Source organism: Erysipelothrix rhusiopathiae, from assembly GCF_900637845.1.
Taxonomy (GTDB): domain Bacteria; phylum Bacillota_I; class Bacilli_A; order Erysipelotrichales; family Erysipelotrichaceae; genus Erysipelothrix; species Erysipelothrix rhusiopathiae.
This window is the reverse complement of the sequence record NZ_LR134439.1, coordinates 288,358-346,028: the sequence shown is the minus strand read 5'-3', so window position 1 is coordinate 346,028 and position 57,671 is coordinate 288,358. Positions and strand designations below refer to the sequence as shown.

47 protein-coding genes, 9 tRNA genes and 2 pseudogenes (2 of these 58 only partly in view) are annotated in these 57,671 nt (G+C 35.1%); 5 read left to right on the top strand and 53 right to left on the bottom strand.

Going from position 1 to position 57,671, the window contains the following annotated elements; translation table 11 throughout:
* The 10 genes from EL194_RS01720 to EL194_RS01675 all read right to left on the bottom strand — a co-directional run.
* Positions 1-1,736 carry the 5' portion of a polysaccharide biosynthesis protein gene (locus tag EL194_RS01720; protein WP_034886684.1) on the bottom strand. 112 nt of this gene lie to the left of the window's left edge, so the window shows 1,736 of its 1,848 coding nt (coding positions 1-1,736); it begins with the start codon at positions 1,734-1,736; its stop codon lies beyond the left edge, outside the window.
* 228 nt (positions 1,737-1,964) lie between these two features.
* Entirely contained in the window at positions 1,965-2,969 is a 1,005-nt protein-coding gene (locus EL194_RS01715) for a stealth family protein (protein WP_003774629.1), read from the bottom strand.
* A gap of 38 nt (positions 2,970-3,007) precedes the next feature.
* The gene (locus tag EL194_RS01710; protein ID WP_081580992.1) at positions 3,008-4,813 is read right to left on the bottom strand and encodes an EpsG family protein; all 1,806 of its coding nucleotides are present in this window, start codon (positions 4,811-4,813) and stop codon (positions 3,008-3,010) included.
* A 161-nt stretch (positions 4,814-4,974) separates the two neighbouring features.
* Positions 4,975-5,739, bottom strand: a complete 765-nt coding sequence (locus EL194_RS01705; protein ID WP_162136924.1) for a helix-turn-helix domain-containing protein — start codon at positions 5,737-5,739, stop codon at positions 4,975-4,977.
* 140 nt (positions 5,740-5,879) lie between these two features.
* Positions 5,880-6,197 (bottom strand): hypothetical protein, encoded by a 318-nt coding sequence (locus tag EL194_RS01700; RefSeq protein WP_003774624.1) that lies wholly within the window; start codon positions 6,195-6,197, stop codon positions 5,880-5,882.
* 92 nt (positions 6,198-6,289) lie between these two features.
* Positions 6,290-9,331, bottom strand: coding sequence for a hypothetical protein (locus EL194_RS01695; RefSeq protein WP_003774622.1), 3,042 nt, complete (start codon positions 9,329-9,331; stop codon positions 6,290-6,292).
* Positions 9,332-9,442: 111 nt separating this feature from the next.
* Positions 9,443-10,834, bottom strand: coding sequence for a helix-turn-helix domain-containing protein (locus EL194_RS01690; RefSeq protein WP_003774620.1), 1,392 nt, complete (start codon positions 10,832-10,834; stop codon positions 9,443-9,445).
* A 159-nt stretch (positions 10,835-10,993) separates the two neighbouring features.
* Positions 10,994-11,716 (bottom strand): DUF1361 domain-containing protein, encoded by a 723-nt coding sequence (locus tag EL194_RS01685; protein ID WP_003774616.1) that lies wholly within the window; start codon positions 11,714-11,716, stop codon positions 10,994-10,996.
* A gap of 18 nt (positions 11,717-11,734) precedes the next feature.
* A complete protein-coding gene (locus tag EL194_RS01680) occupies positions 11,735-12,397 on the bottom strand; it encodes an ABC transporter ATP-binding protein (protein WP_003774615.1) in 663 nt (220 codons plus the stop codon).
* 11 nt (positions 12,398-12,408) lie between these two features.
* On the bottom strand, positions 12,409-13,428 hold the full coding sequence (locus EL194_RS01675; RefSeq protein WP_003774613.1) for an ABC transporter permease: 1,020 nt from the start codon (positions 13,426-13,428) through the stop codon (positions 12,409-12,411).
* Between the two features lie 118 nt (positions 13,429-13,546).
* Here EL194_RS01675 and EL194_RS01670 point away from each other — a divergent pair, with 118 nt between their 5' ends.
* A complete protein-coding gene (locus tag EL194_RS01670) occupies positions 13,547-14,104 on the top strand; it encodes a TetR/AcrR family transcriptional regulator (RefSeq protein WP_003774612.1) in 558 nt (185 codons plus the stop codon).
* 515 nt (positions 14,105-14,619) lie between these two features.
* Here EL194_RS01670 and EL194_RS01665 read toward each other — a convergent pair.
* From EL194_RS01665 to EL194_RS01650, 4 genes are all read right to left on the bottom strand, one after another.
* Complete coding sequence (locus EL194_RS01665; RefSeq protein ID WP_003774611.1) at positions 14,620-15,624, bottom strand: hypothetical protein; 1,005 nt, start codon at positions 15,622-15,624, stop codon at positions 14,620-14,622.
* Positions 15,625-15,833: 209 nt separating this feature from the next.
* Entirely contained in the window at positions 15,834-16,121 is a 288-nt protein-coding gene (locus tag EL194_RS01660) for a hypothetical protein (RefSeq protein ID WP_003774610.1), read from the bottom strand.
* Between the two features lie 137 nt (positions 16,122-16,258).
* Positions 16,259-16,648, bottom strand: a complete 390-nt coding sequence (locus EL194_RS01655; protein WP_003774609.1) for a hypothetical protein — start codon at positions 16,646-16,648, stop codon at positions 16,259-16,261.
* A gap of 253 nt (positions 16,649-16,901) precedes the next feature.
* Positions 16,902-17,201, bottom strand: coding sequence for a hypothetical protein (locus EL194_RS01650; protein WP_003774608.1), 300 nt, complete (start codon positions 17,199-17,201; stop codon positions 16,902-16,904).
* Positions 17,202-17,762: 561 nt separating this feature from the next.
* Here EL194_RS01650 and EL194_RS01640 point away from each other — a divergent pair.
* Positions 17,763-18,038, top strand: a complete 276-nt coding sequence (locus EL194_RS01640) for a hypothetical protein (protein ID WP_003774606.1) — start codon at positions 17,763-17,765, stop codon at positions 18,036-18,038.
* Here the strand turns inward: EL194_RS01640 and EL194_RS01635 are convergent.
* Positions 18,011-18,589 (bottom strand): annotated as a pseudogene (locus tag EL194_RS01635) (IS30 family transposase); the annotation flags it as partial. The gene EL194_RS01640 and the pseudogene EL194_RS01635 sit on opposite strands and share 28 nt — an antisense overlap.
* A gap of 997 nt (positions 18,590-19,586) precedes the next feature.
* Positions 19,587-22,661, bottom strand: a complete 3,075-nt coding sequence (locus EL194_RS01630; protein ID WP_126345098.1) for an Ig-like domain-containing protein — start codon at positions 22,659-22,661, stop codon at positions 19,587-19,589.
* 278 nt (positions 22,662-22,939) lie between these two features.
* On the opposite strand from EL194_RS01630, the pseudogene EL194_RS08625 reads away from it, so the two are divergent.
* Positions 22,940-23,757 (top strand): annotated as a pseudogene (locus EL194_RS08625) (transposase family protein); the annotation flags it as partial.
* A 247-nt stretch (positions 23,758-24,004) separates the two neighbouring features.
* Here EL194_RS08625 and EL194_RS01620 read toward each other — a convergent pair.
* The 3 genes from EL194_RS01620 to EL194_RS01610 all read right to left on the bottom strand — a co-directional run bounded on the left by EL194_RS01620 (position 24,005) and on the right by EL194_RS01610 (position 26,897).
* A complete protein-coding gene (locus tag EL194_RS01620) occupies positions 24,005-24,622 on the bottom strand; it encodes a DUF421 domain-containing protein (protein ID WP_003774597.1) in 618 nt (205 codons plus the stop codon).
* Between the two features lie 10 nt (positions 24,623-24,632).
* Positions 24,633-24,893: a hypothetical protein gene (locus EL194_RS01615; RefSeq protein ID WP_003774594.1), complete on the bottom strand. Its 261-nt coding sequence runs from the start codon at positions 24,891-24,893 to the stop codon at positions 24,633-24,635.
* Between the two features lie 354 nt (positions 24,894-25,247).
* Positions 25,248-26,897: an InlB B-repeat-containing protein gene (locus EL194_RS01610; RefSeq protein WP_013853358.1), complete on the bottom strand. Its 1,650-nt coding sequence runs from the start codon at positions 26,895-26,897 to the stop codon at positions 25,248-25,250.
* A gap of 610 nt (positions 26,898-27,507) precedes the next feature.
* On the opposite strand from EL194_RS01610, the gene EL194_RS01605 reads away from it, so the two are divergent.
* Complete coding sequence (locus EL194_RS01605) at positions 27,508-28,272, top strand: IS3 family transposase (RefSeq protein WP_003774589.1); 765 nt, start codon at positions 27,508-27,510, stop codon at positions 28,270-28,272.
* Here EL194_RS01605 and EL194_RS01600 read toward each other — a convergent pair whose 3' ends face one another.
* From EL194_RS01600 to EL194_RS01560, 9 genes are all read right to left on the bottom strand, one after another.
* Positions 28,273-29,286: a nucleoside hydrolase gene (locus EL194_RS01600; protein ID WP_123245005.1), complete on the bottom strand. Its 1,014-nt coding sequence runs from the start codon at positions 29,284-29,286 to the stop codon at positions 28,273-28,275. It abuts the gene before it with no gap.
* A complete protein-coding gene (locus EL194_RS01595) occupies positions 29,279-29,911 on the bottom strand; it encodes a YczE/YyaS/YitT family protein (protein ID WP_003774585.1) in 633 nt (210 codons plus the stop codon). The genes EL194_RS01600 and EL194_RS01595 overlap by 8 nt, the downstream gene beginning before the upstream one ends.
* On the bottom strand, positions 29,908-30,855 hold the full coding sequence (locus EL194_RS01590) for a nucleoside hydrolase (RefSeq protein ID WP_003774584.1): 948 nt from the start codon (positions 30,853-30,855) through the stop codon (positions 29,908-29,910). Before EL194_RS01590 ends, EL194_RS01595 begins: the two co-directional genes overlap by 4 nt.
* Positions 30,833-31,801 carry an ABC transporter permease gene (locus tag EL194_RS01585; RefSeq protein ID WP_003774582.1) on the bottom strand — a complete coding sequence of 323 codons (969 nt, stop codon included), beginning with the start codon at positions 31,799-31,801 and terminating at the stop codon, positions 30,833-30,835. Before EL194_RS01585 ends, EL194_RS01590 begins: the two co-directional genes overlap by 23 nt.
* Entirely contained in the window at positions 31,801-32,898 is a 1,098-nt protein-coding gene (locus tag EL194_RS01580) for an ABC transporter permease (RefSeq protein ID WP_013853362.1), read from the bottom strand. Before EL194_RS01580 ends, EL194_RS01585 begins: the two co-directional genes overlap by 1 nt.
* On the bottom strand, positions 32,885-34,438 hold the full coding sequence (locus tag EL194_RS01575; protein WP_013853363.1) for an ABC transporter ATP-binding protein: 1,554 nt from the start codon (positions 34,436-34,438) through the stop codon (positions 32,885-32,887). Before EL194_RS01575 ends, EL194_RS01580 begins: the two co-directional genes overlap by 14 nt.
* 38 nt (positions 34,439-34,476) lie before the next feature.
* Complete coding sequence (locus EL194_RS01570) at positions 34,477-35,568, bottom strand: BMP family lipoprotein (RefSeq protein ID WP_003774577.1); 1,092 nt, start codon at positions 35,566-35,568, stop codon at positions 34,477-34,479.
* The gene (locus EL194_RS01565; RefSeq protein WP_003774576.1) at positions 35,565-36,467 is read right to left on the bottom strand and encodes a ribokinase; all 903 of its coding nucleotides are present in this window, start codon (positions 36,465-36,467) and stop codon (positions 35,565-35,567) included. The genes EL194_RS01570 and EL194_RS01565 overlap by 4 nt, the downstream gene beginning before the upstream one ends.
* A 167-nt stretch (positions 36,468-36,634) precedes the next feature.
* Positions 36,635-37,687, bottom strand: a complete 1,053-nt coding sequence (locus EL194_RS01560) for a LacI family DNA-binding transcriptional regulator (RefSeq protein WP_003774572.1) — start codon at positions 37,685-37,687, stop codon at positions 36,635-36,637.
* A 523-nt stretch (positions 37,688-38,210) separates the two neighbouring features.
* Between EL194_RS01560 and EL194_RS08605 the strand changes: the two genes are divergently transcribed.
* Positions 38,211-38,816: an IS30 family transposase gene (locus tag EL194_RS08605; protein ID WP_197719379.1), complete on the top strand. Its 606-nt coding sequence runs from the start codon at positions 38,211-38,213 to the stop codon at positions 38,814-38,816.
* Between the two features lie 179 nt (positions 38,817-38,995).
* On the opposite strand, the gene EL194_RS01550 is transcribed toward EL194_RS08605, so the two are convergent.
* From EL194_RS01550 to EL194_RS01425, 25 genes are all read right to left on the bottom strand, one after another.
* Complete coding sequence (locus tag EL194_RS01550; protein WP_051009464.1) at positions 38,996-39,574, bottom strand: plasmid pRiA4b ORF-3 family protein; 579 nt, start codon at positions 39,572-39,574, stop codon at positions 38,996-38,998.
* Positions 39,575-39,948: 374 nt separating this feature from the next.
* A complete protein-coding gene (locus EL194_RS01545; RefSeq protein WP_003774564.1) occupies positions 39,949-40,836 on the bottom strand; it encodes a choline kinase family protein in 888 nt (295 codons plus the stop codon).
* An 892-nt stretch (positions 40,837-41,728) separates the two neighbouring features.
* Positions 41,729-42,007 carry a hypothetical protein gene (locus EL194_RS01535; protein ID WP_034886676.1) on the bottom strand — a complete coding sequence of 93 codons (279 nt, stop codon included), beginning with the start codon at positions 42,005-42,007 and terminating at the stop codon, positions 41,729-41,731.
* A 441-nt stretch (positions 42,008-42,448) separates the two neighbouring features.
* Positions 42,449-43,567: a putative periplasmic lipoprotein gene (locus EL194_RS01530; RefSeq protein ID WP_003774556.1), complete on the bottom strand. Its 1,119-nt coding sequence runs from the start codon at positions 43,565-43,567 to the stop codon at positions 42,449-42,451.
* A 321-nt stretch (positions 43,568-43,888) separates the two neighbouring features.
* Positions 43,889-46,372 carry an ABC transporter permease gene (locus tag EL194_RS01525; protein WP_003774554.1) on the bottom strand — a complete coding sequence of 828 codons (2,484 nt, stop codon included), beginning with the start codon at positions 46,370-46,372 and terminating at the stop codon, positions 43,889-43,891.
* Entirely contained in the window at positions 46,369-47,049 is a 681-nt protein-coding gene (locus EL194_RS01520; RefSeq protein WP_003774552.1) for an ABC transporter ATP-binding protein, read from the bottom strand. The genes EL194_RS01525 and EL194_RS01520 overlap by 4 nt, the downstream gene beginning before the upstream one ends.
* 56 nt (positions 47,050-47,105) lie before the next feature.
* A complete protein-coding gene (locus EL194_RS01515; protein WP_003774550.1) occupies positions 47,106-48,065 on the bottom strand; it encodes a sensor histidine kinase in 960 nt (319 codons plus the stop codon).
* Positions 48,046-48,708 carry a response regulator transcription factor gene (locus EL194_RS01510; RefSeq protein ID WP_003774548.1) on the bottom strand — a complete coding sequence of 221 codons (663 nt, stop codon included), beginning with the start codon at positions 48,706-48,708 and terminating at the stop codon, positions 48,046-48,048. The genes EL194_RS01515 and EL194_RS01510 overlap by 20 nt, the downstream gene beginning before the upstream one ends.
* Before the next feature lie 215 nt (positions 48,709-48,923).
* Positions 48,924-48,999: transfer RNA gene (locus EL194_RS01505), tRNA-Phe, on the bottom strand.
* A 2-nt stretch (positions 49,000-49,001) separates the two neighbouring features.
* Positions 49,002-49,078, bottom strand: a tRNA-Met gene (locus EL194_RS01500).
* Between the two features lie 70 nt (positions 49,079-49,148).
* Positions 49,149-49,237 (bottom strand) — tRNA-Ser (locus EL194_RS01495).
* Between the two features lie 55 nt (positions 49,238-49,292).
* Positions 49,293-49,369: transfer RNA gene (locus EL194_RS01490), tRNA-Ile, on the bottom strand.
* A 33-nt stretch (positions 49,370-49,402) separates the two neighbouring features.
* Positions 49,403-49,479: transfer RNA gene (locus EL194_RS01485), tRNA-Met, on the bottom strand.
* Between the two features lie 28 nt (positions 49,480-49,507).
* Positions 49,508-49,584 (bottom strand) — tRNA-Pro (locus EL194_RS01480).
* A gap of 5 nt (positions 49,585-49,589) precedes the next feature.
* Positions 49,590-49,666, bottom strand: a tRNA-Arg gene (locus EL194_RS01475).
* A gap of 40 nt (positions 49,667-49,706) precedes the next feature.
* A tRNA-Leu gene (locus EL194_RS01470) sits at positions 49,707-49,793 on the bottom strand.
* Positions 49,794-49,798: 5 nt separating this feature from the next.
* Positions 49,799-49,872: transfer RNA gene (locus EL194_RS01465), tRNA-Cys, on the bottom strand.
* Between the two features lie 201 nt (positions 49,873-50,073).
* On the bottom strand, positions 50,074-51,123 hold the full coding sequence (locus EL194_RS01460) for an ABC transporter substrate-binding protein (RefSeq protein ID WP_003774544.1): 1,050 nt from the start codon (positions 51,121-51,123) through the stop codon (positions 50,074-50,076).
* A complete protein-coding gene (locus EL194_RS01455; protein WP_003774541.1) occupies positions 51,120-51,920 on the bottom strand; it encodes an ABC transporter permease in 801 nt (266 codons plus the stop codon). Before EL194_RS01455 ends, EL194_RS01460 begins: the two co-directional genes overlap by 4 nt.
* Positions 51,920-52,765, bottom strand: coding sequence for an ABC transporter permease (locus EL194_RS01450; protein ID WP_003774539.1), 846 nt, complete (start codon positions 52,763-52,765; stop codon positions 51,920-51,922). The genes EL194_RS01455 and EL194_RS01450 overlap by 1 nt, the downstream gene beginning before the upstream one ends.
* Entirely contained in the window at positions 52,765-53,808 is a 1,044-nt protein-coding gene (gene potA, locus EL194_RS01445) for a spermidine/putrescine ABC transporter ATP-binding protein (protein WP_003774537.1), read from the bottom strand. Before potA ends, EL194_RS01450 begins: the two co-directional genes overlap by 1 nt.
* Positions 53,809-53,819: 11 nt before the next feature.
* Positions 53,820-54,353, bottom strand: coding sequence for a helix-turn-helix domain-containing protein (locus tag EL194_RS01440; RefSeq protein WP_003774534.1), 534 nt, complete (start codon positions 54,351-54,353; stop codon positions 53,820-53,822).
* 160 nt (positions 54,354-54,513) lie between these two features.
* On the bottom strand, positions 54,514-54,822 hold the full coding sequence (gene trxA, locus EL194_RS01435) for a thioredoxin (RefSeq protein ID WP_003774532.1): 309 nt from the start codon (positions 54,820-54,822) through the stop codon (positions 54,514-54,516).
* Positions 54,823-54,887: 65 nt separating this feature from the next.
* Complete coding sequence (locus tag EL194_RS01430; RefSeq protein ID WP_003774530.1) at positions 54,888-55,766, bottom strand: diacylglycerol/lipid kinase family protein; 879 nt, start codon at positions 55,764-55,766, stop codon at positions 54,888-54,890.
* A 145-nt stretch (positions 55,767-55,911) separates the two neighbouring features.
* A protein-coding gene (locus tag EL194_RS01425) for an LCP family protein (RefSeq protein ID WP_003774528.1) crosses the window boundary here: on the bottom strand, positions 55,912-57,671 show its 3' portion. 355 nt of this gene lie beyond the right edge of the window; the window shows 1,760 of its 2,115 coding nt (coding positions 356-2,115); its start codon lies beyond the right edge, outside the window; its stop codon occupies positions 55,912-55,914.

Genomic DNA, 57,671 nt, shown 5'->3' with positions numbered 1-57,671 from the left:
TCAATCTCATAATTTATTGGATTTGCAATGTGTATTAAATCATTTGGTGTCTTTTGCAATCCTTCTTCTGCCATTAATAATTCTTCATAAAGCTTTTCACCAGGTCTTAGTCCTGTAAATTTAATTTCTATATCTTTGTATGGTACATAGCCACTTAATTCGATTACTTTCTCTGCTAAACTTAGAATTTTAACAGGTTCTCCCATATCTAATACAAAAATTTCTCCACCATCTGCATAGGTAGCCGCTTGTAATACTAAACTCACGGCTTCGGGTATTGTCATAAAATATCGAATTATTTCTGGATGCGTTACCGTAACTGGTCCGCCTTGTTCGATTTGTTTTCTAAATAGTGGTACCACTGATCCATTTGATCCCAATACGTTTCCAAATCTTACAGCAACAAATTTCGTGCTTGAACATTTATCAAATGCTTGAAGCATCATTTCATTAAATCGTTTGGTAGCCCCCATTATATTTGTTGGGTTCACCGCTTTATCCGTTGAAATATTTATGACCTTTTCTACTTTGTACTTTATTGATGTTTGAATGATATTGAATGTTCCAAAAATATTATTTTTAATTGCCTCTTCTGGAGCATCTTCCATTAGAGGAACGTGCTTATGAGCCGCAGCATGGAAGACTATTGTTGGTTTTGCAGACTCAAAAACTTTTTCAAGAGAAGACTGATCACGAACAGATGTAATAATTGCCGAGACTTTTATTTTCGGAATGACACCTTCACGTTCCATAATTCTAAGTTCTTGCTGAATATCGTACAATCCATTTTCATTAATATCTACTAAAGTTAAGGACATTGGTGAATACTTAACTACTTGCCGCACTAACTCTGAACCAATAGAACCACCAGCTCCCGTTATGAGCACACGCTGACTATCTAAGTTTCTGAAAATTTCTACATCATCGATTATAATCTCCGGTCTATTGAGTAAATCACTAATTTCAATTTTACGAAGACTATTTTTTAGGTTTTTATTTTGAATTAATTTTTGAGCAGACTCTACAGTTTTAACATCCACCCCAATTTTCACGAGTTTATTAATAATTTCCTTTTGGGTATTTAATGGTTGAGATGGCATCGCAACAAAAACACACTCTACAGCGTATTTCTTTACAACTTTTTCGATGTCGTCAATACTACCTAGAACTGGTACTGAATAAATAATACTATTTTTCAAGTTTGGATTATCATCAATAAATCCAATAACTTTATATCCATATTCATTATTTCGACTGATTTCATTTAGAATCATTTGTCCAGCACTACCTGCACCGTAAATTAGAATTGATTGGAGTTTTTTACCTTTTACGGCTACGCGTTCTTTTTTGTCGTAATAGTAACGAACAACAAAACGTACTGCGAGTTGCAAGAGTACATTCAATCCCGTAATCACAATCATAGCACGCGTTCCAATGAGCTCGTCATTACGAATAATTATGATCACCATACAGGATAAGAACGCCACGATATTAGCTAAACCAATTCGTATTGTTTCATGGACAGATATTTTTCTCCAAATCATTTTATCAAGTGAAAATATCTTATAGAAAATGAGATACATTACAAGGATTAATCCCACTTCAAAAAGACCAATCCGCTGATACAATAACTCCATTGCATAATGCGAATTATTAAGGATTGCTAAACCACCGATAATTGAAAGAATTAAAACTAAAATATCAAAAAACACCATGACAACTTTATTCTTTTTCATTAATTTCCCCAAACCTTCCCCTATTACTTTATATATGTATATACAACGGAAATATTATATCACATAATATCATTAAATATCGTTTTATCAATGTGACATTACTTTTCCTAATTATCACCAATATAACACAATAGGTCTTTATAGAGTTAATAATTCTATGGATTAAGAAAAGAAAAAGATGAGTTCTGGAATCAACCACGAACTCATCTCTGTTTAGATTATTATCTATTATTTTTTCTCATAATCACTTATGTCGGATAGTTTCATTTCAAAAGCATTTGTTAGTTTATTAATGATTTCATCAAGATTTTCTCCATCATAATGATCATTAAGACACACCATCTTATATTTCTTTGACTTTAAGGCCTGTGCACCTTTTTCAGCCTCTTCTATGCTATCAATAAGGAAACGATCCCCAATTTTATGGCTTCTTGGCATGAAATTACCCTCGCACATTTGCCATTCTTTGATAACCCATTGATTGACATCATATTTGTAGTCACGTATTTGATGTAAACATGTTTGATGTAATACATCGTATTCCTTTTCCCAAATCGTCTCAAAAGTAGATTTTAAAAACGAAGTAGGAAGATGTTGCTGATAAAGTCCAGGGAACCGTGACCACGGCGTAAAGATTAGATTTAATGCATTTAAAACACCGTTACGGTAGTTATACCATTTTCCTGGATTCTTCTTGATAACTTGTCGTTTACTGAAATTTTGATTAATTACTCCAATATCATTCAGCATAATATTCGAAATTGTGTCATAGCGTGCAGGAACTATTGGGTTGATAACTGCAGTATCACAAGGAAGACCCTCTTTAAAGAAGTCTTCTGGCGTAACAGGTTTGTTTAGAAACATATCATCATTGAAATATACAAAGTGTTCACTTAAACCTTCAATACGATGCATATTCAATTCAATTGCATGCGATGAAAATGTTGGTAAGTATTCCTTTGGAATATAATCTGTATGATTAATAATTTTTAACTTAGGATGATCAACATTTAAAAATTCTGGTAAATGCCCATACGTAATTAAATAGACATTATTAACCCATGGTGCATACATCTCAACTGCACGAAACCAGTATTTAAAGATATCCCAATCTCGATAATCACTGTCTGTAATTTCTACGTCTTTACCTTCGAGTTGGAGTCGATCACGAATCCAATCTTTATCACTTCCGTCCACCCACGGGACAACAAAATCAATTTTTAACGATTCCATGGCTATACCTCCCTAGCAACTGGCAGTGAAAGCCAGATTTATTCGTACAATTCCATCCAAATTACATTTCCATTATAGTCTAAGTATTCACGAGAATATTTTGTCGTTCCTACAGCTATACCATCTGCATCAAATGGACTGATAGAGGAATAGAACTTATCTGTAAGAATCGCTCCCTCTTCGTCAATTATTGAGAAATAATTAGAATGTTCTGTTTGAATCATAAAATATGATCGATCTGTAAACGTTAAGTCTTTGTATATGGACCCTCTCCAAACAGTATTTTTGTTATATGCATTAAGTTCATCGTACTCAATGACTTTATGTTTTGGAACCATAGTCATTGGGAACGGTTTTGAATCACGTGCACCGTTAAACTCATTTCGTACATCAATTGTTGATTTTACAGTTTCATAATCCACAACTAATGGATTTCCGATTTTACGATACAATTTACTTGAATATGATCTTTCGCCGATAGTTTCTTCAACAAACGGTCCATATATCTTAAATCGACTCTTAGCCGTCGGTAATTCAACAATTTGTCCTTTTTCATTCACGATACCATAAGTTAAGAAGTCTTCACCTTTTTTAACTTTTTCGCTATCTGGGAACTTCACAGATAAATGAACTAGATTTGGATCATATAGTGCTTCTTGGGCGTAAACAGTGCGCATCTTGTTTTGTTGATAATCTTTAACTTGGGCTTTAACTAATTCACCATTTTGAACTTCAAATGCGTACATGTTATTAAAACTTGCATAGTTCTTTTGGAAAATTGTCTCGAGGTTTAGTCGCGTCGGTGAATATTCATAACCCGTACGTTTTACCTGTTTTGCTAATTCATTATAGAACTGAGTTCCATTAAAACCTAATAAGACTACAAACGCTAATTTATAGATTTTTTTATCTTCATATAGACTTAAAATCATCGGTAGAGTGATTACAGTAGCATAATAGCCAAATACTGTAATACGTGTTCCCAATACTTTTGAGAATGGAAGATAGAAGTAGAGCAACATATTCAACAACACAAAATCGATAAGATTTTTTTGTTTTGAATATTTTTCAGTTAATTTATTGTAGTGTAAAATTGTAACCGTAAAAATTGAAAATCTCAATAAAAAGGGTACACTCAATATTTTTATATGATCTGCATCTGAGTATAGAAGCAGTTTCGATAGTATTGGGATGTTCTGAAAAATTGATAAAACTGCAGGTGTGAATATTAAACGGGTCAGTGGAAATAGCACAAAAATTAATATAAACCACTTAAACGACCATTTTATCTTTGTAGCTATATAGATAACTGGAACAACAAGTGCAGTTCCATGAATAAAGAATAAAACAGCTGTTGTTAATCCCTTGATTTTCCAGTCAAAATCTCGATCTCGATTAAAGTAAACATACATCGATCCCACAATAACAATAACTTGTCTTAACGCACCCAAATTCCAGTATAAGAAAAAAGTTGAGAAGTAAAGTAACGTTGCCATCTCAAAGTTATCAGAACTGTCCTTAATCCAAAATAATGCTACAAGTAGAATTGCCGTGCATAGTAATCCTGAAAAAATATGATAATTCATACCGACTGCACGACCACCAAGCATCAATACCTTAAACAAAGTTTCAATTTTAGGTAGGCTTGCAAAAGATTCATTAATCCGGTGAGGATCAATGGACTCATATATCGTTTGATATGAAAAATAATCTGCCCCTACACCAAACCTTAAAAAGATAATTAAGATAAACGGTAGTGCAGCCACGATGAATTTTTTCTTTGAGTCTAAATGCTTCCCAAAGTATAAAAATGCACATAAGTAAATAAAACTAAAATAATACACAATAAGTTCCTCACATTCATTAAACTACTACATTAATATTTGGTAATAATCTCGTTAAATACCAATACTATAATACCATATTATTATAGGCAATACTTTTAATGTATCTAAGATTTGAATTTTACGTATTTATCAAATACTTAGGGTGAGGCTAAAACCGATTATCGGTTTCGATATGCAGATTCAATTAAGTCATATTCATCTGAGATTGCTGTTAGGATTCCATAAGCATCCTTAATCTTTACTTCATGTTTTTCAAAAAAACTAATAATTGCGGGAAAATATTTATATTCATCACTTTGTGGATAAAATAGACGGTCGAGACTTAAGGTATAGTTTCCTTTATCTTTGGTTGTAAGAATCAGATTAAACACTTCTCTACCAACAACTGTCTGTCTTCTTCGATAATTTAAACCCTCATAGGTGCCGAGATCATACCCTTCATTATTAAAATAGATTTTGACTGACTCAATGGTATCATAAGGTATTTGCTTGGTCTTACGTTTACCCATGAAGCTTAACAATGTAGCTGTTAGTTTGAATTTCGTTCCTGTGTACACCTCGATGCCTTGATGCCAAACTACAAAGTAGTCATAGTAATCTTCGAAATGACGAAATCCTATTAAACTTACCATCCCACAACAATACCCAAAAACAAGTAGCACAACTATGAGATTTGGTTTGATGGCGTAAGTCACAAAACATACAAGTGCTGTCAAAAACACAAACACTACAAAAAAGATTTTCGTAGTGTTTTGACCGAAGCGAAAGGGTATTGGAAAACTTTCTTTTCCTTTCACCAAATCATTTAAGGGAATCCCTAGTATTTCACTCAGGCGAATGAGGTTATCGATAGAAGGTAGACTTTCGCCGCGTTCCCATTTAGAAATTGATTGACGTGAAATGTTTAGCTTTTCCGCTAACATTTCCTGACTCATCTTTTGTTCTGTTCGATAAAATTTAATTTATTGGTTTATAATCATGATCGCCGCTCCTTTTATCCAAATCCTATCATAACCTCCTTTTTTAGCCTAGAACCGTTTGGTTGCGGCAAAGAAAAAACTACTTATGAGTAGCTTTCTCTTAAATTATAGTGTTTGACATAAAAATATAACGAAATGCCGTTAAGGATAAATGCCACCAGACAACACCCCATAATAATCGTGAACATTGTTGGTGCTACATCCGCAATTGTACCAAAATCATCGTGATTCACTAAACGGACTATAAGATAATATTCACTCAATAAAAACAAGATTGGAAATATAAACGATAAAGAATAGAAAAGATACCAATGTTTCATGCGTCCCGTTAAACTCCTAAAGAGATTCAACAACACAATCACAACAGAACAAACACCTGTAATGGGCCATAGATATTCCATTTAAATCACCTCCATTATATTAACTTCATTCTATCATGTAACTAAAAGCAAAAACAAACAGTTCAAAAGAATTGTTTGTTTTTATTTCATATTTATTTTCGACGCTTCTTATAACCTTTAAATACAAAGAGACTACCGAAACCAATTACTAGGTAAGGCATTTTTGATGATGCAATTCCTGTGTTAGGTAATGCCGGAGTCGGATTTTCTGACTCTTTTGGCGTTTCTTTTGGTGTTTCTTTTGGATCTTCTTCATAAGGTTCATTTGGCTTGTCTTCGGGTATTGTGGTACCGGTTCGAACCGCAACTTTTAACGGTTCAATAGTAGGATGACCGTTGATTGCGACCGCAAATGAATTCCATGCAGTAAGATTTGGTTTGCTTTCCAACTTGTGAGTAACCACATCTGGATTGGTAATTTTAGATTGGAAGGTGAATTCAAAATCTTGAAGTTCCGAAAGCTCTTTTTGATCCTTCAATTCGATTTTAAAACTTTTAATCGTCTTCCAGTCCGTCACATCTTCTGCGGTGATCCAATTTGGTTCAGAAGTATCCTTATCCACGATTGCATCAAAGCCTTCAGTTGTAAGGACACGATTTAAATCTTCACGGCTTGGATTGGAAGAAGTACTATAAAATACATTAAACAATGTTTCATCAACACCTACCGGACCATTGAGACTTACATCAAATTCACTGTTGCGTTGTGTAAAGTCTGTAATCCCACGATCACCAATATTTGGTAGAATATCCATCAATACAAATTCATTGATCACTTTCCCCGTATGATTTGTAAGTTGTAATTTATAATCAATCTTATCGTTTAACTCGATATATGCTTGTGTATCATAAAGGGTATCATTTTCATTCTTTACCCATTTTTTAATCTTGAGTTGATAATCTGAAATCATTTGATAATGGTTTTGACTTTGAAGCATTTTCTTGGATTCAAATGTAGCTTGGGTTGTGTAATAATCGTAGTCAATCACAAGCGTGTCTTGAATTGTAGGGTTTGAAACTGCAAGTGTTTCAAACGTATCATTTGCTTCAAGTATCGTAAATATTTTTAAACTAATGTCTTGCAACACTCCCGAAATTTCCACATCAAAAGAATGACTTGCTAATTCATAAGGGGCCAATTGAGAGATATTCCACTCTATATGATAAACATCGTGATTTCCGCGACTCTCACCAAGACGTTTAATCGACTTAATATTCCCTTGTGGCGTTAAGTCTTTAAATTGTAAACTCTTTGGTACATATATGATTGAATGAACATTGTCCCTAACAGCACCTACAGACGAAGGTTCATTTACTATTTGAACTTTTAATTTATTCGTACCCTTATAAATTTGTCCTTTGTATTGATCAAGGAGTTCAATACTATTTGTAACAGTTGGATGGTATGCTTCCGGATTTTCGGTTACATTAGCCCATCGGGGGGCTGCTAGAAAGTGGAAACCTTCAAACCATGCTTTCACACGTCCATCCGGGAATGTAATGGTGTAATCGTTTTTTGCATTATCTTTGAAATCATAAAGTTCTCGCACTAATTCAAAACTGCTGCCGTAATTAAAAGCAGTTTCAATGTCCATCTCATTCTTTAATTCAGTGATATTCTCCTTCGCATCCTCGCGCCATGTATCTTTGATACTAAATGTATACGTAGGCATGCGAGAAAGCCCATTATGTTCTTGAGGGAGTGGTTCATCAATCATCATTCCTGGAACAGTGGACTCAAAATCGTATTGAATTTGCGCAATCTGAGTTGTTTCGGGTAAATTCTTTTGTTTTAAGATTTCTTCGCGGGTAATAATTTGATCATGGCTTAGATCTTTAAATGTTGCGATGATTTGTTTTTGATCATCATAGACATGAGCATGAAGGATGGGTTGTTCGTGTAACGGTGTTGCATCTCCATAATCTGTTGTTGGTCGATAATCGAAGCGTCCTGGCGCTTTAAATGATTCTAAGCGTAAATGTTTATTAATATAGTAGTTCCACTTGTACTCAACATAACGACCGTCTGCACCATGTTCCAAAGCTGTCATTTGATGGGCGTAGGTTAATGTTGCCCAAGGGTATACGGTTGGGCGCTTATTCAGTGCTTCAAAATCCGTTGAGTGTTTACCAAATGGATCAATCGGGCTAAAGTGTCCTGGAACATACCAATTCCCATCTACCTCAGGAGTTTCACTTTCTGATGGATACAAGGTTGTTTCCGCATACGAAGTATCTTCAAGTACCACATCATCAACATTAGTAAACTCCAAACGCGATGTGACTCGTACTTCGGGAATGGGTACATCCAAAGGACGTGGGTTCGCTCTATAATTCACTTTTAAATTTTTTTGAAATAATAAAGCATCCAATTGATCTTGTTCAAGATACGTCGGTGCATCAAAATACCATATAAGCGTACGAGTATCTCGATCTACTTCATCAGGATTTGGTCCTTCTATCATACCTTGGTATTCTAATGATTCATGATAAGTTTCTTGGATCCTAATTCGGCTTCCCTCTTTAATATAAAGTTGCCCTTGATCTTGCCGATCAATTTGTGCTTTAGTAACCCAAACACTTTCCATGCCAGGACTTAAACCTAAAGATCCACTATACCTTGAATCCTTAAGTCCTTCATACGCCTTCGTTAATTTAAGAGGACTACTTGCCTCAACGGTTGTCGTTAGTACTTGATCTGTTTTTTCCACTTGGTCCGTGGCTACTTTCACATTGAATGTTAATGGCGTACTTGTAGGGGTAACACCATTTGGAACTGAAAAAATAAATGGCAACTCCATATACGTTCCCGATTCAAAAATTTCTTTTGTAATCGACATTCCTTGATCTGTCCGAGTTACATTATAATCAGCTCCAAGAGCATTTTTTATTGAGGTTATGTCCATCTGAACAAAATCTGGCATCAATACATCGACCTTCAAATTGGTAAAGGTTGTATGAGCCCCGGTTGCTTTAAGTTTGAATTCAATACTGTTTTTTTGACCACTATTGAATGAATCATAAGTCATGTATGCATGACTTTCTAAATTAAACGCTTCAAAACTTGCGCTTAACGGAATTATAGATAGAATTAATAAAAAACTCGATAATGCAATCATCAATTTCTTTTTCATCATAACGCTCCTTTGTTTTATTATTATAACGGAAGCAAAGGGGTGTCTTACATTCACGATTTACAATCATATTGTAGATGTTGGTTCTATCTAATTGTGATGAAAATCACATCAAAAAATGATCTTCCTTAGAATATTTATGTATTGTTTTTGACTTGGATAGTCATCAATCAAAATAACATCACCCGTGGTGGGGGTATTTCCGATGCATAGGTCATAATCCATCGAAGTAAGTTCGAAGTAACTCATGCAATCAATTTGAATTTGGGTCGCATCCAACTTAAATCGACACATCAAATTGTTTCGTATGTACATCGCGTGCTGAATGCCTAAATCCGAGTAGATTAAAATGCGCATGATTTTTGGTTTTTGATCTAAAATATCTGAACAATTCATAATTGACCAATACAATAAATCATCGAGATATAAATCAGGATTAAGTGAGATTGTCTGCGAAGCGTTAAGCGCTTGGTAAAAATCGCTACGAATCTTTGGATGTTCTTCATAAAACGCATGCATAAAATCCGCAATTCGATCAATAAACAAAGATGTTTTAAAAGGGTACAGACTGTAGTTATTTAAAAGGGTTTGATGAATTAAACTTATAAAAATTTGAGTATCCTTACTCAGAATGTAATCATGTTTCGCAATAAGTTCATCAAGAAAAGCATCCGAAAACACCTTTGTTTCACTAGGATTGAGAATTGGTGTATGGTAGTACAGTACTTCGGACAAGCTTTGCATACAGTGAGTTGTTTCATAATCTCGATATCCCTTGAAAATCTTTGAGAAATCTATCGCTTCAACCATCGTCGCCGGTATCATGGAAAGATTACTGTGAAACCCTTGTCGCTCTCTCAATTCAGAAACCACAAATAAAGTCACACTGAATATCAGTGTAAGACTATCATAGTATATCCCTTTACGATCAAAAACTTCTTGAATCACTAATTTCGCTTCTTCTAAATTAATTTTTAGAATATCATCCAAATCTTTCGTACCATAAAGTTCTAGAATTAAACAGGTTACAAACTTACGGATATAATGCTCTTGTTCGGATACAATACTGACAGGTCTACTACCATTTCGCTTAAACTGAATTGCGCTTGATCCAAATTCTTTGTTCATCATACGTAAAGTTCGATAAAAAGTTGATTCACTAATATAAAACTGCTTCATACGATCTTCATTTAATGTTTCTGGATTCTTTACAATATCAATGAAAAGAGTAATTGATAACGATCGCATCAAAAATGTCCTTAATATCTGCTCATTGGTTTTTTGATTATACTCATCAACATAATATCGTCCACTATAGCTTTCTATAATTAATAATGGTTCCCACTCCTGAGCTATTTGATCAAGGTAGGTATAAATTGTTTTTTCAGAACATTTGCAGTGATTCGACAAATCCCCAACTGATGCATGTGGTTGTGCGTCACTGTTAAGATAAGTAATCAGTTTATAATGATTACGATCCAAGGTATTCAATAAATTTAACATACGATTTCTCCATCTTTATGCAATAACTGTCATTAAATAATAATCTGTTCTTAATGAAAATTAATGGGTGATACAAAAAATGCAACCAAATGGTTGCAAATATATAATTTTCCTAAAATCATGTTATCCATCAACAACTGCACATCACATTAACGAAACCTAATGTGATGTGAAAAAAGAATAAATATTATTTAGTCCTAGAAGATTATAAACAAGTAATAAGAAGATTAGATGAAAAAGCACAAAATAAAAAAAGTTTTTCCATATTCCCGGATGATTGAAATGCTCTCTAAATTTTACGATGAAATCTTTGGGATGTAATAAATCCCATGAATTAAATCTCACCTCACGTCCAAGATAAATGCCCACCGAAAGCAACAGAATAATAATTACTGCTGATAGTTGAATGATGACTTGATCGCGTGTTTGAACGATTATGGGATCAATAATAATTAAATATCCCAACTGTACGATCATGATATTCATCATCGTATTTATAATACCCGACAATGCAAGCGAGGTTACCGAAATAATATCATACCAAATTGGAACTTCATGTTCATCTATCTCTCTGTGGGTTAAATTTAACTCGGTGAGTAAATAAGCAGCGTTCGGAAGCAAGGCCAACCAAAGAACGAACCCCAATACAAAGATTATATTTGATAGGTACAAAATGATATGAGAATGCGTGAGAGCATAAACATACCGTGTCCCAAAGGTAACTGCTGTTGTTATAAGAACAATCACAAAGGGGATTAATGATAATTTTAAATTCCAAATCATCGGTTTAAAGATCTTTACAGAGTATAGTTTCGGGCGAATGATAATCGTTAGATAGGCAAAGATATTAAACAGAATCGTACTTATTAATAATGCTTTCATAGACTTCCTTTCGAAGCTTTAAATTTGCTTAAGTGTACCATCAACCATTTCATATGTTTCATCACATTCCTCAATCATGCGAAGGTCATGTGTCACCATAATGACAGAGGTATTATATTCATTGGTAATACGTTTTAATAACTTTACCACATCGAATGCGCGATCAGTATCTAAGCTCGCCGTTGGCTCATCGGCAAGTATAATGCTCGGTTTTAGTATCAGCGCCAACCCAATTGCTACTCGTTGACGTTCACCACCCGAAAGACTTTCTGGATATTGATCACGAAGCTTATCAATGTCCAAGGACTCTAAAATTTTGCGAATTTCATGATCTGCAATATTGTGCTTTGATTCTTTAATTTTAAATTGAAAGTGTTCATAAACTGTAAAAAATGGAATTAAATTGGAGGTTTGAAGAATAAACCCAAGTGTATTAAATCGCAATGAAGACAGTTCATTTTCCGTTAGGTGTGAAAGTTGATGATTATCGATGGTAATAGTACCTTGTGTCGGTTTTTGTAAAGCACCCATAATGGTTAAGAGTGTGGATTTACCAGAACCACTAGGACCCACAATAGCAACAAAAGAACCTCGATTTACGTGTAATGTTACTGGATGCAATACCTCAACGCGATTTTTTCCGTCGTTAAACGATTTGGTTACAGACTCTAAATATATCATAACATTTCCTCCTACAATGACTTCAATGGATCAATCTTAAGAATAATCCGTGATGAAAATAACGATCCCAAAAGAGAGAATACAATCATTGCAATAGTTACCCCTATGGAAAGAGGCACATATGTCGCAACGGGAACCGTACTTTTTAAGGCATAACAAGTAATTTCAGATAAAATAAAACCCAGACCAAGTCCAACTCCAGTTAAAATAAATGTTTGAATAATGATCGAACTAATGATGGTTTTATTTTTAAATCCTTGAACTTTCAAGATACCAAAAATTGGTTTCTTTTGCATTGTGAGTATATACATAAAAACACCAATTATAAGCGCTGAAATTATCGATAGTGCCCCAATCATTAAACCAAATGTTAAAATTTGTGCTTTGTATCCTGGTAGATTATCAATTAATTCAGCTTTTGATAAGGTCTCAAAGTCTTCACTTGAGTTTGTTCCCAAAATCACGTTGTAAAGATTGTCATCATCCAATTCAGATCCTTCTAGGTTAGTATAAAAAACGGGTCTCGTATTATAATTGCTAGAAGTTGTAATCCCGATAATTTTATAATCTCCGTATTTAGAGATTCTGACGCTATCACCAATGTTTAATTGTTTTTCATTTCGAATATCAGCTGAGATAAGAATATCGTGCTGTGTTTGCGGATATTCACCTTCTTGAAGTGTAACTATATCTGAAAAGTGCGATGCATCTGCACCAATCAAAATTGCATCGTCTTGCTCATCACCAAACGTAGCTGTAATACCACGAATTCGCAATGCATCTTTGACATTCAAATCCATCGATTCTATTTGTTGATTCGTAATAAAGGATGCAAGTGCATTTTGGTTTGCATCTTTATTTAATATTATTGAATCAAACTGCCATTGATCAAGAGCGGTACGATTAATTGATGCCAAACCGTATGCTAGACTAGACAGGAAAAACACTAAATAAGCAATGAAGGTCATGACGATAAGAATCATTGCAAAACGTCCTTTTTCTTTTTTAATTTCTTTGATAGCTAAATACATATTTCCTCCTTATCAGCCGATAAACACATTCTATCAGATTTTTTATCACCTGATAAGTAATTTGCCTAATGATTGTATTTGTGCTTTTTTTTTGATTTAATATTGTAAAGGTGATTATATGAAATCGATAAGAAAACACATACTTGAGACTGCCCACATATATTTCATGAAATATGGGTACCAAGAAACCTCTACTCGTGATATTGCACGTGATCTTGGAATCACACAACCAGCTATTTATCACTATTTTAAGAGTAAAGAAATTCTCTATTTTGAGGTTCTCAATGATTTTGCAATAAAAATCGGTGATGATTTAAGAATTATCGCTGAAAATAGTAGTATGGATTTGAATACCCACTTAAAATCCATGAGTTTATTTATTCAAGAAAAGCATCCCATGAATTTTAATTTATTGATTCATGATATGGAATCCCTAAAATCTCAATCAATGCGCGATACGCTCTATTTAGTTTGGCAAGAAAACTACTTTCAACCGTTTTTCAACTTATTTCATCTGCACGAAAATTTACTTCGTGATGAACTTACGATCAACCAAATCGTTTATCAGTTTTTACGAATTCTTTCGACCTATATCACATCAGTTCCTACTAAAAACGACCAAGACAATCTATGTTGGATTATAGACGTTTTTGTTAGGGGTATTACATTGAGTTAAAATATAATCTGGTTTTGAGCGTTGATTTTATATTACTGTTTATTTTTATTCGCAATTTCTAGATTACACCCTATACTTCCCACTTAAATATTCCTCCCATTTATGGATTCGATTGATTAGTCAACTTTATAATAAAAGAGGGGGGTAGAATGCAAACTCTACAAATATTTATTCTAAAATACAGAATATTTTGTTTTAGAATAGAAGAAAGGGATCAAACTTGATTACGTTTAATCCCTTTCCTAAATTCAAATCTCAACCGCACCTTGGGTGGTGCGGTTGAGATTTGATAAAAGAAAATAAGTGTTATCGTCTTCTTCTCCATTTCCGACTGCTTTGTCAGAATCAACAAATTCAACACGTATATCAGCGTCTTTCGTAAAATCATTTTTGTTTATATCTGATTGATGTACATCATTACCAACACCATTAAGAACGATACCTTTGATCTTATCAGCATAAGTTGGATCAGCTTTCGGTCGAGAAACAATATATTTTTTTGTACTTAACGATTCTCAATCTTCAAGAGAAGCATATCCCACTAATGTATCATCGAGTAACTGTGCTACTTGACCGTAAGTTTTGTCCGACTCACCTTCTTCAACTAAAGGTTTCGTTAGTAATTCAGTAACAGCAGCAAAAATGTTTGCTGATTCTAGTGCTGAATCATCCATGATTTTTTGAACTTCATGGCGGAATTGTTCATACTCACGGTATGAGTTCTCTGCTGGATCAATTTTAAACAAAAGCAATTTATGCTCGCTATCCATCGGTTCAAATTCAAGTCCTTCACCCAATTTATCTATATAGGAAAGTCCTGGTAGTCCGATACAGTGAGCGGTTGTTGTATTGATGGAGGCACCCCAAATGACTTCTTTGGTTCGATAGTCAATCATAATAGGTTTTTTATCCAACAATACTAAATAATTTGTTGCTTCGCGTTCCTTAAATTCAGCTTCTGTAGGCTCAGTGCCTGTGATTTCCTGTTCATTTGTAAAAGATTTCACTTCTGCGTCACCTTCAAACTTAAGACTAGGCGAATCCATTAATTCATCACGAATCGTTTTACCAGATTGATATTTCTCATTGATTTTGTTTTCTAGAATAATACGAAACATTACGGGTTCCGATAACGTTTCTTTCGACTTAAGACGAAATTGTGCATCTGTACCTTCATCATTCCAGACCACGTCAAAACGACCCTCCTTTTCAATCGTTTTGCTATCAACGATTACGCTATGGTTAAACTTCATTGTGTCATAGGTTGCTGGAATCTCGATATACTTATCTTCTTGGTCTGCATGGTAAGCTTTAATGGTATCTTTATTTATTCTAAAATTAAACCCATCATTTTCTTTACGAACCAATTCACTATTATATCGAATATCCCAAATTAAACTGGTTGGCATTGCCTCCTCACGCTTCTCACCTTTTATGATGATTGAATTTGGATATACTTTTTTATTATCTGCTGAACGTAGAAGCTGCTTGTTGTCGAGTGACGCTGTGAGTCTTCCCAACTGATTCCCTTCAATTTCTAATTGCAGATTATCATTGACATACGTTTGCGTTACAAAATATTTTACAATAATATTTTTTCAACCAGCGGAATTTCAATAGCTTCAATTCCTTGAGTTGATGTATTCTTAAATTCTTCTGAAACTGAAGGATATTGATTACAAGGTTCTAATGTACCATCATTCTTAACATTAAAGTTGCTAATGTCTACTTAAGTCTTAACATCCCAATTTCCAAGACCAGATGTTTTCACAATTTGTGGAATTATGAACGCAAGATTTAAGTTGTTCATCGTATGGTTACGACTTGAATTTAAAATCCCTTCCCATTTTAATTCTAAGCCTCCATTAATCTCACTAAACCCAGCTTCCTTCAGTTTGTGATCACTGCCACCGATTGGCTGAACCGGGAACGTTTCTTCAATTTTATTTTCTGAAGCAATAAAGTCATTGATTACAAGTGGATAATTTTCGAGTTTATCAAGTTCTGATTTATCCATTTGCTTAAAAGAATATTGATTAAAAATGTACTCATCGGTAGCAAATTCAAATCCTTCTTTTAAATTTTCTTTAATCGTATCTAAATCTGTCCCTTTCTTAATTTGATCAGAAATATAACTGTTAATTTGGTATGAAATTAAATTTTGGAAACGATACTGATTTTCAATACCTGCCTCTTCATTTGATATAAGTAATTCATCAACAACAAGTTTAAATGCTCCGACATTTGATGTGGGTTTTTACGTACAAACTTCGATGTACTGTATTCCTCTAATTTATCACTGATTATGAATTGTTCCTGGGTCGCAGTAAAAAGAGTTATTTCTTCTGGAAAATCATGTTCATATTTATATACAGCACGTTCTCCATTTTCTAAATAATGGAAATCAAAAATAGTGGAATCTGCTGTTATTTTATCAAGTGAGTCTTGATAAAATTTAACTTTATAGCTGATTTCTACAAATTCTTTGTCATCTGTGAAAATATCAACACTAAAATCTGTTGATTGATTCGTATAACTTTCCATTTTCACAGGAATTTTTCACTAATTAATTGACACTTATACCGAAGTTTAGCGTGTGTTTCGCCTTCAAGATTCAACTCAATTTCACCTGTTAGTACCGGCTTTGTTTCATTCGATACTGGCAAGATTTCATCAATTTAATTTTCCTTAGGCACGCTCACTTCATTTGGAGGCTTCTTTTCATCTTCATCATTTACATAATTTGTTTGTGATTCTAACGAAGCGATTTCAGTTCTTAATTGATCTAAAACGGCTCCTACAGCAGGATATTTTTTTCATCAACCATCTTTAAGTCTTCATTAATAAGAATTTCATACACCATTTTAAACGATTGTGGATTAACATCTACATCTTTAAAATCTAAACTGAATCCATTCGTTTCTTCTTTTACCTTAATTTGAGTTAAATCTTGAAGGGTATTAGCCTTTAAGTCCTTATCCGTATGTACTGGATCCTCAACATGGACTAGGGTAGCTTCGTCGGGCACATTAAACATGAGTGGATTAAATTCATCCTTAATTTTAATCCACTCTGAATCACTGAAATTCAATGTCAATGCTGCCTCGCTGTGTAAGGTTTCGTAGGTGATTCGATCACGACATTCGATTGTTTGGAATCAATCACCGCAGTTAGCATCGCTTCGTGGGGAAGCTCCTCCTCAGGTACATTAGCAGAAATTGTCAATTGCGATACAATTAGTACGAATACTAATGCGACGATACTCACCGGTCGCATTTTACGGTTCTTCGTAAATAACATAGTGTCTCCTCTTTTCTAAATAATTTTTCATAAAATCATACATCGTACACGTGATGAAAATGATATAGACTTTAAAGTATCCTATCATTATTATTCGTTATATTTGTGAAATAAATATAACACAAGTATTTAAATAGGCTAATAGAAACACCTTATCAAACATATAGAGCCTTTAAATCACCATTAATACAATTAGGTGAAACATTCATGATAATTGTTAGAAAAACATTACAAATATGGCATATTTTCTTCTAAATCAATTAAGTCTTTCAGGGTATTTCGTTTCATTCTTTATAGAATCGTTGGTATGATACCTATATAAGGTACTAATAATCCCCTTTTATTGTGGAGGTCTACGATGAAACAAACATTTTTTTCGATTCTAAGCATGGTTTCTATTTTTACAATCTCTATTTCCCCAAGTCCGATGAACAATCGCTCTTCACAAGTTTTTGTTACAAGTCAAAATTACCGTTCTACTCAAAGCGATCATGAACTCCCAGCACACAGTAACGGTGTTAAAACGCTACCACCCTATGGACTCCCCGATGCACCCCTCTATGGTGCCATCGCTTGTTTTGTAATTGGTTTGATACTCATTGCAAATCAAAATCGATTCAGAAAGAAAAAATAATGCTGTGAAGTCTTTTTGACCTCAAATATTTGTCGCGTCATTGAGGCAATTTTGAAGCAAATATTAGACATCGATTTTCCTTTTAGTATAAACCATCGTGCGATTGCATTCTCGCGTTTATTAGTTCCACTTTGAAAAGAACAATACGAGTTACACTTATATATCTTTACGTACAACCGCTTAACTGTAATCCCTAATGTTTTAAATTCAAGTCCATTATCTACTGTTATCGATTTGATTGTTATTTTATTTTCTTCAATAAATTTTCGAATTTTGTTTAATGTGTAATAATAATTTGGATATTTTACTTTAATAAGCCAGATCATTCTTGAGCAGCGGTCCACAATAGATATAATCGCTGCAGTTTCATGTTTCTTACCGATGATGGAGTCGATTTCGAGTTGACCAATCTCGTTTCGTTCCTCAATATATTTAGGTCTTAGGCTAATTGGAAGTACCGTTTTCTCTTCCAATTTCCATCTCAAGTGATTCATCATTCCACTCATTCTCTTTTTACGTTTTCTTCTCTTATAAAACATTCTATTTTTTCGGGTTTAAATTTCGCCTTAAAATTGCAACAGATATATACAAATTAGTGATAGAATGTTGCTTCTATTCTAATGGTGTTCTATGCATGAAGTAATTTGGAATTAAACCACTCAACAATTATCCAAACTCATAATCCAGTTCCTCAAGTATTGAGAAAATGTGCTTTTTGTCAACCTCCTTTTTTTGTCTTGAATTTTGTCTCAGCGATGGTATTGTCAAATGTAGTTAACCTTACGACTTAATCACCAACTGTTGAACAGATATCGTCAATCAGGTAATTACCAAACTCACTTCCTCAATATGAATGAAAGTATTAAATCGATCTTAAACTTGAATTTATCTTTGCAAACGCCTTATGAAACAATTTGCTATTTTTCTTTTGTCAACAACTGTGTCCCACAATCTCACGAATATATAAATCAATAGTGGTGCAAGTGTAATTCTAGCTATGTCCATCCATTACATAGGTTAGGTCGCTGACTCTTACTTCAAACTGTTTACGAACAACAAATTCCCGATACTCGTCTGCGTTATAAGACAAATATTTCTTGGACTAGTACTGTCTTTATTTTACGTGCTCCATAAATCTTTTAACTATCAACGAAAACGTTAATAACATGCTCAGTTTATTCATCAACTCTCTCTTGGTGTCAAGTAACAACCTCCTTGTTTATATTTGCGATTGTCAGTCACATTTACAATAACACTGAGGGTTTTTTCTGTTACAACTCTATATGCATAGGTAGGAACTGACCTAGTTCCGTTCTCACACGCTCACACGAATAGCGTGTGGTTTTCTAAACCGATAACAAAAAAACACCCCGTTATTATAAACGGGGTGAAGCTTTAATAACTCTCGAGGTAGGTTTATCTACATTGTAAATTAAAGATCATTGAATTAAGGATGCGCTAATTTCTCCGCGTTTTCCAAGTGTCTCTAAGCTTATGAGATCCAATCTATGGTTTCTCAATGAGCACTTGTTTAAAATTTAGGTCTAATTATAATTCTTTTTCACACATTCTCTTCAAATATATTTTAATTCCAAAAACTATTTGTAATACTCCTAAAAGTAAGAATGAGTAATTATTACTTATTCCGGCCGGCGGAAGAACATTTTTGCTATCACTTTGATGCATTACGGATTTAGTAATCATAGTTCCTCTCATACCATCTGTATAAGGAATAGCCGAGATTTCTTCTCCACCGCTCAGTTTACGATTTAATTTGATTGAAAATTTCCCAAGTATATTAACTCTACCTTTTCCGATTTCATTACCTTTTGAATCAATTATAATAACTACATCACCAGCCACTCCGGTTCCAGAAACTAATTCATCGCCATCTTTCATTGGGTTAAGATCTGGCTTATGACTATATTTGTCAAAGACTTTAAGACTTGTCGGTGTCCCTGCTTTCCCATCCGTTTGGGGTGTGATTGTAATCACTTCATTAGGTTCTAATGGTCGATCTGTTTTCACATCAAAGTTACCTTCCGAATCAACCGTACCTTTTCCGATTTCTTTACCTTTACCATCAGTAATGATGATTTCATCACCCGGTGTTCCTTTTCCAGTCACATTGGTTTCACCCGAGCCTGGCTTATTCACCGTTGGTTTATGGGCATCTTTATCGAGAACGGTTTCTTCTGTTGGTGTCCCTGCTTTCCCATCCGTTTGGGGTGTGATTGTAATCACTTCATTAGGTTCTAATGGTCGATCTGTTTTCACATCAAAGTTACCTTCCGAATCAACCGTACCTTTTCCGATTTCTTTACCTTTACCATCAGTAATGATGATTTCATCACCTGGGGTTCCTTTTCCAGTCACATTGGTTTCACCCGAGCCTGGCTTATTCACCGCTGGTTTATGGGCATCTTTATCGAGAACGGTTTCTTCTGTTGGTGTCCCTGCTTTCCCATCCGTTTGGGGTGTGATTGTAATCACTTCATTAGGTTCTAATGCTCGATCTGTTTTCACATCAAAGTTACCTTCCGAATCAACCGTACCTTTTCCGATTTCTTTACCTTTACCATCAGTAATGATGATTTCATCACCTGGGGTTCCTTTTCCAGTCACATTGGTTTCACCCGAGCCTGGCTTATTCACCGTTGGTTTATGGGCATCTTTATCGAGAACGGTTTCTTCTGTTGGTGTTCCCGCTTTCCCATCTGTTTGGGGTGTGATCGTAATCACTTCATTAGGTTCTAATGGTCGATCTGTTTTCACATCAAAGTTACCTTCCGAATCAACCGTACCTTTTCCGATTTCTTTACCTTTACCATCAGTAATGATGATTTCATCACCTGGGGTTCCTTTTCCAGTCACATTGGTTTCACCCGAGCCTGGCTTATTCACCGTTGGTTTATGGGCATCTTTATCGAGAACGGTTTCTTCTGCTGGTGTCCCTGCTTTCCCATCCGTTTGGGGTGTGATTGTAATCACTTCATTAGGTTCTAATGGTCGATCTGTTTTCACATCAAAGTTACCTTCCGAATCAACCGTACCTTTTCCGATTTCTTTACCTTTACCATCAGTAATGATGATTTCATCACCCGGTGTTCCTTTTCCAGTCACATTGGTTTCACCCGAGCCTGGCTTATTCACCGTTGGTTTATGGGCATCTTTATCGAGAACGGTTTCTTCTGCTGGTGTCCCTGCTTTCCCATCCGTTTGGGGTGTGATTGTAATCACTTCATTAGGTTCTAATGCTCGATCTGTTTTCACATCAAAGTTACCTTCCGAATCAACCGTACCTTTTCCGATTTCTTTACCTTTACCATCAGTAATGATGATTTCATCACCTGGGGTTCCTTTTCCAGTCACATTGGTTTCACCCGAGCCTGGCTTATTCACCGTTGGTTTATGTGCATCTTTATCGAGAACGGTAGATTTCGTCTCCATACCCTCTATATCATTCGTATAAGGGATAACTTTGATTTCCTCATTGCCAATTAGAGGACGAGATACATTAATAGTGTAAGACCCATCATCATTGACAGTTGTTTCGCCAATATTTATTCCATTGCCATCTTTTAGAATTAATAAATCACCCGCGATTCCCTTACCTTTTACAATAATATCATTTTCTACTGGTTGTTCAATCGTTACTTTATGCTTCTCACGATTATAAACAACAACATTTTCTTTATTACCTTTAATGCCATTTGTAATAGGTTGACCTGTTATAATTTCGTCACCAATTAAAGGTCTATCTAATGTAATGTCGTAATCTCCATTTGAATCAACGACACCTTCACCGATTTTTTCTCCCGAAGAATCCGTGAATACAATTGTATCACCTGGAAATCCAGTTCCAATTATTTTCGTGTCTCCTGAACTAGCTGGATCAATCACAATATCATGTTTGGCTGCATCGTAGTCTTCAACATAATTATAAATCACTGTAATGTCTGATTTTCCAACTTTCCCAGATTTGACTCCGCTAACAGTTGTTTGTGAATATCCCTCGATTGGATAGTTTTCTAAAAAAATGTAGGACTGTGATTGGATTCCTTTTTTAGTCACAGCTGGCTTGATTTCTTTTCCATCACTCATAAATTTAGCTGTTACATTCACAAATTTTGGTATTCCTGCAAACCCTTTTCCATATGTATAAGCAATGTTGGAACCATCGTATCTAAATTTACCGTTATAGATGTTTCCAGTTCTGTTCTGATCAGGAGTATATTTGTACGTACCTGCCTTGTGATCAACTTCAAGATTGGTTCTAGAATAGACTTTACGTTCAACATTGAGACTGGTGTTCGAGAACTCTACAGTTTCACCATAAGTTTTAGTACTTCTATTATAGGGCGTATACGCCAAAATACCGTTTTCTCGATTTATAGATAATATAATGTTAGATTGATTCTCATTTATTTCTGCAACTTCTATAGTCATATATTTCTCTATATTAGTATTATACCCGTTGGATTTATTAAAGTTTGGGTCCGTTAGAGTAATAATATCACCATCGCTCACTGTCGAAGCATTGATATTTGTAATAAAAGCATTACTTAAAATTAGTGTCAAAGAAAAAGCTATATGTAAAAATTTTTTTAACGTTTTTTTCATTGTTCCTCCTTAATGTACTCTATAAGATTAAGTTATTCTTTATTGCATATTCATAAACTTTATAAGTAACCCCTCCTTTAATACAGCAACCTAAATCACTGAAAAACATGACATTACAAACCAATTCTATCAAACACATAAAATATATCGACTTATCTGCTGCGATATCACTATGATTTCGTTTTCATTCATCCTAAGTTCACAAACTGCTTTTAGAAACTTAAAGCAATGTTTTTATCTCAAATGAAACAGAGCGTTTAATGGTATAGTGAACATGCAACAACTCGATTCGTGATTACCAAAAAAATTTCCAACAACTCCTGAAGCAAAAAGCGAACTCTTATTGATGGAAGAGAACCGTAAACTCAAACAAAAACTATCTAATTCCGCGAAGAAAATAGGCAAGTAATACATGAATTCATTAATCAGTATAAGTGCCACTTTGGCTTATGTTAATTATTTTAGCAGTGTGGTGTTGATGCCGATGATTAATATAACTATCTCAATAATATCAGCAGTGATTATTATCAAAGGAAGAAATTGGTTTAAGATAGAATTAAAGATTTTTTCATTCAACAGGCGGCAAGGGATTAAACTTAGCAAAACCACAGTTCACAAATTTATGAATCAAGAGCTTCAGACCTACTGCGTACCGGCTAAGAATCATCTACTCTACGTCGAAGGAACAAAGCACGAACTTTTTCCCAATCGCTTCAAGACTTAAATATTGAGCAACAGAAAACAGTTTAGTGTACTGATTTCACATATATCCAAGGTTTGAATGTAAAGTCTCAATACAACTGCAGTATTCTAGACCTCTCAGACCGAAGCATTATTAACCTAAAATGAACAACCAAAGGATTTAAGTCTTCAGAGTGATCAAGAAAGTCAATTTGCTTCATACAATTTCACAGAATTTTGTGTAGAAAATGAAGTGACTCAAAGTATGAGCAAAGGCGGATGCCCTTATGATAATGTAGGAATAGTGCGATTCTTTAGAACTTTGAAATTTGTGCTTATCAACCGTTACCAATTTAATAGTGACAAACAACTTGAAAATGCTATATCATAATATTTGTTTAGATGGTATGACTAGATTAGACCACATGCATCAAATGATTATAGAATTCCAAATGAAATTAGAAATACTTAAATCTATTTATCCACCTGAGTTATAAAAAAGTTTGACCACTACAACCATACGGGTACACTAAGATATAAAAAACCATCATCATATTCCTATGATGATGGTTTTGACTCTAAATATGTCGGGTAATCTCACCAACACTAATTTACAAAAAACCTCATTATAAAACATGCCATACAGATTGAACGTATAATAATCAATATTTGGTATAACGATATGTACCGTTAGTATACTCGCAAGAGCTTATTTCCTTCACATCTTGAATACCAATATCATTTAGTATAAATTCTTCCTTTAGGCCTGCCAGTTCAACTTCATTTTTATTAAACTTACCATCTGAAATTACCAAATAATTGAGTTCATCTACCTTCGATTCTATAAAAACAATCTGTCCATTTGGTAATAATTCTGCTTTGGAAATATTTGAGGTTGTTTGAATACCCTTCATTCGCATGCTGTAATAAAAATCTGCGACAGACAAATTTGATTTCTTAAGATTAGTTATTATAAAATTATCGTTATAATAAAGTAATATTGGTTCTCCATCAATAATTTTTCGAATTTTTTTTACCCAAGTTTTAATAAAATCAAGAATTTTAATGAAGCTTCCCCAAAGTACAAAAACTAATATAACGTCAAAAACGCCTATTTCTGAATTATATATAACACCACCAACGAGTCCACCGAGTACATAGTTGTTTATGTGATCACTTGGGCTGGTTGGTGAAATATTTCTTTTACCAAGTAATTTTGAAAAAACAAGGACAGAAAAAAAACTTACAATAAGCTTTAAAAACAGTTCGAAATAAAACATGATTTGTATTCTACTCACAACTAATAGCAATGTTAATTTTTGATAGACGTTCTACAGCGCTTAGAATGTGTTTTATTATTCGCTTTTGTATATCAAAGTATAACTCTGTCGCACAAAACTGTCCTTGATATTTTGGCGATACATCTTCTCTGAATTCACTACCTTGTAAATAAAATAGCCAATCAAAACTTTTAAAAATACTCTTAGACAATTTAATTGCAAACCATTTTTTAAAATAAAAATTGATTTTATAAAATATATTTTCTTTCATAACTACCTCTTTCAATCTAAAATTTCATCATAAGTTTCATGGGCTTAAATTAATTTTTATCTTTTCTTTACGATCATTTACAATCAGTCTATTTCTAAAAAGAATATGATCTATGAGTTGAATCTAGTTTTGAGCGCTATCCTCGTATAGTAGAAAGCATCTCTATACTCTCCTTAATCTTTCACGAATAAACCTCAATATAAAAAATAAAAAAAGATTCTCTGTATTCTATCAAAATCTTTAAACCCATGTACCTATATTTTTTTGCCGACACACGAAGCAATATTATGTATTACCTTTTTTTTTGAAAAAAGTAGACAAGATTGATTACTTGTCTACCTTTGATTTAAGAGTTCAATTTCGATTTTTTCTGATACTTAATGGAGCTAACGATGTGAGCACTAATCCAATTCCAATTAAAAATAAATTGTTATTTGATAAACCTGTTGGAGGAAGTGCTGTCGGATTCGCAATACTTACGCTTAACTCCCACTGTGCTACATATACAGTATTTTCTGTAACAGTTTCGGACACTTTAGGACTCCAACCCTTAAAGCGATAACCCTTTCTTTGTGGAGTTCCGACATATTCAGGCGTTAGACTTCCTTCTTCAATACCTCCATACACTTGATCTTTAAAACTGTCTTCATCTTGAATACCATCTCGGTATACTACTTCATATGTCTTTTTCACTTCAATATTCTTTTCCCACTGTGCTACATATACAGTATTTTCTGTAACAGTTTCGGATACTTCCGGACTCCAACCCTTAAAGCGATAACCCTCTCTTTGTGGAGTTCCAACATATTTAGGGGTAAGACTCCCTTCTTCAATACCCTCATACACCTGGTCTTTAAAGCTGTGTTCATCTTGAATACCATCTCGATACACAACTTTGAATACATCTCTTTTCACATTAGGTTTATCACTATAAATAAAAATTCTACCATAACTCTGATTATTATGATCTTTTAGAGTTACTTCTAGAAAATCTTCGGAAAAATTAATATTTTCAATTTCTTCAGTAGTAAACTCTACGATATTTTTACCCTCGTCATATTTACCAGCAGCAATATTGGTAAGCTTAAAATGGAACTTCTTGACTGCATTATTACTTACACTTGGAACTATGAACTGATTTAAATCAATATAATATTTATCATCGATTCCTTTTTCCATCTCTAATATTACTTTATGACGGTCCATGTCATAATAAAGGCAACTCTCATCACACATAGTAAAAAGCGACGAATCAACGATTCCATTACCATAACTTTTATCAAAGTTTTCATTATTTATATCAAGCATTTCTAATTGCTTTAAAGATTCTATACCATCCATTTTTTTTAGATTATTTTGTGAAACTCTAAGATTTTTTAGATTCGGGAATACATCTAGACCTTTAAAACTCGTAAGATTATTTCCATGTAAATTTATATTTCTCAAGTTTTGATTATTGTTTTTTAGCTTACTTAAATGATCATTTGTCAGATCTAACATTCTTAAGTCGATATTTACTAACGATGGCACTCCATCAATTGGAGCTAGAGCACTTGGATTCTCTATAAAAACAGGTGAGTAATTGTATCCAATAGACAACAAAGTTAGCACGGGTAATTGCTCAATTCCTGATATGCTCTCAATTGGCGATTCGACCACCATAAGACTATCGAGCTCCTTGAAATTTTCTACTCCTTCAAAATTCTTTAGACTTTGTTTCCGTAGATAAATATTCTCTAGTTTTCTAAGACTTGCAATCTCAAGAAAAGACTCCATATCAACTAATTCACCAACAGCTGGATTAAATGTCTTAATCTCATCTAACTGTGATTGTGAAACAAGATCTGACGTTGTTAACGATAATTTATCAGCAACAAATTGAGCAATAGAGGGTCTTTTAAACCACTCATTGATAGGTTTAGTCTCATCCGCAAAAGCGAAAATTGGTGAAATTAACAGACAAAACGAAAGCGTAAGTAAAAACAAACTATTTCTTTTTTTCATAATTTTCTCCTCATCAACTACTAACATGACTTCTGAAGCAATAATAAACATCGATATAAAATTTTTACCCCATTTATTAAAAGGGGTAATAACTTATAATTCTACGATTATTGAGAATCCTACAGTTAAATATCACGCTCCTTATTTATCACTACCATAACACAAATCTTTTTTAACTAAATTTTATTTTCATTTATATCACAATTTTTCAAGCATATTTCATTAAATCCAATAACTTCAGAGCTAAAAAACACCTTATTCACGACGATTATTTTATAGACAGAAAATCATAACAAATTTGGAAACTGACCACTGTTAATGGGTCTCCACAAAAAAAGTGTCTATCCTCTTGAGGTTAAATTGGAAGCAATTAGGCTGAGACAAGAAGGGTATAGTGTTAAAGAAATTCAAAAATTACTTGATATCAAAAGTGAGTCACAAGTATATATCGAGATGGTGAACATCATAGACTTTCACAACCCATTGGGAAACAATATAGTAATGGATTGGGCCCCGAAGGATCTTGCACCGAAGCATCTTTGATGATGCGTAATGAAATTTTGGATCAGCAAGTAAAGATACTAAAAAAGCACAAGAAGATGGAAAGGAAGTGGTACGAGAAGTATTCCTAGAACTTGTCGATGAATTTAAAAGTATCATTTCAGTCAAATCAATACGAGAGCTCTTCAACATTTCAAAATCAACTTATTATCGTTGGAAACAAAGATCAGTAGAAACATGTCTTACTGAAAATGAAGAGATAATCATTAAACTCTGTAATGATACAACCTTCAACTACGGCTATCGCATGATTACAGGGATACTTAAAAGAGATGGATATCCTATTGGAAAGAACACGCTTCAAAGAATTATGCAACGTTTCAATCTTCAGTGTCGCGCTAAGCAAAAACGTCAAAATCTCTATAGAGGAAAAGAAGCTCTTGTCGCGAATAATGTTATGAATCGAAATTTCAAAGCAACGCGTCCATTAGAAAAGCTATCCACAGATATTACCGATCTTCCTTGGGGAGAAACTAACTTTTACTTGTCGTCGATTATGGATTTATATGACGGCCAAATTATCGCTTATACACTTAGAACAATTCAAGATATTGAATTTGTATCAAATACAGCCAATCAACTCCCAAAGATTATGAGTGAGTGCACAATTCAAATAATCAAAATTCGCTCTATACATCGTGTATACACTAAACATCACAACAACACTCGAATTCAAGCAAAACTGGGATTCATGTCTCCGGTACAATACCGCGAGTCACAAATCCCAGCTTATTTTTTATTAGAGTCCCACCATGCGGGGACTCTAACTTTAGCACCAGTCTTTTTTGAGAATCATTCTATTCTTAGAGGTTAATTACAAATGAGAGTCATCAATGATTGTGTCTACAAACAGTTTCATAAACGCTCTCCCATCGACAGATTGTGCAATGCGAACATTGCGATGTTCTTTCAATGGATTGTACATAATTTGCTTACCAAAGTAAGCGACGGTTGCACCGCGTGCCAGGCTTCCTTCCAATTCAACATCCACATGAACGGGGTCGGAATAAGTGCACAAGTGTGGGTGTGCAACCAATGCTAACGTGATGATATCATCCATAGGGAATCCAGATAAATCAAAGAACTCACGCCAAATATCAATATAGACTGGAAATTTGTGAATCATGTACTCGATTACATCATTACGTTTTCCATACGTTTCAAGATCGTATAAATCATCTCTTGAAAGCATCGACGCTGCGAAATCATTGTTTTCACAGATATCAAGTGGTACTAAAGTGATGTCATCGATGTCTGCATTAAGTACAATCTTTGCGGCTTCAGGATCTGCCCAAATATTGTATTCTGATAAAGGTGTGATGTTTCCGGCAATTTGGAAATTACCCCCAAGCGCAATAACTTGCTTGATCTTCGATGCAATTTCCGGGCATTTTTGTAAAGCAACGCCGAGATTTGTCATTGGTCCCGTCGTCACAATCGTAATTTCATTCGGATTGTTTTTCACTGTATCAATGATATAATCCACAGCATTCATCACTTCTGCTTCTTGAAGTGGTTTTGTTTGCGCTTCATTGAAGCGATCCAAACGTGAACCCAACTTATCACGAAGTAACTCATGAAAGTTCACAGGGTCACCGTGTTCAGTGGAAACAGGTTTCATCGGTTGAGCCATACCTGCATACACAGGAATGTGACGGTGTGTAAGGGCAACCGTATTCAATGCAACCCATGTAGCCTGTTCAATATCGCCACTTGCTCCACAAACTGTCGTGATCGCCTCAAGATGCGTTTTCGGATCTAAAACACCAAAGATTACAGCTAAAATGTCATCGCCAACAGAATCTATATCCAATATCACTCTATTCATCATATTCACCTATTATCCTATCTACCATCTTATTGGTATGGGGTCTTAAGAATTGTACAATCGGGCCCGTCATAACAACTGCCACGATGGTACCAACGCCTGCTGTCCCGCCCAAAAAATAACCTACAATAACCAGGGTTAAATCGCCAACAATGCGAACCATACGATAAGCAACACCACTTTTATCCGAAATAATTTCGGAAATCAAATCAACTGCACCGACACCTAAATTAGCACGAATGTATATGGGGATTCCCGATGCCATAATCCCACATCCGATAATCATCAACACCATCCGAATACCAACTGAAAAATCTGATGGTAAAATCCCCATTAAGATTGTGTTGGTAAAATCTGCTGTGTATCCGATTAAAAAAATCGCTAAAAAAGATGAAATGTTAATAAACTTGCGATCAATGATGAAAACGATGGTTAGAATAACCAGATTCATCAAAGCGGATGCATCTCCATAACGGATCCCAAGTTGTTTGGCGAGACCCAGTTGAAAAACACTTGCTGGGTCAACACCTAATTGACTAAAAATAAAGATTCCGACACCGATTCCTGAAATCATTAATCCAATTGCCGCAATCAAGATACGTATCGGTAGTTTTTTATGTTTCATAATCGACTCATTGCCTTAAAGAAGTTTTCAACGTAGACTTCTCGGTTGACACCCTTTAAGAATTTGACATTTTGGGGGCGTTTTACGCCAAAGATTTTTTCTTGATAGTTAATCGTATCCACTACAGTCATTCCGTAGGTTAGCGTTCCTTGTGTTTCAACATCTACATTGCATTGAATGGATTCAAACATTTCAGGGTGAACAAGTGCACCAATTACAGTCGGATCATGTAGTGTACAGCCTGGGAACCCTTCAACCTCATAATGATATTTACTGAAGTAATCAATTAACTCTGCAGCAAATATAGATCCTTTATTTCCTTGTTTTCTCAAAATTTCATTTTCTTCGCGTGTTATGTAAGCTTTTTGAGTAACATCTAAACCCGCCATTAGAATCTCAATTTCACTGTTGAATACGACCTTTGCAGCTTCAGCGTCTGCCCAGATATTATATTCGGCAGCTGGCGTATAGTTTCCAACCGTTCCACCACCCATCAACGCGATCAATTCTATCTTGTCCATTAAATCAGGTCTCATTCGTAAAACCAATGCGATATTCGTTAAAGGTCCTAGAGGTACCAATGTAATTGGCTCCTTGCTTGCTTCAAGAGTACGAATTATAAATGAAACAGCATCCTCTTTAATTGGATCAAAACCACGTTCAGGAAGTTCGGGTCCTTCAAGTCCCGAATCCCCATGTACTAATTCACCACCAATTTCCAAATTACGTACAAGGGGTTGGCTCATACCGACCGCAACCGGAATCTCATGATGTCCTAATAAGGTTAGAATACGAAGTGTGTTTTCTGTAACCTTACTTAACGTTTGATTTCCTGCTACCGTAGTAATACCTAATATATCTAGTTCAGGTGATGCAAGTGCCCACATAATGGCCATTGCATCATCGTGACCTGGATCACAGTCAATAATTATTTTGCGTTTCATGCTTAATGCTCCCTTCAAGTGCTAATCTCATTTTTTTCTTTTCATTTTCGCGTTTAACACGAATACTAAATACTACCAGTCCAACAACAGACACAACATAAGGAATCATTTGAACCAATTCCGTCGGAATGGAGGTTAATTGTAAAGCGTAAGACCATGCTTCTGCGAAAGCAAAGAGAATTGCCGCTAAGCTTGCGCCAAGAGGTGTTGATTTCCCCATTGCATCAGCTGCCATCGCAATAAATCCACGACCTGCTAGCATGTCTTTCGAAAACCAACTTACATAGCCCATTGACATGTAAGCACCGGCGATTCCACCTAAAATTCCACTAATGGCAAGTGCAATCATTTTTGTTTTAAAAACACTTTGACCTACGGACTCCAAAGATTGCGGTGCCTCTCCTGCTGCACGTATTCGAAGTCCCATTGGTGTTTTATAAAGCAAAATCCATACTGCAATAATAGCAATCACCGCAATATACGCAACCACATTATGTCCCGAAAATATCGTATTCAATATAGGGATATCCTTAATGATGGGGATAGTTATATTTGGTAGTACCCCTGAATTTAAGGAACTGGTTGTGCCCTTATCGCCTGTGATCGAATACATAAAGAAGATGGTTCCACCGGAAGCCATGGCATTAAAAGTAATAAACGTTAATGCACTGTCCGTTTTGAGTTTCAGTGAAACATATCCAATAAATAATGATGCTAAGATTCCCGTAATGACAGCAATCAGGAGACCAAACCAAGGTCCAAACCCAAATGCACTGGATAATACAGCGACAAGTGCAGATGTAAGCATTACTCCTTCAAGTCCAATATTTGTAATTCCAGCATTTGAAGTGATAACCGCTCCCATAGTCGCAAGCAATAACGGAGTCGCAACGCGAATAATGGTATCGTAAAATGAAGTGGTAAAGATCATTTGAATGTATTCCATTATGCAACCTCCTTATTTAATTCGCGTGTAGAAATATCAACGGTCATCTTATGACGCCATTTAGCAAGGAATGCGTTTGCGGCAATAAGAATGATTAAAATTCCTTCAATAATTGCGACAATTTCAGGTGCTACACCGGATTGACGATACATATAGTCAGCACCAATACGGATGTAGGAAACAAAGATTGCTGCTAGTGGAATGAATTTCGGATTGCCTTTAGCAATAATATTTAAAACAACACCATCGAAACCAAATCCAGGCAACGCCATCCATTGAAAACGCGTATACAAACCAAGCATTTCAACGCCACCACCAATACCTGCAACAAATCCTCCAACAAGTTGAGCTAACATGATAATTCGTGGTGTATTCATTCCTACACTTTTCGCAAATTCTTCATTATTACCAGTAACTGTAATTTTATAGCCCCATTTTGTTTTATTAATAAAGAAGTTAACCGCAATCACGAAGATTGCGACAATCACGATTCCTAGATGAAGGCGTGTATTTTTTAAGAGTACGGGCAAACCGACGCCGTCACGGAATGGATAGGATGCTGCATAGGCAGAATTAATATCTCGAATATAATGGTTGAAGAGATACGTCCCAAAATATAAAATAATCGTATTTAACATGATGGATACCACCAATTCACTGACATTCCACTTAACTTTTAGATATCCTGGAATTGCGGTTATAATACTGCCGACCACCCCAGCACTTAATATTGCTACGATCGTTACAAAGATAGGATGACCACCCATAAATATTGCAATCGTTGCTGCAACCAAAGAACCAAAATAAAGTGCGCCTTCAGCTGCTAAGTTAAACTGATTTGCTCTAAACATAACACTCACTGCTAATCCTGCAAATGTAAGCGGAATTGCTTTTTCAATAACCGTACTAAAGCGACGTACAGATGTTAGTGGACCAATAATTAAATCAACAATTGCTTGCACCGGATGGGGTGTAAACATTGCTAGAATTCCAAACGAGACACCAAATGCAATAACAACAGCAATCAAAAGTCTTACAATTTCAAACTTATACAGAAATTTATCCATTTTTGTTCTTTTCATTTTAACTTTCTGCATAGTTTTTCCCTCCATGGTTTTGTTGTGTTTTTACCCCTAACATATAATAACCGAGTTCTTCTTCAGTTAGTGTTTTTGTATCCTCAAAATATGCATTGAGTTTTCCCGAATACATAACTGCGACACTATCACTCAGCTCTAATATTTCATTTAAATCCGCAGAGATAAGAATAATCGCTTTTCCTTGATCCCTTAATTCAATAATCTTACGACGTAAAAGTTCAGAGGCTCCCGCGTCAATTCCACGCGTTGGCTGGTTAGCAATAATAACCTTGGATTCATTTAACAATTCACGAGCAGCTACAACTTTTTGCATATTTCCACCCGATAACATTAAAATTGAACGATTGATTGAGTCAGTGACAATTTCAAACTCTTTAACCAATTTTTGAGCGTGATGGTTCATTTTATGACGATCAAGAATAATATTCCCTTTTTTGGTAAACGACTCAATTCGATTGGTAAACATATTATCTACAATCGACATGTGGGGTGCGGTTCCTGTCTTGAGACGGTCTTCTGAGATAATACTTAATCCACAATCGCGAATTGCTTTGGGTGTATAGTTTTCAGGTTCTTTACCATTAATTGTAAAGGAACCCTCTTGCATCGTTGTCATTCCACTCAAGATATCCGACAATTCAGATTGACCATTGCCTTCAACACCCGCAACTCCCAGAATTTGTCCGGCGTAAACATCCAGTGAGACATGATCCACAACGCGTTTCCCGATATCATTGATTGCAACTAAATTTCGTGCAGATAAACAGACATCACCACGTTCCATTGGTTTTTTTTCAATTTTCAATACAACATCACGTCCAACCATATTTCTCGAAATATCTTCAACACTCGTATCACAGATATTTTTTGATACAACTGTACGTCCGTGACGCATAATAGTTACACGATCACATAATTCTATAATTTCATTCAATTTATGCGAGATAAATACTATGGTGTGTCCTTGTTTTTTTAACATCTTTAATTGTTGGAATAACTCCGTTGTTTCCTGTGGGGTTAACACTGCAGTTGGTTCATCAAGAATTAAAATCTTGGCACCACGAACCAACGCTTTTAGGATTTCTGTTTTTTGTTTAACACCCACGGATACATCCTGGACTTTTTTTGTAATATCGATATTAAACTGATATTTTTCATTATATTCACGTGCAAGGCTAAGCATCTCTTTTTCATCGAGAAATAATTTTCCACGTGTTGGCTCATCGCCAAGGACAATATTTTCAGCAATCGTGAGTGATTCAACCAACATAAAATGTTGGTGAACCATCCCGATCCCTAAATCGATTGCTTTCTTAGAGTTTTCAATCGTAACCGCTTCTCCATTAAGTGTTATCGTACCACTATCTGGACGTTCCATCCCAAACAGAATCTTCATCAACGTTGATTTACCAGCGCCATTTTCTCCAATTAAGGCATGAATTTCGTTGGTCATCAATTTCAAATTTACATCTTTATTTGCGACAACACCATTGGGGTAAACTTTCAATACATTCTCTACATTTAGTAATTCTTGCATAATAACCTCCATACCTGAGAATTGAGTTGCATCAATTCTTAAGGTGCAACACTTGTTTTAATGCTATTTAAAATTTCTGTAGACATACCGATTGCAGTACTTACTTCGATTTCACCTGCAACAATTTTTTGTTCAATTTCTTCAAGGGCAGCAATTGTTTCCGGCTTCATGCTTGATGTGAAGACATCATTTTTAGCCAATCCCACAGCTCCCTCTTTAACACCTAATTGTTCAGCTGTTCCTAGTGGTAGTTTATCTTCTTGATGAAGTTTCACTGAGTTAAATAGAACATCTCCGACACGTTTAACCATCGAGGAAATAATGATATCGGCAATATCTTGTTTATTGTTATTGCTATACATTGCAGATTGGTCACTATCCACACCAATGATATATTTGTTTGTTTCACGAGCAGCTTCAATGGTACCCAATCCTGTAGGACCTGCTGCTGGGAATATAACATCAACACCTTTATTAGCTAATGCAATTCCTAACTCTTTTCCTTTAGCAGGGTCGTAGTAGTCACCCGCATATGTTGCGACAACTTTAATGTCTTCATTTACATATCTAGCACCTTCAATGTAACCAACTAAGAAGTCGTTAATTGGAGGAATATCCATTCCACCCAAGAAACCAATCATGGAATTTTCATCAGCATTTGGTAGTTCAGTAGTCATATAAGCACCTAAAGCACCTGCTAAGAACGAACCTTCATTTTGTTTAAAAGTTGCTGAATATACATTGTCTAAGTTTCCTTTACTGTAATCGACCGCGTTATCAATTAAGATAAATGTTTTATCTGGATATTGTGGTGCAATTTGTTGAATTGGATCAACCATTGACGGTGATACCGCAATAATAATTTTTGCTTTTTCTTCAGCAGCATCTGCTAGAGCTGGTTCCCATTTTGATTCGTCAGACCCTGTTTCAATAACTTGAATTGGTAATCCCAAATCTTTTTCAACGCGTTTCATTCCTTCATTAGCGGAGTCAAAGAAACCAAGGTCACCCAAGTTTCCATTAACAATCAAGATCACGCCATCTTCTGAAGCGGAATCCGTTGTGGAACTACATCCCACAGTCACAAGTAATAACACAGCTGCAAACAAAATTAATTTAAACTTTTTCATCGTTTTTCTCCTTTGAATGATGTTAACTGAGCTAAATCTTTATAATAGGGTATTGATGGTGCCGCTCCATAACGACTAACACACAATGCTGCGGCCTTTGATGCATCGTTTAATACCTCTTGGATTGGTTTGTTGCGACTCATACCCGCTACAAAATATCCTGCAAACGTATCCCCAGCTCCGGTTGTATCGACAGCCTTGGTTTGAAAAGCAACCTGCTCGATGATGCTTCCTTCATAGAGACACACGCTTCCTTTGCTCCCAAGCGTTAGTACACAATTTAAATCTGGGTACTTCACTTTAAATGTATCCAGAATGGCCTCCGTTTCCGTGCAACCACTCATCATTTCTGCCTCAACTTGGTTCATAATCAACCAACTGATCTTATTTAAATCTATTTGCTTTAGACTTTCAGTAAGGGGGGACGGATTAAGAACAATGGTCATTCCACGTTTGTGTGCTTCATTGACCACGTACTCCAACTCACTGATTTCATTTTGTAAAACAAGCATGGTTTCGTGATCAAACTGAGTTAAGACATTATCAATATACTCACGATCCACGCTTCCGTTTGAACCGCTGTAAACGATAATGCAGTTTTCACCAATTTCATCAACCTGTATGATTGCATGCCCTTGCAAGATATCATCCATCTTGACCAAATGTACATCAACTTCGTTCTCATCTAAATATTCTTTAAGTACATTCCCTCCCTTTCCTAAAATTCCAGCATGGCAGACATCAATGCCCGCACGCCTCATTGCAATAGACTGATTTAACCCTTTTCCACCAGGATTTACTTCCAATTTTCTGACATCCTTGGTTTCTCCAGGTTGTACAAACCGGTCAAGATAGTAAACATTGTCAATATTCATTGAACCAAAATTAAGGACTTTCATTGTAATCTCCTATTCAATCAAATCGAACGTCTTCGATATTAAGTTAAACGTTTAACTTAATTTAAAACTAGTATAGTTAATAATGTAAGCGTTGTCAACGCTATTTGAGTTTTTTCTAGAAATCGCTTACATTATTTGTACCATCGACATGCATAAAAAAAATGATGCTAAGCATCATTTTTCATTTCTTGATTAAAATCAATTACACTATCTCGTTCATATAACTTCGGTTTCAATACTAAGCGCTCAACGAAGTCCTTCTCTTCAATCATCCGAATCATAATCTCAATCGTACTTTTTGCCATGGCATCAACATTCAAATCAATAGACGTAATGCCTTCTGAAATATAATCATTCATCTCAAGATTATCAAAACCCACAATCGAAATATCTTGTGGAATGCGATATCCTAAAGCCTCAGCACGTTTTTTGAACCCATAAGCATTTAAATCATTTGAAGCAACAACTGCAGTAATGTTCTGTTTAAGCAGTACTTCGGCAGCATCATAACCCGTTTTAAAATCGAACCCTCCAAAAAAAACTAGTGACTCATCATACTCTAATTGGTGATCAAGCATCGCTTCTCGGTAGCCTTCATGTCGAAAATAGCCATTCAAAGACGTTTCTCGAGTTGAGATAAAACCAATATTTTGATGACCCTTCTCGATACAATGTGCTGTCGCTATGTATGTACCCAATTTATTATCAAATACAACTTGACTCCCTTTATAATCTTTTAAAGATCGGTCAATTGTGATGGTAGGAATATTTGCCCTTTCTATCATTCGGTTTATTTGTTTTTCATGTCCATACGAATTGGCAGATGCCGCAAGAATGATACCATCCATATTTCTGCGAAAGAGCGAATCAAACAATTTTATATCATTCTCGTAGTGTTCATCTGCGTTAACCATAAGCACTGTGTAATTATAAGCTCTCGCTAATGTCTCGATTTTTTTTGCTAGGTTTGCGAAAAACGGATTTGAAAGATCCGGTATGATTAAACCCAAAGCAAATGTTTTATGTTGCACGAGGCTTCTCGCTGCCATATTGGGTGTATAATTAAGTGATTTAGCCAAATCAATGATTTGTCGTTTTGTTTTAGTTGAGAACCGTTTGGTATCCGGATCTTTCAGTATAATGGATACTGTTGCCACGGATACGTCTGCAATTTCAGCGATATCCTTTAGCCGTGTTCTCTTGTAATTATCTTTTGTCATAGCGCCCCATCCCTTATATCGTATCTGCTTCTATTATACCTTATTATAATAAAATGCAAATAATCCTTTTATCTTCTTATGTAATGAATATCGAATAGTGGCTTATGAATTATTATAATTGTCTTGTATTTTCAATAAAATAATTTTCTGCGTACACTTATATATACAGATAAATTAGTATATTAAGTGCAACACTAATAAAAAGGCTCATAATGCACTCGTGGTAAAATGTATTTGACGATACAACCAGGAGGTAGCATTATGAGCTATAAACATATTACCATAGAAGAACGAGCATGTATCAGGAAAATGAGAAGTGAAGGCTCTTTATCTAGAAAGAAGTCCATCTACGATATCTAGAGAAATTAATCGGAATAAAGCTAAGAACGGTGTATATCATCCCGTAACAGCTCAAAGATTTTATTTTGAGCGTAAAGATAATTGTGGTAGAAAGATATCCATTGCGTCGGTCGTTCGAGAATATATTGATGACAAGATTAATGATAACTAGTCACCAGAACAAATCTATTATAGATCGAAAACGGATAGACCTGAATTAGATATTCCATCCTTCTCAACAATATATAGGTGGATTCACCTAGGACTCATTGTTAAAGGAGATATGAAGAAACTCCGCCGTAAAGGTAAATTTAAAAGACCACAAGAAACTAGAGGTAGATTTAATATCGGTAAGACAATCAATAAACGCCCTAAATCTGTGTATAAGCGTGAAGAAATTGGCCATTGGGAAGCTGATACTGTTGAGTCTGGAAGAATAGGACACAAGAGAAAAAGTTCATATTGTCTCGTGACCTTGGTTGAAAGAAAATCTAGATACACCTTATCGACAGTATTGCCAAATAGAAAAGAGGAATCGGTAACGCAAGCAATTATAGAAATGGTGTCTACCTTACCAAGTTACATGGTAAATACAATCACTTGTAATCGAGGGAAAGAATTTTCTGGATATGAGAAAATAGAAGAGGCATTAAGTTGTGATATATACTTCGCTGATCCGTACTGTTCTTGGCAGCGTGGCACTAACGAAAATACGAATGGTTTACTCAGGGAGTATTATCCAAAAGGCATGGATCTTTCACTTGTAACTGAATTTTGTCTTGAAGAGTAGGTAAAAAACTGAATACTAGGCCACGTAAGTGTATTGGCTTCTTGACACCAGAAGAAGTTCTGTATGAGAATGAAGCGTTGCACTTAATTTGACAAATTATCTACAAAAAAACGCACCATTACTGATGCGGTTGAAATGAAAATTCATCTAAAATCTTTAACAATATTTATTACTTATGCTTAGTGTATTATTTTATGATTAGATTTAGTGTTATTTAATATTTCGCGTAATTTTTCATTAATCCGTGTAACATTTGTCGTATCTGTTGGTGAATATTCAATCATAGCCAACCATTCCAAGATACTGTTGATTTCTTCTTCATCTCCGGCAATTAAGGTATTGTTGAGATATTCGTATCCGCTTACTCCACCGACATCCTCTGGAGGGCAGACACCCTCCGCTTCAATAACCGTTGCGGAATTATCATATTGTTCGATAATTTCACTAATCACGATATCATGATCCCACCAATCACCAAAGTCGTATATATAACGTAAATTCTTCGTTTTATTGTATACATCGCGTATTTGAACGCTGGCGGCATCGATTTCCATTGTGGAACTATCACCTTCAAAAAAACCTACGATTTTCATGTCATTTGGTAAAACGAACTCATATAGATGAGCGTTATTCCATCCCATAGCAGTTTGGATAACGAGATGGAGTTCATACATTGTTAAATCTGCATCAACCACAACTTTACGATAACAACGCTCTTTCATTCCTGTCAGTTCAATAACCACTAAGTACTGATTCATTATATGCACCTCTTTTAAATTTAGTATATCATACACATTGAAAATTATTTATATGTTTTATTAGTGTTAATGTTTAGGAAATCAATAGAGCATCAATACAAATATTTTCTTTATGTCTACAGAAAGAGAGTAGGATATTGTGATGTAGCATTTCTCAAATGATAACATAAAAGAATTACATGTCTTTCTATAAATAATGAAGTCCAAAATCATTTAACGAGTTTGAATTAATCTAAAATTGAATGCTTCCAACCAGATAGATCGCTATTATTCCTAAAAATAGTAGTATTGATGTATTCCTGAATACTTTTGAGTTTGAGCGCTCTATTTATAAAAAGGCGTTCGCTTCTAACGATGTAATATCAAAATTAACATTATAAGTTATAAAAATATTCAGCCTGTTCCACAAACAAACGTGTATAAGCAGCATAATTTTCAAAGAAATCCCCAACATCAGTACCATTATGTTCTTGGAAAATTGCCCAGTTCATCCAATAAAATCCGGTAACCGCAAAAGTTCCAATAAAATGATGCTTGTCAGCTTCGCTCATGGTCCCCCCTGCATATTGATCAAGAACCTTCAGAATGGTTGAGTAATCGTAAGGCGAACATACGATAAAGGTCGCAAGGTCTACAGCTGGATCGGCAACCATCGCGAATTCCCAATCAATTAAATAAAAATTATCATCTTGGAAGAGAATATTAGTCGTGTAGATATCATTATGACAAAGAGTCTTCGCATAACCTTCACGTGAAACACACTCATAAATGCGCTCTACGCGTTCACTTAAATCATCATAATCTGAGAAATGGGAACGACCAACATCACCAATTTCTTGCTTAAAGTCTTGAATTTTTTGGAATAAGTCAAACTCCCATTCGCCTTGTATGTTTGCATCATGAAGGTAACGTACTTTCTCGATTACAACTTTAACATCTTCTTCGTGCATATAATCAAAATAGCGTGCATTTTCAATATAATTCGATATCTTCCAGCCCTCAGTCTGATCCATAAATACAAGACTGTTATCTAAGCCAAGTTCTTTCGCTTTCAATTGAGCATAGAACTCACTTTTCCGATTAATATAAGCATCCGTTTCAACGCCTGGTTCACGATAAACATACTTTTTTCCATCAACCTCGAATGTGTAAGAATGATTGGTAAGTCCGCCAAATAGTGGGGTAAAGTTCAAAATGGAATCAATCTCACATTCCAATGTTTTCGCAATGTTTTGTGTGTAATTATTTATGGTATTTGTCATTTATAACGCTCCTTTTACTAAGTCCCTTTATTATATAATAAACTTTACATAAAAGAACGCTTTTAGGCATGAATTAAGCAATATATGTATTGATTCGATACAAATCCTTTACTCAATAGATTCGATGCTACTAGTTCGATACAACGCTCTCACATTAGGAGATTCAATCGTTTCAATCAGTCCATCGTTATTCAAATCATAAAATACTGTTTGTCGTTTAAATATAACTATTGTTTACAAATATTCTTACTTAAAAACATCACATCCAAATGCGAAACGAAACTATAATAAACTTAGAATTTTGATAATATTAATCGGTAGTATTATGAAAAACACGCTCCATATAATTTGGAGAAAGAAGGATATCCATATATATGTCATAACAACAAAATCCCTACCAAGATTATTAAAGGACTTTACAAGAATATTAGCCCTTGACTCTATATAGATAAGGTTGAAAACAGATAAAATACTTAGGGCCATATACAAAGAAATAAATGGCGTAGCTTGTACGCTCTCTACATTATTTGATATCAGGATTATTCCAATTAAAATCCACCTTGCTATTTTTATGTGTGGCATCATGACAAAAATGGTACTCGTTATTTTAGTGTGTGAATCAACTGCATGTGAAATTTCATGTACTCCCTTAATGTACTTGGAACCCGCGAGTTTTCGGTTCTCAATATAAATCTTATTCTGGAGATATGAGTATGAAAAAATCTTACTATCTGTTTCTATCATAAAGCTTGGAACCTGATATTTATCAATAAAACCACTCAAAATTTCATAGATATCATATTTTTCCACATATTTAAAGTTTATGTTCTTTTCAAGAATTATTGAAATGATTTCTAGTCCTATAATCATTGAGAAAAGAACAACTATGACGCTATACATGATTATCTTTTTCACACTCTGTAATAAAGCATGAAAAATAGAAAAAAATAATTAACGAAGGTAACGTAATGATAGAGTCTACCTTCATGAGAATACCAACGTTGATGTAATAATATCCAAAAAAAATGATGCATGCAAACAGTTCAAGTAAATTTTGGAATGAATACTTCATTTCAAATATCTTCAAATATTTTAATGGCACAAACTTAAATCCATTCAGCCCTTTAGTAACAACAATTATTGATATTCCTAGAAAAATATAGTACTTCATATCAACCCCACTAAATTGATACAAGAATAAATATAAACATGTATAAAAGATGGTTATCATTTTATATCAACTTAACCGTAAAAATACTATAGATGATTGCGATAGTGAGAATAAACAAGATTATTTTTTTCATTTTAAACTTCTTTCTATTCTGAGTCTAATGTAACGACAATGCTGTCTAACAATTTTTATTATTACTTTTTATTAAACTTTACGAATTGATCTTTACAATATTTTGAATATAAAAAAAGCATAAAATCGATAATACTAATTTTATGCTTCTCCTCCCCCAAAAAATCATTTGAACAGTGTATACATCATTCACTGAATAACTAATTATTTCTTATAGGATAAAAATATCACATTCGATAGATTTGTTCAATTCCTTTTACTAAGTAAATTCAATAGATTATAAATACTCACGATGGTTGATTTGATTTCCTAGTTGCTACTCGATCGATACAACGCGCTCACATCAGTACATTCAATCGTTTCAATCAGTCCACCACTTTTCAAATCATAAACATACTGTGTGTAGTTTGGCTTGGATTCAAAGTTACCAAATAGAATAAGATTTTCTTTACTTGAATCATACCAATACTGAGACCAATAATGATACTGTGCGGTATCACTTATTGGCTCAAGTTTAAGATCCCGACTCTCCAGAGTATTTAAATCAATCATTCGAAGTTCGTGACGTTCACTTTTAATGTAGAGCTTGTTATTGATGATAGAATTCTGTACATCACTCGTAAAGGATGGTCCAAATCGCTTAAAATCTGAGATTGACTCAACATTCAAATCCTTGTCAATTACAATAAGCCGATCTTCTATTGTACCAATACTCTCTGGAATTGGTACATTATCCGCTATATACAAATAAAGATAAAGTTTTTCCGAATCCGTGACGAGTTGTGAGGTATAGTGGCTTGATTCTAATGTTTCGGACATCTTCTCAATCATTTTATTTCCAATATTATATCTGTAGAGCTTTCGTATAATTCCACGTTCGGAATCTTTATGATTATGGTTATTTTCCGTAAGTACATAAACATCGGAACCAATCACTGCAAGAGAAGTTGCTTGATCATCTTCAATATCGAAAAGTTTCTCGTTGTTTTTATATATTGAGGTCAAATAATTTGTAGGTTCAGATCTAAATCCTTGGTTATCAATGAAATATAAATCCTCTTCATAAAGATATACCTGTGAATCAATCGCATTCAGAGATGGTTCGAAGTTGTATACTTTTTCGTCTTGGTCCGATAATTCTCCCTTTATAAATTTATCGGATGATATCAGGTAGTAAAAATTATTATCAATTTTCAATTTATAATAATTTCCGCGATATTTTTTCGAGCCTAGAACGTGCCCTCTCGTATCGAGAAACTTAAACTCCGTGTGATTCAATAATTTTAGAATTTCTGATGATTTGGCGCTATGGAAAGTATCGTTCCCTAATACTATTGTTTTAGTATCTTTAAGTGCATTTGTAGAAGGTGTTGAAGAACAGCCTGCAATGAGTAATATCATTAGAATACAGTCAAATATTTTTTTCATGATATCTAGTACCGTGTTCTTTTAAAAAAACTTCTTTCCAGAATATCCTTTGGCGAAACAAACTTTCCACACTGCATAGATCTTATAGCTATCATTTCTTGGTTAAATACCACCATTATAATAATCCCCCCTTTAATAAAAAAATGATACCAAATTCATTATTGATGCGCAAGAAAATCGTTGGCCACCTGAACATCGTTTATCTACGATTCATATCAACGAGTTTAAAAGAATCGATGCGCCTACCGATTCATCAAATACGAGTTAGATCACTTCTCAAAAAATCACTTTAGGAACTAAGCCACAATATTAGGACTATTCTCAATATTTTTGACACTTTAAACGTTCAATAACCGATTCTCGATTGAACATACTTGTTGATATTAGAGTTTGAGTGATCAGTATTAGCGTAGAACCCATAATTGCGTAGAAGAGATAGTCCATTCTAAAGTTAAATTCAGGCATCCAAATTATTTTTCTTACAATTGCATATAGTCCATAGGATAATCCAAAGCTTAATACAATTGAGTAAACAATCACTTTCCCCATTGTAAATACAGATTCAAAAAATAACATCTTACATATTTCCTTGCGCGTCATTCCCACTGACTCTAAGATTGCATACTCACCCTTGCGTCTATCCTGTTCAGATATCGTTGTATTAAGAATACTTGTAACTGTCATCAATAGAATCATACCCATCACCGAAAATAATATTTTTACAATAACACCATAAACATTCTTATCTTGTGCATAGTCTGAGGCTAAGTTTCTAACATGAAATAACGGGAACGTTTTATTGAGGCTTATTTCAACTGATTCAGCTTGTACCGTATCAATCAATAAGATCCTATTAAGTATAAATTGATAGGGACTCTGACTTTTAATTCTATTAAACAAAGTTTGCGATACAATATAATTCACGGATACCTCACTACGAATGATCGACTCATTATAGAAAAATTTAAGTACTGAGGATTCACCATCAAATGTGTCGACCTTCAAACCGATGGGATACTCAGATAATTTTGCCATACTTTTTCCATCTGTTCCATCATATGTATAAAAAGGTACAAAATCACCAACTTGCAAGTCAGTTAAATGACGAGATATCTGAATTTTTCTATTATCATCTGAAATGACGCCTTCAAAATAATCGTTTACTACAATTTCATGAAGATTGACTGATGGGTATAATGTGTTGAAATCCTTGTCATCTAAGACGATTATTTTATGTCTCAGTAAATATTTTAATTCTTCATCAAATACATCATTATATCGCCAAATTCCAAGCCGTCCTGATTCTGTTGTGACCTTAAACGTTGATCTTACGTCTTCATTCTCTTCGATTTGTTTTCTTATATCTTCAAAAGTATTCGAATCGATATTTTGTTTTTCGATTTGAATAGCATAATTACTATAATCCAATTTGGCAGAAGCTAAATCTAGGGAAGAAGCTAAGAAAGAAGCAACTAATACCATGGATACGGTACCTATAACTAAAGAACGTTTAAGACCTAAGTATTTTTTTCGATCTCTAACCGTATTTTTATATGCCAAAACACCCGCTTGTCCAAAAAACATCTTGATGAATCTTGTTTTTTCTTTTTTCTTATTGATTGATATCCGCTTGTTTTCACGTATCAGTTCAATAGAACTATCTTTAAATATATTTCTTATAGAATGTAATAACGGGATATAAACAACTATAAATGAGACTATAAATATTCCTAAAATTAACTTCATTGTTAATGTTGGCTTCGCAAATTCCATAATATTGTATCCAAACAGAGACGTGTTAGATAATATGGGATAACTTATATTAAAGATTCCTTGAGAAACAAGAGATCCACCCATTAAACCTATAACCACACAAGGACTTGTAGTCAGAAACATCTCAAAAAACAGTGACCTTCGTATCTGCTTTTTAGTTGCTCCAATTGTTGATAAGAGACTTAAAGATTTTGTTTTACTTTCAAGGCTAATGTTAAGCGTGTTATAAAGTGTGAAAATTGATGTTAGCGTAAATAATCCCAATAGAACACTTGCCATTACCACTACAACTTTCCACATAATATTTTTATTGTCGCTTAGTCCTAGTAGTTCATTACGAAAATCGTTGAATACTACATCTTCATCAATGAGATTGTTAGACTTCATCATTGAAATAACCGATTTCTCAAAACCCTTTGTGTCATTTTCGAATTGAACATAGACTGTATTCTCATTTGACATCATAGCACTCTTAGTTTGATTATCGTATGTATATTGTCTATCCACAACACCAACAATTGTAACGACCGATTTTGAGCCATCTACCCATGTTACATCGAGTTTGTGACCTATAGGATCATCTAAATTCAATGCCTCAAGCATCATTTCAGAAACGTGCATTTCCTCATTGTTTTCTGCTAATCTTCCACTAAGAAGCGTTTGCTGAGAACCTTGTTTGATGAAAGAAAAATCTTCGTTATATAGAGTATAAAGTAAATACGTTTGAGGACTATGTTGTTCAGCATTAAAATCAACCCTCGTTATATCTCCAACTTTTGATGCATACTCATACCTAACAATATCTTCTCCACTTTCAATCAATGCATCCACATCTTTTACATTTCGAAAATAGACATTATATTGTTCACCGTATTTAAGCGACGATAACTTGTAACTATTATAAAATCCTGAAAATGTTGCGATTACGGCCGTCATAAGACACACTACAATAATAATGGACAACCATGACATTAGTGTTTGCTTCCAATATTTTTTTAGGTGTCTATATTGAACTTTTAGAAGTGATTTCATCGTATTCTCTCATCTCTAATAATGCGTCCATCTTCTATTTCAATAATTCTTTTGGCTTGTGATGCAATAGTTTCATCATGAGTAACCATTATGATTGTTTGTTCGCTCATCTCATTGGTTTCTCTAAGAATTTTAATGATTTCCTTAGATGTTTTTTTGTCTAAGTTACCCGTTGGCTCATCCGCAAGAATTAGAGTTGGTCGATTCATGAGCGCTCTAGCTATAGAAACACGCTGTTGTTGCCCTCCGGATAATTGACTTGGTAAGTGGTTTACACGATTCACAAGTTCTAATGACTTTAGAAGTTCTTCCAGATAGATTTCATCAACGTTTTGATTGTCGAGCTCTAAAGGAAGGATAATGTTTTCCTTAACATCTAATAATGGAATCAGATTGTAAAACTGATAGATTAAACCTATATGACGTCTCCGAAAAATCGTGAGTGCTTCTTCACTTAATGCTCCGAGATTGGTGTTATCCAATCGAATAACACCAGTGGATACAGTATCAACACCTCCAATAACATGAAGAAGTGTCGACTTTCCACTTCCACTTGCACCCATAATTGCGATAAACTCTCCTCTATCCACAGAAACAGAGACGTTATCAAGAGCCTTAATTTCTGCATCGCCTTGCTTATACGTTTTTGAAACATTTTCCAGCACTAATAATGACATAGTATCACCTCACTTTTATTATATATTTCATGAGAGTGTTATAAGTGATTTATTCGTCACTTAGTAGGTATCCTAATTTCAAACGTATTTTTCTCAACAATTCGAACCGAACCGCCTTGTTTTTCGATTATTTCCTTAGATATTGCAAGTCCAACTCCAACACTCTTGGAGTTAACACTATTTGTTTTAAAAAACCTCTCAAAAACTTTATCTCTTAGTTCCTTCGCGATTTCTACACCATCATCAGAGATCATTATCTGTGTTTCAAATACATTTTCTTCAATAGTCATGAAGATTGTATTTTGGGCGTATCGTGTTTTATTATCAAGTATATTAATGATTGCTTCTAAAAACCACTTTTCATCTACATATATTGTGTTTGCAGCTACTCTAGTCTCAATGTCGAGCTTATTACTTTTCGATGATATATTTAGTTTCAAACTCCTCACAAAATCATCGGTATTAACGCGTTTTTTATTCATTTCAATCGTATTTGATTCCAAGCGAACTAGAAGTAAAAGTGAGGTTATCAATGATTCAAGTCGCTCCAATTGTTCTTGATTTTGAAGTAAGAAATCATTGTCTGGTGATTCATCTCGTAAAATGTCATTGGTAAGAAGTAAGGCGGTAATTGGTGTCTTAAGCTGATGAGAGATATCAGTTAAGGACTTCTTTAGAAAGGTATTGTTGGCATTTAAGTTTCGATTCATTGTCTTGAGAAGAACGGTTATTTTATTGAGTTCTGAATGCAGAATTGATAGTTCTCCTTCTTCATATGTGTTGAGTTCATATTCGTGGCTGTTATCATTGAGACGTTTTAAATACTCAGTTAGTTCTTCTATCTCTCTACTTCGATGTAAGAGATAGCGATACACCAAAATCAAGCTACATAGGATCCCGGCTAAGATACCAAAATATGAATCCATGAAATATGCACATAAAAAACCAACAGATACCCCTAAGATGATACTTTGTGCAAAAAGATGAGCAATTTTCTTATCTCTGAGTATTTTCATGCTTGTATCGGTATCCTTGTCCACGAACAGTAACAATATCTAATTCTCCATTAAACTTCTCCCTTAAGCGTTTAATGGACGCTGAGAGCGCATTATCATTCACATATTCCATAGAGTCCCAAATCAATTCATAGAGATCTTCTCGTTTAACGATTTCATTTATATGGCTTATAAAGAATAAGAGTAATCTATATTCTATAGTTGAAAGATTAACCATCTCATGACCAAACTTTACGATTCCTGACTGCATATCGATACTCATGTCACCGTCTATAAATACATGCTTTTCATGTTTCTTTAAAAGTTTTTGTAGTCGAACTAAAAGCTCCTTTGATTTAAATGGTTTAATAATATAATCATCACCACCACGAGTCAGACCTTCAACTATACTATCTTCTTCATTTTCAACACTTAAAAATAGAATTGGGGCTTCACTCTGTTGCCGAATAAACGTACAAATATCAAATCCAGTGCCATCTGGTAGTCGGACGTCAAGAATATGAATGTTGTAGTGATTCAATCCAAGAAAGCGTTCAGCTTCTTGCACAGAAAATACAGCATCAACAAGATACCCTTCTTTTTCTAAGATATATTTTAGACTTCGAGATATTGCTCGATCATCTTCTACAAGTAATAGTTTCATATAGTTATTATACTATTATTTCTAATATAAACCATCGCATTTCTTAATTTGAAATTCAAAAAAATATTACCTCTAAAAAAAAGTTTGTTATGTTCATACAAATCGTTGCTTTATTAAGAATCGTATCTTAAATACTTATTCAGCAATTAAAAAAATGATCTCTTTTTAGGAACAAAAAAAACCACTCAATGAGTGGTTTGTCTTATCGGTTTAAATGGTGGCCCCAGTCAGAATCGAACTGACGACACACGGAGCTTCAATCCGTTGCTCTACCGACTGAGCTACAGGGCCATTGGTTGCGGGGGCCGGATTTGAACCGACGACCTCCGGGTTATGAGCCCGACGAGCTACCAGTCTGCTCTACCCCGCGATATGTTTAATGCTATGTCATTATAGCATAACTGGTATATAATGCAACCTTATTTCGTAAAGAAATAATATGGCGGAGGAGGGGAGATTCGAACTCCCGCACGCTCTCACGTCTGCTGGTTTTCAAGACCAGTCCCTTCAGCCACTTGGGTACTCCTCCATAGAGTTTTTTGCATTTTAATGTAATTAAATTCCGATAATCCTAAGTGTCAAATTGGTGGACCCTGTAGGACTCGAACCTACGACCAACCGGTTATGAGCCGGTAGCTCTAACCAACTGAGCTAAGGGTCCGCTACATCGGTATTACGCTTTTCAAAATAGAAATGGTAGCGGGTGTGAGATTCGAACTCGCGACCTTCCGGGTATGAACCGGACGCTCTAGCCAACTGAGCTAACCCGCCATAGGAATATTTAATTTTAATAATAAATTGGTCGGGATGACAGGATTCGAACCTGCGACCCCCTGGTCCCAAACCAGGTGCACTACCAAGCTGTGCTACATCCCGAAAATTGGCGCGCCCGACAGAAGTCGAATCCATAACCTCTTGAGCCGTAATCAAGTGCTCTATCCAGTTGAGCTACGGGCGCATATACATCGATTTAAATTAGAACTCCATCAATAAAGTAATGGTGGGGATGAAGGGACTTGAACCCATACGAAGTTACCTTCAACGGATTTTAAGTCCGTTGCGTCTACCAATTCCGCCACATCCCCATTACTGGAGGTTCCTATCGGATTTGAACCGATGATCACAGAGTTGCAGTCTATTGCCTTACCACTTGGCTAAGGAACCATTAACTGTGTCGCGACACATTAACTCGACGATTGTCTTTGTTGTTGTTGTCGTTTCTCACTGTGCTTTTACATTATACATCATCAGTATAGAAATGCAACACTTAAAATACAAAATAATACATTTTTTTAAAAAAAGATTTAATTGTTCCTTTAATTCAACAAAAAGGGCCTTTTTAGCCCTTTTTGATGCGTTTTATCGTTATTTTGTTGCTTTAATTCTTTGCCAATAATCAGAAAGAATTACTTTCATCTCTTTGTCGTAGAAAAATTCTTCGTCCTTATCATAACCTGTGCGTGTGACATAGGAATCGATTCCGTTGAATGCACCATCAGGTCCAGTCACATCATCAATCACAGATTGAATCGGACTTGTATATCCAATTTCTTCAGTGATGCGTTTTGAGACATCTTCTGAAATCATAAAATCAATCCATTTGTGGGCAAGGTCTGGATTGGGTGCGTCAACAGGAATGACCATTGCATCCACCCATGTATTTGTGCCCTCAGCCGGGGAATAAAAGTCCATATCAGGGTTTTCAAGTAAAATTGCATTCGCATCCCCTGAATACATAACAGCAATGTCCTTAGCACCACCAATCATTTGATCAATGATTTCATCGGTACCGTAAACGGGATCCATCGTTTGTTTCATTTCAATTAACCAATCATTAGCTTTTTTGAGTTCGTCTTCTTGTGTCGTATTCATTGAAAAGCCTTGTGCTTTTAATGCAATCATAAAAGCATCACGTTCTGAATCATAAAAGAACAGTTTGCCCTTATACTTTTCATTAATTAAGATATTCCAACCTTGAGTTTCAAGATCTTTACGGTCTACTGTGTTCTTATTATATAGAATCCCTACATTTCCCCAGAAATAAGGAACCGAGTATTCGTTATCAGGATCCATATGACGCCCTTTAAGGCTTGGAATGATATTCTCATAGTTTGTAATCTTTGAGTAATCTATTTTTTGAAGCATGTCTTCCTCACGCATACGTTGTGCTGTGTAGTCAGAAGGAACAATCACATCAAATTTTGAACCGTCTTGGAGTTTGTTGTACATTTGTTCATTTGAAAGAAATTTTTCATAAATAACGCGAACGTTATATTTGTTTTCAAATTCAGGAATCAATGATTCATCAATATACTCTCCCCAGTTATAAACGCGGAGTTCTTCTTTGGGTTCTTTTGCGCCACATCCCGTTAATACAAGAAGTGATGCAAGTAATGCTACTAGGATTTTTTTCATGAAACAGCCACCTTTCTTTTACTACGTTTCAGAATTGGTAATACATTTATAATGATTAAAACAACGGTAATAATCACAACAATAATTGTTGAGAGGGCATTGACTGTTGGATTAATGCGTTTCGACATTTGATAAACAAGTATTGAGATGTTACTTACACCATTTCCGGTCGCAAAGTAAGAAATTACAAAGTCATCAAAGGACATTGTAAAAGCGATAAGGGCTCCCGAAATAATTGCAGGTGTTAGTTGCGGTAAGATGACCTTACGAAGCGCTACCGTGGGCGTAGCCCCTAAATCCATGGCAGCATCTGCCAAACTTGGATCCAAAGACTTAAGCTTCGGTAAGACTGTAAGAATGACATATGGAGTACAAAAGGTAATATGGGCAACAAGCATCGTGCCAAAACCCTTTTGGAGTCCATTTACTGACGCAAACAATAACATGAAGCTAATTGCAGTTACAATCTCTGGATTAAGAACAGGAAAGTTATTAATGGTCAAAATTGATTTCTTAAAAATTTTCTTATGTTTACTCAAGCCAATAGCAGTCATCGTTCCGACTACGGTTGCGATAACTGTAGTAATCAAAGCAATGAAAAGTGAAGTTCGAACAGCAGCAGTAATGTCATTACTCTGCGAGAGTTTTCCATACCATTTGGTTGAAAATCCCGACCATGATGTCAATGAGCGTGAATCATTGAAGGAAAATACCATCATGACAAGAATTGGTCCATAGAAGAAGATGAGCATCAGGATAATACCTAATGGCCCGATCCAACGATTTTTTTCTTTCATTAGAGTTTTCCTCCTTTTGGTTTTGATTCATCGTATTCACGATCGAATTTATTCGCAAAATGCATTGAGAGCATAATAAGGACAGCCATGATTAATGAGATGGCACTACCGAAATTATAGTCACCAATATTGATAAACTGATTTTCAATTAAGTTACCAATTAAGACATAGCTTCCGCCCCCTAAGAATTGCGGAATAACAAAGGTCGAAAGTGATGGTAAGAAGACCAGCGTAATTCCGGAGATTACCCCTGATAATGATAAAGGGAAGACAATCTTACGGAATGTTTCAAATCGATTTGCCCCGAGGTCATAACTCGCCTCAATCAGTGACTCATCCATTTTCGCTAACACATTATAGATTTGCATAATCATAAAAGGCAGGAAATTATAAACCATCCCTAAGATCACCGCAAAATCTGTATTCATCATTTTAAGCGGTGCAATACCAAACAAGGCAAGGAAACTATTAATCAGTCCTTTGTCTGAGAGAATACTAATCCAAGCATAGGTACGAACGAGCATGTTAATCCACATTGGAATGGTGACCAATAGAATGAGTAGTGTTTGCATACGTTCGGAACGTCGCGAAATAAAATAAGCTAGAGGATATCCTACTAAAAGACAGATTGCTGTTGTTATCGCGGCAATGCGAAATGAATCAAGGAGTACTTTTAGGAATACAGGATCAAAGAATTTTTTAAAGTTAATCAGACTAAACTGGAATGGAATCATTTGGTTCCCTACGGTCGTAAATGCGTAAAATACTATTAAGAGCATTGGTACGACAATAAATACGGACATCCAAACTACATAGGGAATAACCAGTGGTCTATATTTCTTCATTAATACGACTCCATTGTGTACATAACATGGATGTCTTCAGGGAAGAAATGGATGCCGACTTCTTTTCCTTCTTCTGAATTATCCGTTGTATGAATGATAAAGTCACGATGTTCCGTTTTAACGACAATCTCGTAATGAACACCCTTAAATAGAATTGACTCTACAACACCGGTTAGTTTACCAAGTTCCACATCAACAATATCAATGTCTTCAGGTCGGATTACAATATCTACAACTTCATTATTTGAGAACCCTGCATCAACGCATTCAAATTGAACGCCATCAAATTCCACAAGGCGATCTTCAATCATCGTTCCTTCAATAATATTAGAATCCCCGATGAAGGTCGCAACAAAACGATTTTCAGGTTCATTATAGATATCCATTGGTTTTCCGATTTGTTGGATTTCCCCTTCATTCATCACGACAATTTTATCTGACATGGTTAACGCTTCTTCTTGATCATGGGTAACATAGACAAAGGTAATCCCCACATTTTCTTGGATTTCCTTAAGTTCACGTTGCATTTCTTTACGCATTTTTAAATCCAATGCACCTAAGGGTTCATCAAGCAGAAGGACCATCGGTTCATTTACAAGTGCTCGAGCAATCGCAACACGTTGTTGTTGACCACCAGATAAGAGTGTGACAGGACGGTGTTCAAAACCGTTTAAGCCAACAAGATTCAACATCTTCTCAACTTTTTGTTTGATAATATCTTCATTGGTTTTCTTGATACGAAGACCAAATGCAATGTTGTCATAAACATCCATATGTGGAAAAAGTGCATACCGTTGAAAAACTGTATTAATCTCACGTTTATAAGGGGCTAATTTCGAAATCTCAATACCTTCGAAATATACTTCACCAGAACTCTGCTCTAAAAATCCACCTAAGATTCTTAAAAGTGTTGTTTTTCCACAGCCTGAAGGGCCAAGTAGTGTCACAAACTCATTCTCAAAGATATCCAAGTTGATGCCTTTTAAGACAAGTTGATCTTCAAAGCTCTTCACAATATTTGTAAATTGAATTAATGCTTCCATATTCTTCCTCCTTAAAATACTGGGGGTGTACACACCCAGATAACACGTGCTTTCTGTTGATGCTCGTTTACCAAGGCATGGTTACGATTTCCTTTAATGTAAAAGGTTTGACCTTTTGAAACCGTAATTGTTTCATCACCATACCTTAATGATACCTTACCTTGGAGTACATAGCCAAATTCTTCCCCTTCATGCGGTAAAATTTCATTAGATTCCCCACCGGGTTCAAGTTCTAAAAGAATGGGCTCCATCTCATTCTTTTGCGCATTCGGCACAATCCAATGGATGGTAGAGTCTTCACGTTCATCGATAAAATAATCATCCGCAGTAAAGACAACTTGTTCCGCAGACTCTTCTTTAAAGAATACTGATAGATTTGTCCCCAGCGCTTCCACAATATCATTGAGTGTTGCGATGGACGGTGACGTTAAATCATTTTCAAGTTGCGATAAAAACCCTTTGGTTAATTCACTGCGACTTGCAAGTTCTTCTAAGGTCAGACCATTTTTTGTTCGCAACTGTTTGAGTCGTTTTCCAATTTCCATAGTTCCTCCCTTGTTTAGTGTTGGTAAACTTTTATATTAGTAAGTATAAACACAAACTAATTATACATAATGCTTTCTAAAAAGCAAACGAATTAATTAAAAAAATGTAAAAATAAAAAGACCAACAGAGTGTTGGTCTTTTCGAGATTAATCAATTCGATTATTGTGCTGAACGAATAAATTTTTCAAGTTCAGGTTTTGGTAAAAATCCTGTCTTGCGTCCAACGGGTTTTCCATCTTTAAAGAGAATTAAAGTAGGGATTGACATTACGTCGAAACGTTGTGCTAATTCGCCTTCTTCATCTACATTAACTTTTAAGATTGTTGCTTCATCTGCCATTGTTGTTGAAAGTTCTGTCAAGATTGGAGCGATCATCTTACATGGTCCACACCAGTTTGCATAAAAATCAATAAGTACTACGCCATCTTTAACGGCTTCATTAAAATCTGTTTTTGTTATATTTTTCATTTGATAGTGTCCTCCTATTTGCTTAGTTATTATATCACAAGTATTTCATATGTACCTTAATATGCTCACAGAGCATTTGGAACGCGTAGCTTCAGTTTTCCATCGAGTACACGAGCATGAATGGTTGAATATTCAAAGACCTCACCATCACATCCTAAAGCTACAGTTTGATTGCACTGAATTTTAATCTCTTTGGCTTTAAATGTTGTAACGACATCAAGATCTAAATGCTCTCCCTTATAATACATCGGAAGTAATTTAGGTAAACGTTTTGCGGGCACATCTTCCACGATGCACACATCCAAAGCGCCATCATCGATTATTGCATTCGGTGCACTTTGAAATCCATTTCCATACCAACGTCCATTCATAACAGAGATAAGGAGTGCATTATGATTGCTTGTCTTCCCATCTGCCTCAACCGTACATTGGATTGGTTTTTTACGAATGAGTTCGTAAATTGCATAGTAAATATAAATAAGTTTACGAGGAAACCATGTTTTACGGACTGCATTTACATCACGGTTAACTTCCGAATCGACACCCATATTCATACAATTTAAAAAGCGATGACCGTTGGCTTCACCAATGTCAATATGTCGTACAGACCCGTTAATCGTATCTTCGAGTATTTTTTCAAGTGGATGGTTATAGTTAATCATCCGCCAAAAATCATTGCCTGTACCGACAGGAATAATTGCTAATTGAACATCGAGATCTAGACCATTGAGAATTTCATGAGCCGTTCCGTCACCACCTACTGAGTAAATCACAACGTCGTTCCCATGATATTCTTCCGCAATTTTTTGTGCATGATCTGGATATTCTGTATAACGCAATTCATAATTGTCTTCTTTGTCTTTAAAGTTGTTTTCGATCCATGCTTCGACGTCACGATAACGTCCTACACCTGAAGTTGGATTAATGATAAATACGTGTTTCATGATTTCGACCTCAATTCACATATGTTTATTATGGTACAGATGACCTAATAATACAAGAATGAAAGCCTCTACTTTCATAGAGGCCTCACGATTCGTAAGTATTATATCGATTATTTTTTTATTTTGATACTCATGTGCATGAGCTCTATTCGTTTGGACTTTGATTTTCAGGTTTCTCAGATTCTATTCGTACCGAGACCACAATATTACGATGTTCCCCATTATAAAGTCCAGCACGAATGCTTTGTGACTCAATGATGGCACTGGTGTCCCCCGATGGAATTGCTTCTATCGTAAAACCATTTCCATTTGCCCATGCAATGGCATCAGCAACCGTATCACCTATAAAATCAGGAATTGTAATACCTTTTGGTTCTTCAATTTCTAATTTCACGACAATCGTAAGTTCGATATACGTTTGCTTTTGGTGATAATCACCCGGCTCAACACTTTGATAAATCACTTGACCATCACTATAGTAATCTTGATAAGACTCTGAATTTTGGTCAATCTCATTGAAGACAACATTCACACCATTATTTTGTGCCCAACGTTTAATCTCACTGCGAGACATTGATGTCAAATCAGGTACAACATTAGATGTCTCTGTTTCTTTTTCTTTTTCTGTATCTTCAATACGTTTTGGAACGACATCACCCGGATAGTAAAGTCCATCTACATTTTGGCTTGGATTAAAGAGTGCTGAACGATAAGGTTTGGATTGTTTAAATCCAAATGTCTTAACTTTTAAATGATCAGCATCATGTTTTAAGTTGTCACTAATTACATCACGTGCCACTTGAACATCACGCATATAAGGATGGGACACATATTTGCCGCTGTACCCATCATCAATAATCTCGCCCTCACCTTGAAGCTGTGTTGAAACAATTCTAAAGGTATTATACGGCGATACCGGTGATTTCTCGATATTTTGTAAGGCATAACCCATAAGGGATGTGATGTCATTAATGGATATATTCATTTGAATATTGTCTTTCGCAGCATCTAACACATTCACAAGTGTATTCACATTGCGAGTGCTTAATATTTGATTTGCAAGTTCTTTAATGACATATTGTTGGTTCATTTGACGAACATAGTCACCTCCAGTGAAGGCATAACGTTCACGTGCAAAGGTAATTACTTGCTTACCATCCATTTTCTGTTTTCCAGCTGGGATCCAAATTTCATGGAATTCTGTCGGATCTTCTTCTTTCGGTAAAGATCCTCCAAAGGCAATCGGTGACTCAAGTTCAAGTCCGCCTAAGGTATCAACGATTTTAACGAGTGCATAAAAATCAGTTTCAAAGTAGAAATCAATGTTTACCCCCATAAAATCTTGGATTGAATCAATGAGACATTGACGGCTGAATGCACGTGCATGCGTAATTTTATCTGGATAATTATTCTGGCACGCAATTGGTAAATACGAATCACGCGGAATACTTGTCATCGTTATTTTAAGTGTTTCAGGATTAAATGAAGTAAGAATGATGGAATCAGCGAGTTCTTCGTTGACCCCGATCATTAACATCGTAAAGGGTTCCTTTAATACATCTTTATCATTTACGGTTTCTTTACTCTTAATACTGAATGAAAACATGGCTTTTGAAAACTCGATTGGATTTCGTTCTTCCGTTTCAAGTCGTTTTGAAAGTGAACTAAAGTTTTTGGGTACCACTGCGAATTGAATTTTGTCATTCAAACTTGCGATAAGTAAATCATCATACGATTTAAACTTAACATACTCTACTGTTCTTGATTCTTTCGCTACATTTTTCTTAACGGCATCTTCAAATTCTTGTGTCGTTTCAACATAACCCAATGCGCTGTGGTCAAGGTCTTCCTTTTTCGCGTCTTCTTTAAAGCTTATAACAGAAAACTCTTTATTTTCTTGACCGG

Bases quoted from the DNA above. Each gene is read 5' to 3' on its own strand.
- EL194_RS01450 (WP_003774539.1), bottom strand. From the start codon at position 52,765: ATGAAGAAATATAGACCACTGGTTATTCCCTATGTAGTTTGGATGTCC.
- EL194_RS01550 (WP_051009464.1), bottom strand. From the start codon at position 39,574: ATGAATCAGTACTTAGTGGTTATTGAACTGACAGGAATGAAAGAGCGT.
- EL194_RS01595 (WP_003774585.1), bottom strand. From the start codon at position 29,911: ATGAAACATAAAAAACTACCGATACGTATCTTGATTGCGGCAATTGGA.
- potA (WP_003774537.1), bottom strand. From the start codon at position 53,808: ATGGAAGCATTAATTCAATTTACAAATATTGTGAAGAGCTTTGAAGAT.
- EL194_RS01660 (WP_003774610.1), bottom strand. From the start codon at position 16,121: ATGGATAAATCAGAACTTGATAAACTCGAAAATTATCCACTTGTAATC.
- EL194_RS01620 (WP_003774597.1), bottom strand. From the start codon at position 24,622: ATGTTTTATTTCGAACTGTTTTTAAAGCTTATTGTAAGTTTTTTTTCT.
- EL194_RS01675 (WP_003774613.1), bottom strand. From the start codon at position 13,428: ATGTATTTAGCTATCAAAGAAATTAAAAAAGAAAAAGGACGTTTTGCA.
- EL194_RS01640 (WP_003774606.1), top strand. From the start codon at position 17,763: ATGAAACAAACATTTTTTTCGATTCTAAGCATGGTTTCTATTTTTACA.
- EL194_RS01560 (WP_003774572.1), bottom strand. From the start codon at position 37,687: ATGACAAAAGATAATTACAAGAGAACACGGCTAAAGGATATCGCTGAA.
- EL194_RS01570 (WP_003774577.1), bottom strand. From the start codon at position 35,568: ATGAAAAAGTTTAAATTAATTTTGTTTGCAGCTGTGTTATTACTTGTG.
- EL194_RS01695 (WP_003774622.1), bottom strand. From the start codon at position 9,331: ATGAAAAAGAAATTGATGATTGCATTATCGAGTTTTTTATTAATTCTA.
- EL194_RS01585 (WP_003774582.1), bottom strand. From the start codon at position 31,801: ATGGAATACATTCAAATGATCTTTACCACTTCATTTTACGATACCATT.
- EL194_RS01455 (WP_003774541.1), bottom strand. From the start codon at position 51,920: ATGAAAGAAAAAAATCGTTGGATCGGGCCATTAGGTATTATCCTGATG.
- EL194_RS01600 (WP_123245005.1), bottom strand. From the start codon at position 29,286: ATGAATAGAGTGATATTGGATATAGATTCTGTTGGCGATGACATTTTA.
- trxA (WP_003774532.1), bottom strand. From the start codon at position 54,822: ATGAAAAATATAACAAAAACAGATTTTAATGAAGCCGTTAAAGATGGC.
- EL194_RS01615 (WP_003774594.1), bottom strand. From the start codon at position 24,893: ATGAAAGAAAATATATTTTATAAAATCAATTTTTATTTTAAAAAATGG.
- EL194_RS01715 (WP_003774629.1), bottom strand. From the start codon at position 2,969: ATGGAATCGTTAAAAATTGATTTTGTTGTCCCGTGGGTGGACGGAAGT.
- EL194_RS01700 (WP_003774624.1), bottom strand. From the start codon at position 6,197: ATGGAATATCTATGGCCCATTACAGGTGTTTGTTCTGTTGTGATTGTG.
- EL194_RS01525 (WP_003774554.1), bottom strand. From the start codon at position 46,372: ATGAAATCACTTCTAAAAGTTCAATATAGACACCTAAAAAAATATTGG.
- EL194_RS01460 (WP_003774544.1), bottom strand. From the start codon at position 51,123: ATGAAAAAAATCCTAGTAGCATTACTTGCATCACTTCTTGTATTAACG.
- EL194_RS01535 (WP_034886676.1), bottom strand. From the start codon at position 42,007: ATGAAGTACTATATTTTTCTAGGAATATCAATAATTGTTGTTACTAAA.
- EL194_RS01670 (WP_003774612.1), top strand. From the start codon at position 13,547: ATGAAATCGATAAGAAAACACATACTTGAGACTGCCCACATATATTTC.
- EL194_RS01630 (WP_126345098.1), bottom strand. From the start codon at position 22,661: ATGAAAAAAACGTTAAAAAAATTTTTACATATAGCTTTTTCTTTGACA.
- EL194_RS01565 (WP_003774576.1), bottom strand. From the start codon at position 36,467: ATGAAAGTCCTTAATTTTGGTTCAATGAATATTGACAATGTTTACTAT.
- EL194_RS01690 (WP_003774620.1), bottom strand. From the start codon at position 10,834: ATGTTAAATTTATTGAATACCTTGGATCGTAATCATTATAAACTGATT.
- EL194_RS01515 (WP_003774550.1), bottom strand. From the start codon at position 48,065: ATGAAAATACTCAGAGATAAGAAAATTGCTCATCTTTTTGCACAAAGT.
- EL194_RS01510 (WP_003774548.1), bottom strand. From the start codon at position 48,708: ATGAAACTATTACTTGTAGAAGATGATCGAGCAATATCTCGAAGTCTA.
- EL194_RS01430 (WP_003774530.1), bottom strand. From the start codon at position 55,766: ATGAAACACGTATTTATCATTAATCCAACTTCAGGTGTAGGACGTTAT.
- EL194_RS01580 (WP_013853362.1), bottom strand. From the start codon at position 32,898: ATGCAGAAAGTTAAAATGAAAAGAACAAAAATGGATAAATTTCTGTAT.
- EL194_RS01440 (WP_003774534.1), bottom strand. From the start codon at position 54,353: ATGGAAATTGGAAAACGACTCAAACAGTTGCGAACAAAAAATGGTCTG.
- EL194_RS01590 (WP_003774584.1), bottom strand. From the start codon at position 30,855: ATGAAACGCAAAATAATTATTGACTGTGATCCAGGTCACGATGATGCA.
- EL194_RS01685 (WP_003774616.1), bottom strand. From the start codon at position 11,716: ATGAAAGCATTATTAATAAGTACGATTCTGTTTAATATCTTTGCCTAT.
- EL194_RS01545 (WP_003774564.1), bottom strand. From the start codon at position 40,836: ATGACAAATACCATAAATAATTACACACAAAACATTGCGAAAACATTG.
- EL194_RS01575 (WP_013853363.1), bottom strand. From the start codon at position 34,438: ATGCAAGAATTACTAAATGTAGAGAATGTATTGAAAGTTTACCCCAAT.
- EL194_RS01610 (WP_013853358.1), bottom strand. From the start codon at position 26,897: ATGAAAAAAAGAAATAGTTTGTTTTTACTTACGCTTTCGTTTTGTCTG.
- EL194_RS01680 (WP_003774615.1), bottom strand. From the start codon at position 12,397: ATGATATATTTAGAGTCTGTAACCAAATCGTTTAACGACGGAAAAAAT.
- EL194_RS01705 (WP_162136924.1), bottom strand. From the start codon at position 5,739: ATGTTAGCGGAAAAGCTAAACATTTCACGTCAATCAATTTCTAAATGG.
- EL194_RS01530 (WP_003774556.1), bottom strand. From the start codon at position 43,567: ATGAAAAAAATATTTGACTGTATTCTAATGATATTACTCATTGCAGGC.
- EL194_RS01520 (WP_003774552.1), bottom strand. From the start codon at position 47,049: ATGTCATTATTAGTGCTGGAAAATGTTTCAAAAACGTATAAGCAAGGC.
- EL194_RS01655 (WP_003774609.1), bottom strand. From the start codon at position 16,648: ATGGAAAGTTATACGAATCAATCAACAGATTTTAGTGTTGATATTTTC.